44 protein-coding genes and 7 pseudogenes are annotated in these 48,652 nt (G+C 69.9%); 22 read left to right on the top strand and 29 right to left on the bottom strand.

Translation table 11 applies throughout. The features are described from left to right. Nucleotides 1-150 (bottom strand): annotated as a pseudogene (locus DJ82_RS05130) (nodulation protein); the annotation flags it as partial. A 301-nt stretch (nucleotides 151-451) separates the two neighbouring features. Between DJ82_RS05130 and DJ82_RS05125 the strand changes: the two are divergent. Together DJ82_RS05125 and DJ82_RS05120 are read left to right on the top strand one after the other, a co-directional pair. After that, on the top strand, nucleotides 452-1,003 hold the full coding sequence (locus tag DJ82_RS05125; RefSeq protein ID WP_094581218.1) for a hypothetical protein: 552 nt from the start codon (nucleotides 452-454) through the stop codon (nucleotides 1,001-1,003). Nucleotides 1,004-1,153: 150 nt separating this feature from the next. Continuing rightward, entirely contained in the window at nucleotides 1,154-1,438 is a 285-nt protein-coding gene (locus DJ82_RS05120; protein ID WP_094524644.1) for a PadR family transcriptional regulator, read from the top strand. A 105-nt stretch (nucleotides 1,439-1,543) separates the two neighbouring features. On the opposite strand, the gene DJ82_RS05115 is transcribed toward DJ82_RS05120, so the two are convergent. After that, the gene (locus DJ82_RS05115; protein WP_094581217.1) at nucleotides 1,544-4,066 is read right to left on the bottom strand and encodes a bacterio-opsin activator domain-containing protein; all 2,523 of its coding nucleotides are present in this window, start codon (nucleotides 4,064-4,066) and stop codon (nucleotides 1,544-1,546) included. 301 nt (nucleotides 4,067-4,367) lie between these two features. On the opposite strand from DJ82_RS05115, the gene DJ82_RS05110 reads away from it, so the two are divergent. Continuing rightward, nucleotides 4,368-5,378, top strand: a complete 1,011-nt coding sequence (locus DJ82_RS05110; RefSeq protein WP_094524646.1) for a hypothetical protein — start codon at nucleotides 4,368-4,370, stop codon at nucleotides 5,376-5,378. Nucleotides 5,379-5,431: 53 nt separating this feature from the next. On the opposite strand, the gene aglF is transcribed toward DJ82_RS05110, so the two are convergent. Next, complete coding sequence (aglF, locus tag DJ82_RS05105) at nucleotides 5,432-6,193, bottom strand: UTP--glucose-1-phosphate uridylyltransferase AglF (RefSeq protein WP_094557626.1); 762 nt, start codon at nucleotides 6,191-6,193, stop codon at nucleotides 5,432-5,434. 269 nt (nucleotides 6,194-6,462) lie between these two features. On the opposite strand from aglF, the gene DJ82_RS05100 reads away from it, so the two are divergent. Then, entirely contained in the window at nucleotides 6,463-6,687 is a 225-nt protein-coding gene (locus tag DJ82_RS05100) for a hypothetical protein (protein WP_241881429.1), read from the top strand. Between the two features lie 43 nt (nucleotides 6,688-6,730). Here DJ82_RS05100 and DJ82_RS05095 read toward each other — a convergent pair whose 3' ends face one another. Continuing rightward, on the bottom strand, nucleotides 6,731-7,099 hold the full coding sequence (locus tag DJ82_RS05095) for a hypothetical protein (RefSeq protein WP_094527240.1): 369 nt from the start codon (nucleotides 7,097-7,099) through the stop codon (nucleotides 6,731-6,733). 286 nt (nucleotides 7,100-7,385) lie between these two features. On the opposite strand from DJ82_RS05095, the gene DJ82_RS05090 reads away from it, so the two are divergent. The 3 genes from DJ82_RS05090 (at nucleotide 7,386) to DJ82_RS14760 (ending at nucleotide 9,453) form a co-directional block, all read left to right on the top strand. Further along, nucleotides 7,386-8,564, top strand: a complete 1,179-nt coding sequence (locus DJ82_RS05090; RefSeq protein WP_094524656.1) for an alpha-D-ribose 1-methylphosphonate 5-triphosphate diphosphatase — start codon at nucleotides 7,386-7,388, stop codon at nucleotides 8,562-8,564. 145 nt (nucleotides 8,565-8,709) lie between these two features. Continuing rightward, the gene (locus DJ82_RS05085) at nucleotides 8,710-8,913 is read left to right on the top strand and encodes a hypothetical protein (protein ID WP_094524649.1); all 204 of its coding nucleotides are present in this window, start codon (nucleotides 8,710-8,712) and stop codon (nucleotides 8,911-8,913) included. Nucleotides 8,914-9,288: 375 nt separating this feature from the next. Continuing rightward, nucleotides 9,289-9,453 (top strand): hypothetical protein, encoded by a 165-nt coding sequence (locus tag DJ82_RS14760; RefSeq protein ID WP_158217278.1) that lies wholly within the window; start codon nucleotides 9,289-9,291, stop codon nucleotides 9,451-9,453. 199 nt (nucleotides 9,454-9,652) lie between these two features. On the opposite strand, the pseudogene DJ82_RS05080 reads toward DJ82_RS14760, so the two are convergent. Beyond that, nucleotides 9,653-10,324: pseudogene (locus DJ82_RS05080) on the bottom strand (sugar phosphate nucleotidyltransferase); the annotation flags it as partial. A gap of 525 nt (nucleotides 10,325-10,849) precedes the next feature. On the opposite strand from DJ82_RS05080, the gene DJ82_RS05075 reads away from it, so the two are divergent. The 4 genes from DJ82_RS05075 (at nucleotide 10,850) to DJ82_RS05060 (ending at nucleotide 15,447) form a co-directional block, all read left to right on the top strand. Then, nucleotides 10,850-11,152: a HalOD1 output domain-containing protein gene (locus tag DJ82_RS05075; RefSeq protein ID WP_241881428.1), complete on the top strand. Its 303-nt coding sequence runs from the start codon at nucleotides 10,850-10,852 to the stop codon at nucleotides 11,150-11,152. A gap of 340 nt (nucleotides 11,153-11,492) precedes the next feature. Next, nucleotides 11,493-12,671, top strand: a complete 1,179-nt coding sequence (locus tag DJ82_RS05070) for a sugar phosphate nucleotidyltransferase (RefSeq protein ID WP_094581215.1) — start codon at nucleotides 11,493-11,495, stop codon at nucleotides 12,669-12,671. Continuing rightward, complete coding sequence (gene glmS, locus DJ82_RS05065; protein WP_094581214.1) at nucleotides 12,671-14,482, top strand: glutamine--fructose-6-phosphate transaminase (isomerizing); 1,812 nt, start codon at nucleotides 12,671-12,673, stop codon at nucleotides 14,480-14,482. Before DJ82_RS05070 ends, glmS begins: the two co-directional genes overlap by 1 nt. Nucleotides 14,483-14,802: 320 nt before the next feature. After that, nucleotides 14,803-15,447, top strand: coding sequence for a hypothetical protein (locus tag DJ82_RS05060; RefSeq protein ID WP_241881427.1), 645 nt, complete (start codon nucleotides 14,803-14,805; stop codon nucleotides 15,445-15,447). On the opposite strand, the gene DJ82_RS05055 is transcribed toward DJ82_RS05060, so the two are convergent. Then, nucleotides 15,437-15,949: a hypothetical protein gene (locus tag DJ82_RS05055; protein WP_094522199.1), complete on the bottom strand. Its 513-nt coding sequence runs from the start codon at nucleotides 15,947-15,949 to the stop codon at nucleotides 15,437-15,439. The two genes, DJ82_RS05060 and DJ82_RS05055, sit on opposite strands and share 11 nt — an antisense overlap. Nucleotides 15,950-16,560: 611 nt before the next feature. Between DJ82_RS05055 and DJ82_RS05050 the strand changes: the two genes are divergently transcribed. After that, a complete protein-coding gene (locus tag DJ82_RS05050) occupies nucleotides 16,561-17,667 on the top strand; it encodes a glycosyltransferase family 2 protein (RefSeq protein WP_094581220.1) in 1,107 nt (368 codons plus the stop codon). Continuing rightward, complete coding sequence (wecB, locus tag DJ82_RS05045; RefSeq protein ID WP_094581213.1) at nucleotides 17,664-18,767, top strand: non-hydrolyzing UDP-N-acetylglucosamine 2-epimerase; 1,104 nt, start codon at nucleotides 17,664-17,666, stop codon at nucleotides 18,765-18,767. The genes DJ82_RS05050 and wecB overlap by 4 nt, the downstream gene beginning before the upstream one ends. A 31-nt stretch (nucleotides 18,768-18,798) precedes the next feature. On the opposite strand, the gene DJ82_RS05040 is transcribed toward wecB, so the two are convergent. The 5 genes from DJ82_RS05040 to DJ82_RS05020 all read right to left on the bottom strand — a co-directional run bounded on the left by DJ82_RS05040 (nucleotide 18,799) and on the right by DJ82_RS05020 (nucleotide 22,316). Beyond that, nucleotides 18,799-19,044, bottom strand: a complete 246-nt coding sequence (locus DJ82_RS05040) for a HalOD1 output domain-containing protein (protein WP_094522201.1) — start codon at nucleotides 19,042-19,044, stop codon at nucleotides 18,799-18,801. A 257-nt stretch (nucleotides 19,045-19,301) separates the two neighbouring features. Next, nucleotides 19,302-20,255 carry a hypothetical protein gene (locus DJ82_RS05035; protein WP_094522202.1) on the bottom strand — a complete coding sequence of 318 codons (954 nt, stop codon included), beginning with the start codon at nucleotides 20,253-20,255 and terminating at the stop codon, nucleotides 19,302-19,304. A 145-nt stretch (nucleotides 20,256-20,400) separates the two neighbouring features. Beyond that, on the bottom strand, nucleotides 20,401-21,243 hold the full coding sequence (locus tag DJ82_RS05030) for a translation initiation factor eIF-2B (RefSeq protein WP_094558394.1): 843 nt from the start codon (nucleotides 21,241-21,243) through the stop codon (nucleotides 20,401-20,403). 421 nt (nucleotides 21,244-21,664) lie between these two features. Further along, a complete protein-coding gene (locus tag DJ82_RS05025; protein WP_094522204.1) occupies nucleotides 21,665-22,021 on the bottom strand; it encodes an RNA polymerase Rpb4 family protein in 357 nt (118 codons plus the stop codon). A gap of 1 nt (nucleotide 22,022) precedes the next feature. Then, on the bottom strand, nucleotides 22,023-22,316 hold the full coding sequence (locus tag DJ82_RS05020) for a 50S ribosomal protein L21e (protein WP_094522205.1): 294 nt from the start codon (nucleotides 22,314-22,316) through the stop codon (nucleotides 22,023-22,025). 281 nt (nucleotides 22,317-22,597) lie between these two features. Between DJ82_RS05020 and mptA the strand changes: the two genes are divergently transcribed. Together mptA and DJ82_RS05010 are read left to right on the top strand one after the other, a co-directional pair. Continuing rightward, complete coding sequence (mptA, locus tag DJ82_RS05015; RefSeq protein ID WP_094522206.1) at nucleotides 22,598-23,527, top strand: GTP cyclohydrolase MptA; 930 nt, start codon at nucleotides 22,598-22,600, stop codon at nucleotides 23,525-23,527. Between the two features lie 178 nt (nucleotides 23,528-23,705). Beyond that, nucleotides 23,706-23,912: a cold-shock protein gene (locus DJ82_RS05010; RefSeq protein WP_094522207.1), complete on the top strand. Its 207-nt coding sequence runs from the start codon at nucleotides 23,706-23,708 to the stop codon at nucleotides 23,910-23,912. A 141-nt stretch (nucleotides 23,913-24,053) separates the two neighbouring features. Here the strand turns inward: DJ82_RS05010 and DJ82_RS05005 are convergent, their stop codons facing one another. From DJ82_RS05005 to DJ82_RS04995, 3 genes are all read right to left on the bottom strand, one after another. Next, complete coding sequence (locus DJ82_RS05005) at nucleotides 24,054-24,860, bottom strand: TrmB family transcriptional regulator (protein ID WP_094522208.1); 807 nt, start codon at nucleotides 24,858-24,860, stop codon at nucleotides 24,054-24,056. Between the two features lie 143 nt (nucleotides 24,861-25,003). Beyond that, nucleotides 25,004-26,662: a DUF255 domain-containing protein gene (locus tag DJ82_RS05000; protein WP_094581212.1), complete on the bottom strand. Its 1,659-nt coding sequence runs from the start codon at nucleotides 26,660-26,662 to the stop codon at nucleotides 25,004-25,006. A gap of 162 nt (nucleotides 26,663-26,824) precedes the next feature. After that, a complete protein-coding gene (locus DJ82_RS04995) occupies nucleotides 26,825-27,046 on the bottom strand; it encodes a hypothetical protein (RefSeq protein WP_094522210.1) in 222 nt (73 codons plus the stop codon). 255 nt (nucleotides 27,047-27,301) lie between these two features. On the opposite strand from DJ82_RS04995, the gene DJ82_RS04990 reads away from it, so the two are divergent. Both DJ82_RS04990 and DJ82_RS04985 read left to right on the top strand, forming a co-directional pair. Then, nucleotides 27,302-28,387: an asparaginase gene (locus tag DJ82_RS04990; protein WP_094581211.1), complete on the top strand. Its 1,086-nt coding sequence runs from the start codon at nucleotides 27,302-27,304 to the stop codon at nucleotides 28,385-28,387. A gap of 72 nt (nucleotides 28,388-28,459) precedes the next feature. Continuing rightward, nucleotides 28,460-29,638 carry a hypothetical protein gene (locus DJ82_RS04985; protein ID WP_094581210.1) on the top strand — a complete coding sequence of 393 codons (1,179 nt, stop codon included), beginning with the start codon at nucleotides 28,460-28,462 and terminating at the stop codon, nucleotides 29,636-29,638. Between the two features lie 23 nt (nucleotides 29,639-29,661). Here DJ82_RS04985 and DJ82_RS04980 read toward each other — a convergent pair whose 3' ends face one another. From DJ82_RS04980 to cheB, 10 genes and pseudogenes are all read right to left on the bottom strand, one after another. After that, nucleotides 29,662-30,870, bottom strand: coding sequence for a carbohydrate kinase family protein (locus tag DJ82_RS04980; protein ID WP_094581219.1), 1,209 nt, complete (start codon nucleotides 30,868-30,870; stop codon nucleotides 29,662-29,664). Next, entirely contained in the window at nucleotides 30,867-31,838 is a 972-nt protein-coding gene (locus DJ82_RS04975) for a ribose 1,5-bisphosphate isomerase (protein ID WP_094526303.1), read from the bottom strand. Before DJ82_RS04975 ends, DJ82_RS04980 begins: the two co-directional genes overlap by 4 nt. Nucleotides 31,839-31,914: 76 nt before the next feature. Continuing rightward, the gene (locus DJ82_RS04970; RefSeq protein WP_094581209.1) at nucleotides 31,915-32,589 is read right to left on the bottom strand and encodes a class II aldolase/adducin family protein; all 675 of its coding nucleotides are present in this window, start codon (nucleotides 32,587-32,589) and stop codon (nucleotides 31,915-31,917) included. Further along, nucleotides 32,586-33,299, bottom strand: coding sequence for an HAD family hydrolase (locus DJ82_RS04965; protein ID WP_094581208.1), 714 nt, complete (start codon nucleotides 33,297-33,299; stop codon nucleotides 32,586-32,588). The genes DJ82_RS04970 and DJ82_RS04965 overlap by 4 nt, the downstream gene beginning before the upstream one ends. Nucleotides 33,300-33,494: 195 nt before the next feature. Further along, on the bottom strand, nucleotides 33,495-34,367 hold the full coding sequence (locus DJ82_RS04960) for a CheF family chemotaxis protein (RefSeq protein ID WP_094522216.1): 873 nt from the start codon (nucleotides 34,365-34,367) through the stop codon (nucleotides 33,495-33,497). Further along, the gene (locus DJ82_RS04955) at nucleotides 34,368-35,579 is read right to left on the bottom strand and encodes a HEAT repeat domain-containing protein (RefSeq protein ID WP_094581207.1); all 1,212 of its coding nucleotides are present in this window, start codon (nucleotides 35,577-35,579) and stop codon (nucleotides 34,368-34,370) included. It lies immediately after the preceding gene. Next, on the bottom strand, nucleotides 35,579-36,382 hold the full coding sequence (locus tag DJ82_RS04950; RefSeq protein WP_094581206.1) for a protein-glutamate O-methyltransferase CheR: 804 nt from the start codon (nucleotides 36,380-36,382) through the stop codon (nucleotides 35,579-35,581). The genes DJ82_RS04955 and DJ82_RS04950 overlap by 1 nt, the downstream gene beginning before the upstream one ends. Further along, a pseudogene (locus DJ82_RS15680) lies at nucleotides 36,379-36,810 on the bottom strand (chemotaxis protein CheW); the annotation flags it as partial. The gene DJ82_RS04950 and the pseudogene DJ82_RS15680, both read right to left, overlap by 4 nt. A gap of 5 nt (nucleotides 36,811-36,815) precedes the next feature. Then, nucleotides 36,816-38,634: pseudogene (locus DJ82_RS04945) on the bottom strand (ATP-binding protein); the annotation flags it as partial. Beyond that, nucleotides 38,634-39,758: pseudogene (cheB, locus tag DJ82_RS04940) on the bottom strand (chemotaxis-specific protein-glutamate methyltransferase CheB). The pseudogenes cheB and DJ82_RS04945, both read right to left, overlap by 1 nt. A gap of 102 nt (nucleotides 39,759-39,860) precedes the next feature. Between cheB and DJ82_RS04935 the strand changes: the two are divergent. From DJ82_RS04935 to DJ82_RS04920, 4 genes are all read left to right on the top strand, one after another. Next, nucleotides 39,861-40,340 carry a chemotaxis protein CheW gene (locus tag DJ82_RS04935; protein ID WP_094526308.1) on the top strand — a complete coding sequence of 160 codons (480 nt, stop codon included), beginning with the start codon at nucleotides 39,861-39,863 and terminating at the stop codon, nucleotides 40,338-40,340. Between the two features lie 105 nt (nucleotides 40,341-40,445). Then, nucleotides 40,446-41,141, top strand: coding sequence for an ATPase domain-containing protein (locus tag DJ82_RS04930; protein ID WP_094558402.1), 696 nt, complete (start codon nucleotides 40,446-40,448; stop codon nucleotides 41,139-41,141). Further along, complete coding sequence (locus DJ82_RS04925; protein WP_094581204.1) at nucleotides 41,141-41,527, top strand: hypothetical protein; 387 nt, start codon at nucleotides 41,141-41,143, stop codon at nucleotides 41,525-41,527. The genes DJ82_RS04930 and DJ82_RS04925 overlap by 1 nt, the downstream gene beginning before the upstream one ends. 43 nt (nucleotides 41,528-41,570) lie before the next feature. Beyond that, the gene (locus tag DJ82_RS04920; RefSeq protein WP_094581203.1) at nucleotides 41,571-42,179 is read left to right on the top strand and encodes a hypothetical protein; all 609 of its coding nucleotides are present in this window, start codon (nucleotides 41,571-41,573) and stop codon (nucleotides 42,177-42,179) included. A gap of 61 nt (nucleotides 42,180-42,240) precedes the next feature. On the opposite strand, the gene DJ82_RS04915 is transcribed toward DJ82_RS04920, so the two are convergent. Next, complete coding sequence (locus DJ82_RS04915) at nucleotides 42,241-42,843, bottom strand: hypothetical protein (RefSeq protein ID WP_094522225.1); 603 nt, start codon at nucleotides 42,841-42,843, stop codon at nucleotides 42,241-42,243. Between the two features lie 131 nt (nucleotides 42,844-42,974). On the opposite strand from DJ82_RS04915, the pseudogene glmM reads away from it, so the two are divergent. Beyond that, nucleotides 42,975-44,351: pseudogene (glmM, locus tag DJ82_RS04910) on the top strand (phosphoglucosamine mutase). Nucleotides 44,352-44,966: 615 nt separating this feature from the next. Here the strand turns inward: glmM and DJ82_RS15675 are convergent. From DJ82_RS15675 to DJ82_RS04890, 4 genes and pseudogenes are all read right to left on the bottom strand, one after another. Next, nucleotides 44,967-45,602 (bottom strand): annotated as a pseudogene (locus tag DJ82_RS15675) (Sjogren's syndrome/scleroderma autoantigen 1 family protein); the annotation flags it as partial. 84 nt (nucleotides 45,603-45,686) lie between these two features. Next, nucleotides 45,687-46,109, bottom strand: a complete 423-nt coding sequence (sufU, locus tag DJ82_RS04900; RefSeq protein ID WP_094522229.1) for a Fe-S cluster assembly sulfur transfer protein SufU — start codon at nucleotides 46,107-46,109, stop codon at nucleotides 45,687-45,689. Nucleotides 46,110-46,203: 94 nt separating this feature from the next. After that, nucleotides 46,204-46,737, bottom strand: coding sequence for a response regulator (locus DJ82_RS04895; RefSeq protein WP_094522230.1), 534 nt, complete (start codon nucleotides 46,735-46,737; stop codon nucleotides 46,204-46,206). A gap of 349 nt (nucleotides 46,738-47,086) precedes the next feature. Next, entirely contained in the window at nucleotides 47,087-48,364 is a 1,278-nt protein-coding gene (locus tag DJ82_RS04890) for an aminotransferase class V-fold PLP-dependent enzyme (RefSeq protein WP_094581202.1), read from the bottom strand. Nucleotides 48,365-48,652: the final 288 nt, after the last annotated feature.

Genomic DNA, 48,652 nt, shown 5'->3' with positions numbered 1-48,652 from the left:
CACCGCCGGGTTCTCGTACTGCTCGAGCCCCCGCCGCGTGACCTCGATCGCCTTCTCCAACTTGTGTTGCAACGACGGGTAGTCCGCCGGATCCTCGCCCTCGCCGTCGGTGTAATCGACGTCGACGGAGTCCGGAAAGCTTGCGTCCATGTACGGCGGCACCTCCGGGTCGGCCGTGGAAAGTTAATCCCTCGATATTCGTCCCGCGGACCGTCACGACGCTCGGTGAATCGCTCCACGGAACCGCGACGACGGATCCGGGGAGGTGTCGTCTCGCGCCGGTACCGCGGGCGCGTCGCGTCGGTCCCGTCGTCCGGTCGGCTCGAACTGAACCGATAGCCGAGGAGAGGACGGCGATACGGGTCGTCGCCGGCGACGGCACCTCCGACAGTTTTGTCAGAAAATAATGATTTCCGAATGACTATTACGGTGGAGCGGTATGTGTTTAGTGATGATTAAAGGGGTAGAGGGAAGCCAAATCAACGAATCCGCCGAAACCGGGGACGGCCAGCGGTTGACGACGACCGACGTGTTCGACGTTCTCAAGAACGACCGGCGGCGGGCGGTCATGCGGTACCTCCACGAGCACGGCGGATCCGCGGAGCTCTCCGACGTCGCCGAACACGTCGCCGCGCGCGAAAACGACACCGCCGTTCGACAGCTCACCTCGCAGGAGCGGAAGCGCGTTCGCATCGCCCTCTATCAGTGTCACCTCCCGCGGATGGACGCGCTCGGGGTGGTCGACTTCGACAACGACCGCGGGACGGTCGCGCTTCGGGACGCCGCGTCGCAGGTTCAGGTGTACCTGGAGTTGGACCCCGAGGCCGACCGGAACGCGTCCGCGTCGGAGCGGACCGCGTTCCTGCTCGCCGTGGGTATCGCGGCGGTCGTCACGGCTGGAACGCTCGGGCTCGGAGTGCTCTCGGCGGTGCCTCCGGCCGGATGGACGATGGTGAGCGTCCTCGCGCTCGTCGGGATCGCCGGTCGGCAGTGGCGGGCCTGAACGGGGGTTCCGGATCCGCGGTCTTCACGCCGCGTTAACGGAATCATACCGGGAGCCGGCGAGCGACGGGACCGGCTCGAGAGCGGGCGTGGACCGAAATCCAGTGTTTACGTCTTTATAACAAAGCGAGGGTCCGGCGAAACGTGGACCATGCCTGATCCCCTTTTCGAGCTCACGAGCTTCCAACGGGATCTCCTCTACGTGATCGCGGGAGCCGAGAGACCGTCGGGACAAGAGATCAAAACGGAGCTACAGACGTCGATGGATGAAATCACCCACGGCCGGCTCTATCCGAACCTCGATACGCTGGTCGAGCGGGGGTACATCGAAAAGGGCGAGAGCGACCGTCGCACGAACTTCTACGAGCTGACGGAGAAGGGGATGGAGGGCCTCCGCGACCGCCGCCAGTGGGAGGGCCGCTACGTGGAGCTGTGATCGGTCGTCGACCGACGTCACCGCGCCCCGTCTCGGGGTGAAGCCGCCGCTATCGGTCGCGTAACCGGCGCCCGTACGCGTCGCGGCGGACGAGGAAGAGAGCGGTCAGTCGCCGGCGTCGACGTCGCCGAGAATCGTTCCGAGCAGCTTCCGCTCGGCGGTTCGGAGGTGGCGATTGAACGTCGGTTGGGTGATGTCCATCGCCGTCGCGACCTCCTCGCCGGTGCTCGCTCGCGGCCACTCGAAGTAGCCGCCGAGGTACGCCGTTTCGATCGCTTCCCGCTGCCTGTCAGTGAGTCCGTCGGAGAAGCCGGTCCGAGCGCCGGGACCGTCGCCTCCGGATCGGTCCCGACGGGAGCGGAGTCCGACGCGGTCGTACCGCTCCTCGAGGTGTTCGATTATCCGCCGCACGTCCACTGACCGCGGGAAGGTGGTCGTCAGTTCCACGCCGCCGGCGTCGGCGACCATCCGGCCGATACTCCCCCCGTGTGCGCTCACCCTGTCGGCCGCGGTGGCGCCGTTCACCGACGCCTCCAGGCGCCCGGTCGGTCCGCCGCCCATCTCGCGGATCGACTCCACGGCGCTCACCGACTCCGTCACGTCGGACCGGTCCCCGTCGCTGGTGAGGTACACCAGCGATCGACCGTCTCCTCGCGGGACGGTGCCCTCGACCCGGATCGGCTCCCCGAAGGCGGACGCGATCCGCGACAGGAGCGCGTCGGGGTCGTCGAGGCGCAGCTCCAGCTCCACGAGGGAGCCGGTTCGAAGCGACCGCCTGGTTTCCACGCTGCTGATGGCGTTCGCGACGTTGTCTCCGAGCTCGACGAGCAGGTCGCCGAACTCGTCGTCGAACACCGACCCCCGGTCGGCGTACACGGACAGGACGCCGTAACACAGGTCGTCGTACGAGAGCGGGACGCTGACGACCGAGCGGTATCCGCGCGCGAGCGCTCGCTCCCGCCAGCGCTCGCGCCTGAGCCCGTCCGACACGTCGGACACGCGGACGGGCTCGCCCGTCTCGACGGCTCGGACGCCCGGGAGCCCGGCGGTGTCGGCGGAGCGGTCGCCGCCGTCGGCCCCCGGAAGCGGAGCGTCCTCGCGCCGGAGCGCCTCGAGGAAGCCGTCGGACTCGCCCGCCCGCGCCATCGGGGTCGGATCGCCGCCGGATCGGTACGTCTCCCCGACCCAGACGAACTCGACGGAGTCGGCCTCGACGAGCGTGTCGCAGACGGCTGTCGCGATCTCGTCGAGGGTGTCCGCGTCGACGAGCTCGCCGTTGATCCGCCTGAGGAGGTCGTTGAGCCCGTCGAGACGCTCCAGTCGCTGTCGGTTCCGGGAGAGCTCGGTCTCGCGCTCGACGCTGTCGAGGGCCGCGACGGCGTTGGCGGCCAACAGGCCGACCGGCTCCTCGACGTTCCCCGCCGGCTCCGCGGAGCCGAAGTCGACGCGGAAGAGGCCGTGTCCGTCGAGCGTCGCGTACAGGGTGCGACCGGACGAGTCGTCGGGCTCGGTCGATCGCTCGACCACCCGCCCAGTCGGAGCGACCGCGTCCGCGTCGGTCGACGGGTCACCGCCGGAGGGGTCGTCCCTCGCGGCGTCGGCGACCCGCCGGAAGTGCGGGGAGGCGTCGCCGTCCGTCCGGACCGATCGGGCCGTGTCGATCGTCGTCTCGGCGGCGTCGGACCCGGCGGTGAACGCCTCCCAGACCGGGCTTCCCGGCCCGCACGCGTCGTGGTCGCCGCCGGACGCGGCGGCGGGGACCAGCCTCGCTTCGGTCCGGTCGAACGAGTACGTCACGACGGCGGCGTCGCCCCAGACAGAGGCGATCACGTCGACGATCGTCTCGAAGATCGATTCCCCGTCGTCGGCGCGGAGGAGCCGCCGGGCGGAGCGGCTCAGTTCGCGGAGGGCGCTCTCGTTCCGCCGGGTGTCGGTCACGTCCCTGATGACGCCGACGCGCCCGCGACGGCCGTCGTCGAACTCGACCGAGGAGAACTGCGTCTCGATCGGCAGCAGTTCTCCCGACGCCGTCCTTATCGACGACTCGATCATGCCGATGTCGGAGCCGTCGCCGCGGAGCATCGCGAGGATCTCCTCGGCCTTTTCGAGCGTCTCGCTCCCCGCGACCATCGACGCGTGCGACCCGACGAGCTCCTCGCGGTCGTACCCCGTCATCTCCGTGACCGCCTCGTTGACCGACGTGATGACGAACGCCTCGTTCAGCGTGTACACGCCGTCCTCCAGCGTCTCGAGGATGCGGTTCGACCGCCTGAGGTCGCGGCGCAGCTCGGAGTCCCGGGTGGCGTCGGAGACGAGCACGCCGACGCCGCCGCGGCCCGGGACCGCCCGGAACTGGAGCGTCGTTCCGTCGCCGGTCGTGACCTCCGTCTCGGTGACCCGGTCGTTCCGCTCGGCCGCCTCGACGGCGTCCCGAAGCTCCGGACCGAAGCTCGGGTCCGTCTCGCGCAGGTCGGTGCCGACCGACGCGTCGTCGGAGCCGAGCAGGTCGTCGACCGTCGCGTTCGCGTCGACGATCGCGTGCGAGCCGTCCGCGTACAGGAATCCGATGTCGGCCGTCGCGAGGAACTGACCGATCGCCGCCCGGTGGTCGGCGTCTCTCAGGTCCATCGACTCACCGTCGCGAATCGGCCTCCACCCCGGCCCGGTTTGAACACGACGACACGAGCGCCCGGGTACACATAAATCTCTCGTCACTTTCACGGAACACTATATTTCTCAGTGACATCAGTTCGAAATATCGACTGAGACGAGAGCCGGACGGGAAACGACGGATGAAAATCCCGGTTACGGAGCTTATATTTTGCCAAATATTCATATGAAGTATCGTGATTGTCACGCTTTCGTACTTATTATCATAATAAAAATGTGGAACAAAAGCCTTAACTGTGTTATGGTGGTGTTTACTGACATGGCACCCGAAGCTCGCGGGAACGTGGCGAACGACGGATGGGGGAAACCGGACCCCGGAGAGTACAGCCGGCGTGTGAACGATGTTACGCTCCCCCCAACCGCGCGGGAGTTCGCGGATCGCTACGCTCGCGTCATCGGGGAGCGGGATCGGTTCCTCTGGAAGTGGATACACAACCTCTTCGATAAGTTCACGTTAACGTCGGTTCCGGGCCGAGAACGGTCGGCCGTGTACGAACACAAGACGCTGTTGACGATGTTCGTGACGGTCCTCGATGACTTGGCCGAAAGCGAGGGGGATCAGGGGACGTTCGCCGTCGGTCGCCGGATTCCGTTCGGCGTCGACGCGACCGAGCGGATAGACGGGACGCCCGACGAGATCGACTACGGCGTCCTCGAATACCTCGCGGATCTGTGGGAGACGATCGACGCGGAGGTCAGGGAGGCGCCGCGGTACGGGGAGTTCGTCGACGTCTTCGAGTACGACCTCCGGCAGACGTTCAACGCGATGGAGTACTCCGGGCTCGTGAACGACAACCCGGCGATGGCGAACCGCGCCGAGACGGAGCGTCACGACGCGTACAACATGACGATGTTCCCGTACGCCTGCGTCGACCTCATGCACTCGCCCTCGTTCGACCGGGCCGAGCTGGGCGCGCTTCGAAGCATCCTCTGTGACCTCCAGCAGATGGCGCGGATCGGGAACTGGATCACCACTTGGGAGCGCGAGCTCGGCGAGGGAGACATCAGCTCCGGCGTCGTCGTCTGCGCGCTCCGTCGCGGCGTAATCGACTACGAAGAAATCGTCGAGGCCGACGAGACCGCCATCGAGGGGCTGGTCGACCGGATCCGGTCGCACGGCATCGAATCGGAGTTCACCCGCGAGTGGGACCTCCGCGACCGGACGGTCCGGAAGCGGACCGCCGAGGTGGAGAGCGTCGACGCGGAGCAGATCGTCGACGGTATCGAGTCGGTGATGAACCACCACCTCGCCAGCGAGGGATACAAGTAACGTCGGCGGGGCAGACCGGCGCCGTCAGCCCTCAGGGGAATCGATCGGCGCCGTCAGTCCTCGGCAACGGCCTCTTCTCCCGTGTCCACCGCGGCGGCATCCGCCGACTCCGAGAGGCGTTCGGCGGCCCGGTCGCGGTCCTCCGGGTACCCCACGTCGACGCGCCACCCGTCGAGGCGGAGCGCGTCGATGGTGCGGCCGGACTGGATGAGGAGGTCGATGGCGTCCGGCAGCTCGAACTCGCCGCGGTCGGAGGGTTGGACGAGGTGACACGCGTGGAAGATCGCGTCGGTGAACGTGTAGAAGCCGGTCATCACGAGGTTACTCGGGGGATCGTCTGGCTTCTCGACGACCTCGACGACCTCACCGTACTCGTTGGTGTCGAGCACCCCGTACCGGCTCGCCTCCTCGTACGGGACCTCTTCGACGAGGAAGGCGGCGTCGGCGCGCTCCTCCCGCTGTCTGTTGACCACGTCGGCGAGGTTCCCCCGGAAGACGTTGTCGCCGAGCATCAGCATGAAGTCGTCGTCGACGTGGGGCTCCGCCTGGAGGATGGCGTGCGCGAGGCCCAGCTGCTCCCGCTGGTGGGCGTACGTGATCGGGACGCCCTCGTAGGCGTCGCCGTAGCGGTCGATGATCTGCTCTTTCTTGTAGCCGACGACGACGACGAGTTCGGTCGCGCCGCAGTCGATGAGGTTGTCGAAGACGTCCTCGATGAGGGGCGTCCCGTCGACCTCCACGAGCACCTTCGGCTTGTCGTCCGTGAGCGGGCGGAGACGCGTTCCCTTGCCGGCGGCGAGCACGACTGCTTGCATACGTGTAGCGTCCGATCGACCGAGCAAGAGTATACGCCGGATAACCGGCGAACGAACGGGGCAGACGCCGGCGGTTCGGCGGACGATCGGCCGAGACGCCGACGGCCGCGGTCGGGAGCAGGCGCGGACGGCCGGAGTCGGGTGAGGCGCCGACAGAGATATCGCTCCTATCGGCTCGGCGCTCGGCGGCGCGGTAACTGGCCATTGCCGTCGATGAGCGGGCGGATATGAGACGAATAACGATGTAGGGTGTTAGATTAGTTGACAGTATGAGCGGAACAGGGAACGACGACGGGCGGACCGACGGCGGGGTGACGCGACCGAGCGCGGAGCCCCCCGACCGGGGTCCGACGCTCGAGGGAACGGTCGTGCGGTACGACGACAAGCCGGACGAGTGCACCCTCCACCCGTCGGAGCCGACCGAGCGGGAGTGCACGACCGCGTGGATCACCGCCAAAGAGGGGAGCTACGTCTCCGCTGTCGCGTGGCGGTGAGCGGTCGGGACCGCGTCCGATCGGGCGGGCGGCAGGAGGCGACTCAGCGGTCGATGTCGGGTCGCCAGTCGTTCGGCAGTCGCTCGCGGTCGCCGTCGAGGCGGGCGATGAACGGTTCGATCCGCGAGAACGCCGAGCCGGCGGCGACGGTCCCAGCTTCGCGGTCCCACCGGACGACGTCGTGCTCCGCGAGCTTCGGCAGGTGGTTGTGGTTCAGCGACATCTCCACGGGCTCGGGTATCGACCCGTCGACGGTCTCCTCTACGGGGACCGGTTCGTCGCCCACGTCGTCGGCCACGCGGTCGTAAATCGTCAGCAGCACCGCTCGTCGATGCGCGTTCGAGAGAAGCGTCAGGCACGTGTCGGCGGTCAGCTCTTCGTCGGCGTTCCGGGGGCCCGTCACGCCGCTCACCTCTCCTCGTCGGCGCTGTCCGCCGGGAGAGCGTCCTCGCCGGCGCGGATACCCGTTATCGTGCGCGAAATGTGAGCGATCATACCAGACGAAACGGGAGTTTCGCCCATTAGTAACCACCACGTATCGGTTCGAAGCGGGACACCGAGCGCCGGTTGTCACTGCTTAACAATATCGTTACTCCGCTTACCTGAGAGATCATGAGCGCGCGGTTCCCCGCGGTCAGACGAAACGAGGGGTCATCGGCGCCGACACGGAGACCGAGACGGTCCGGGAGGTGGCTACCGTGACGGAGTTCACCGAGATCAGGAACGGGCGGATCGTCACGCCGTCGGGCGTCATCGAGGGCGGTCGCGTCGTCGTGGCCGGCGAGCGCATCGTCCGGATAGACCGGTCCGAGGGCGACGCGTCGGGCGGCGGGACGAGCGTCGACGCCGCCGGTCGGGTCGTCATGCCGGGGCTGATCGACCTCCACGGAGACGACATCGAGGGGCAGTTCGCGCCGCGGTCCGGCGCCGAGACGGACCCGACGGCCGCGCTCGCCACGACCGACCGCATGAACGTTCTCCACGGGGTGACGACGAAGTTCCACGCCCTCGCGTTCGAGGAGGCGCCCGACGACGGGCGGAGCCTCGAGAACGCGGCCCGCCTCGCCCGGACCGTCGACCGCGGGGCGGACACGCTCGGGGACAACCGCGTGCACGCGCGCTGCGAGCTCGCCGACGCGAGCGCCGCCGCGGTCGAGGAGCTGATCGCGGAGGTCGACGTCGACCTCGTGTCGGTGATGCACCACGCCCCCGGGGACGGCCAGTACGACGCCGAGTCGTTCGAGCGGCACTACGTCGAGGACCGGAACTGGCCGGTCGACGCCGCCGCGGCCGCCGCGGAGGAGCGAAGCGGGATGGACGCCGCGAGCCGGGACCGTCGGATCGCTCGGATCGTCGAGCTCGCTCGGCGCGTCGGCGCCCCGCTCGCGTCCCACGACGACGAGTGCCGGGCGGACGTCGAGACGATGGCGGACCACGGGACGGCGATCAGCGAGTACCCGCTCACGATCGACGCGGCCCGTCGCGCGAAGGACCTCGGCCTGGCGACCGTGATGGGCGCGCCGAACCTCGTGCGCGGCGGGAGCCTCTGGGACAACCTGAGCGCCCGCGACGCGATCGAAGCGGGAGTCCTCGACGCCCTCTGTTCCGACTACCACCCGGCGTCGCTGCTCGCGGCGCCGTTCGTCGAGACCGGCGAGCCGCTGTCCGCTCGGGTCAACCGGGTCACGCGGAACCCGGCCGACGTCGCCGGGCTGCCGGACAGGGGACGGATCGAGGTCGGCGCCCGCGCGGACCTCATCGTCGTCGACCCGTCGCCGACCCCGACCGTCGAGCGCGCGATGGTCGCGGGGTCGGAGGCGATTCGAACCGGCGAGGCGACGGCGACCGAAACCCCGCCTCGGCCGGTCGGGCGCTGACCGGTCCGCCCGGCCCGACCGCGAGCGAGCGCGGGCCGGTCGACGGTCACACGTGTCGGATTAACAAGGTATGAACGCGCGTCCGCGTTCGGTCGGTGCCGCTATCCTGCGTATAGTAAAATGACCGCCTTCCCCTCCGAGAGGTATGACAGAACCCGAGACGGCGACCGACGTCAACCGCCGGTGCGGCCGGTGCGGGTCGGCCGTGAGTCGGAGATTCGTGCGCGTGTTCGGGATCGGCGACAGCGTCCACGGCTGTCTCGACTGCCTCCCGCGGAAGCGGCTCTCGAACGGCGAAGCCGCGCGGCGTGAGGACGCGGACCGCGAACGCTCGTTCCGAGCGCCGTAGGCGGCCCCCGGCGCGTGTACTCGGAGTCGTGCGCCGTCTCGAGCGTCGCGCAGGTCACCGGTCGCGACGGCACGAATCTTCGCCCGGGTTCCGGTGCTGCGCGTCCGCGGGAGAACGTCACCCTGCGTTGGTACCCGTCCTGAATGCCGGGTCTTCACGCGGCCGAGCACCGGCCGCCGAACTTCCTGCCGGCCGGGTCGAGACGCGCCTCTCCCTTCACCGGTGCTCGCGTCGGACCGGCCTCCCGTCGCTGTCGCCAGGCCTTGTTCCGCGAGTTGCGTCCCGCGCCGCCGAGCTCACCGGACGGCCCGGAGGACGCTGTCGCGACGTACGACGAGGTGCCGGACCGTCGCGGTCGCATCGAGGACGCTGTTTTTGATTCTCCAGGCCGCTGTGGCCGACGTGCGCCCCTTCGCCGACGAGCCGTCGCGCACGCGGACGTACGCGCTTCGGCTCTCCGACGGAAGCAGCCGGACCGGAGCAAGGGCCGGTCCCCTCGACGACGACCCCGGGACCACTGACCGTCGCGCCCGCCTCTGAACGACCACGTCCCCCCCGTATCGTGGCCGTTCGCGTGGACGTCGCCCCCCGTCAACCTGGTCCGCGTCCGAACCCGGCCGGTGTCACCGTTCTTCCCGCCGCCGACCCGCCGTCGTCCACGCATTCATCGCTCCGACCCGTCGTCGTAACCGCCCCGCCGACCCACCGTCGTCACGCCCACCTCCGACCCGCCCGCCGGGAGTCGCCGCTCGTTGGCCTCCAGCAGCTCCCACGGTCGACCGACGTCCATCCACTCCGCTAACACCGCGTAGCCGAGCTCCTCGCGGGCCATCACCCGAGCCAGCACGTCGGTGAGCTCGCGTTCACCCCGTTCGCTCTCCGGCACGTCGAGCATGTCGACCGTCTCGGCCGGGAACGAGTACGCGCCCGCGTTGACGAGGTCCGCCGCCGGGTCGCTCGGCTTCTCCCGGACCGCCGTCACCGCGTCGCCGTCGACGGTCAACACGCCGTACTGGGTGGGGTCGTCGACGCGGAACGCGCCGATCCGCGGCGGCGACTCGAACAGCCGGCGCAGGTCCGCGCCGCGGTACAGCGAGTCCCCGTTCAGCACGGCGAACTCGTCGTCCAAGTGGTCGGCGGCCGCCGCCAGCGCGTCCGCGGTGCCGCGCTGCGACTCCTGAACCGCGTACCGGACCGGGACCCCTCGATGGCTCTCACCGAAGTGCCGTCGGATCCGGTCGGCGCCGTAGCCGACGGTCACCACGAGCTCGTCGGCGCCGGCCTCGACGGCGGCGTCGGCGACGTGTTCGACGAGCGGCGCGTCGGCCACCGGCAGCATCGGCTTCGGCGTCGACTCCGTCAGCGGACCCATCCGCGTCCCCCGTCCCGCGGCGAGGATGACTGCGTGCATGGGTCGTCGATACCGCGGACGGAGAGTTTAGTATGCGGCTGCTACCTCGAGGCGATCGCCGCGTGGATCGTCGGTACGGCCCTCGTCCCGCGAGAAACCGCCGGCCGGAGGTCTCCGCTCGTCGACGGGCGTGCGCCGACAGAGCCGCTATTATAAAGAAACCGGGGCGGGGGCCGTACCGCAACTGACGCGGGTGTCCGGGGTCATGGGACAGTCGACTTCAGCCGCGGTACGAGTTATGTGTTGCCGGTACGCATATTTACTATACATGCCATATATGTAGTACGCTGTAATTACCGAAGACGACCGTGACTGACGACGGGAGTGTGCCGGCTTTTACCACGACCCAAACGACGTCAGCGTCCGGGCGCGACGCCGGATTCGCGCCTCGGCTCCGACGGCGGACTCGGAGACGAGCGGCACCGCCGGTAGCCGATCGGTCCCGCGGATTCGCCGCGCTCAGGGCCATCGACGCGGAATCGATACTGTTTATAGACACGACGGCATCCTGTAACTAAGGCCCCAATGCACACGATGTCCCACACCAATAACGACCGTGCGTCCGCCGGAAATGACACGACGATCGTCGAGCGTGTCGCGACCGCGGCCGACACGTCGACGACGGTGACGATCGTCCGGGCGGTAGCCGAGGCTGAGTCGGTTACTCCGGGTGAGCTACCGGTACTGGCCGACGTAATCGACCCCGAGTCGCTCGAAGGTCTCTTCGACTCGGACCCCGCCGTCGGACGCTCCGGCGTACGGCTCTCCTTCGAATACTGCGGCTACGTAGTGGAAGTCACCGACGAACTCGTCACGCTCCGGAAGTAGCGGCGGAGACCGCACTGATCGTCGGGACGTCCCGGGTTTCTGTCGTCGCCGATACAGTTTTTCTCGCTGCCGCCCGTCCCGTCTGTCGGAAATCGCATCGAAACGGTAGTCGGAGTAGGACGGACATAACGGTCGTACGGCTTTTCGGTCTGTCGACCTCCAACTCGACAGGTCGCGAAAGGTTCTGCATTACAATGCTTCCCCATACGGCATGGCATGGCATGGATCGTCACGTCCTCCACGGTACGAAAGCGCAGTCAGACGTGTGCATCAGCAGCGTTGTCGGTTGCACCGGCGGCGCCGTTCGTCGGGCACCGGCACGCGACGCCGGAGTGAAGCGATGAGCGCCCTCGAACAGGCGGTCGTCCTCGCGGCCGGGGAGGGGCGGCGCGTCAGGCCGCTCACTCGCTACCAGCCGAAGCCGATGCTCCGGGTCGCCGGGCGGCCGATACTGGAGTACCCGCTCGACGCCGTGGTCGACAGCGGCGTCGACCACGTCGTCCTCGTGGTCGGCCACGGGCGGAACCGGATCCAGAACCGGTTCGAGAACTCCTACCGCGGGGTCGACCTCACCTACGTCACGCAGTCGACGCAGCTGGGGAGCGGGCACGCGCTGGAGGCCGCGGCCGACCGCGTCGACGGGGAGTGCCTCGTGGTGAACGGAGACAACGTCATCGACGAGACGATGGTGCGGGTCACCGCCGACCGGTACGCGGAGTCGGACGCCGCCGCCTGCCTCGCGGTCGTCACGTCCGACCGAACCGGCGAGTACGGCACGGTGGGCGTGAAAGACGGGGTCGTCGATCGGATCGACGAGCACGGCGACGGCGCGTCGGCGCGGATCGACGCCGGCGTGTACGCGTTCGACCAATCGGTGTTCGACGCGCTCGACCGGACGGAGTACGAGGACGGAGAACGTCCGCTGACCGGCGCGATCGCCGAGCTGGACGGTCCCGCGATCGCCGCGACCCCGAACGGCGCCTGGTTCGACCCCTCCTACCCGTGGGAGCTCCTCCGAACGAACGAGCGGATCCTCTACGCCCATCCGACGCTCGCCGGCGTCACCGAACAGGTGAAGGAGTCGGCGCGGGTCCACGAGTCGGCCGTCGTCGGCGAGAACGTGCTGATCGGACCGGACTGCAAGGTGTCGGCCGGCGCCGTCGTGAAGGGCGGCACCTGTCTCCTCTCCAGTACGATCGTCGGCGAGAACGCGGTGATCGAGGGGTCGATCGTCGGGCCCGACTCCCGCGTCGGCGCGAACGCGCTGCTCCGAGACACCATCGTCGGCGGCGGCGCGACTATCGGCGACGGGACGGTATCGCCGGGCCGCTCGGCCACGCTCGTCGTCGACGGGGACGAGTACGCGGACCGTCGGCTCGGGGGCGTCGTCGCGGACCGCGCCACCGTCGGCGCCAACGTCACGATCACCCCGGGCTGTCGGATCGGGCCGCGCGGGACGGTCGCGCCGGGTATCGCGCTCCGTCGCGACGTCCCCGAGAACGCGGAGGTGGTGGCGTAATGTGCGGAATCACCGCCCGCGTCGGCGAGGGGCCCGCGGTCGCGGAGCTCCTCACCGGGCTCCAGAACCTGGAGTACCGCGGCTACGACTCCGCGGGGGTCGCCACCGTGACGGCCGACGGGATCGACGTGGTGAAACACGAGGGCGAGATGGACGTCCTCTGCGACGCCGTCGACCGGTCGGCCGTCCGCGGAGCGACGGGGATCGGACACACCCGGTGGTCCACGCACGGGCCGCCGACCGACGCGAACGCGCACCCCCACACCGACTGCCTCGATCGGGTCGCGGTCGTCCACAACGGGATCATCGACAACTACGCCGAACTGAAGACGGAGTTGTCCACCCACGAGTTCACGAGCGACACCGACACCGAGGTCGTCCCGCACCTCTTAGAGGAGTTCCGCTCGGCCGGCTACGGCCCGGAGGAGGCGTTCAGACGGACGATCGATCGCCTCTCGGGAAGCTACGCCATCGCCGCGGTGTTCGAGGGCTCGGACACCGTGTTCGGCACGCGAAGCGGGTCGCCGCTCGTGCTCGGCCGCGCGTCCGACGCGTACTACCTCGCGAGCGACGTGCCGGCGTTCCTCGAGTACACCAACGAGGTGGTCTACCTCCGCGACGGCGACGTGGTCGCGATACACCCGGACGGGCACGCGATCACCGACACGGACGGGGAGCCCGTGGAGCGCTCGTTCGAGACGGTCGACTGGGACCCCAACGACGCCGGGAAGGGCGGGTACGACCACTACATGCTGAAGGAGATCCACGAGCAGCCGGCCGCGCTGCGACAGACGATCCGGGGTCGCATGGATCCGCTGGAGGGCCACGTCGAGTTCGAGGAGCTCCCCGACGACGCGTTCGACGGGATCGAGTCGGTTCACCTCGTCGCCATGGGTACCTCGCACCACGCGGCGGTGTACGCGACGACGCTGCTCGCGGACCGCGGGATGCCTGCGCAGGCGTTCCTGTCGGGGGAGTACGGGTCGAACCCGCCGCCGGTCGACGACAGCACGCTCGTCATCGCCGTCACGCAGAGCGGCGAGACCGCCGACACGCTCTCGGCGATACGGAGCATCCAGGGGACGGGCGCCCGCACGCTCGCCCTGACGAACGTGGTCGGGTCCACGATCACGCGCGAGTGCGAGCACACCGTGTACATCCGCGCGGGCCCGGAGATCGGCGTGGCCGCGACGAAGTCGTTCTCCTCGCAGGTGGCGACGCTGATCCTGCTCAGCGAGCGGCTGAGCTACGACACGAACGGCGCGAGCCCGCGCGAGTCGAGCGAGCTGCTCAGCTCGCTCGCGGCGCTGCCGGCCGACGTCCAGCAGATCCTCGACGAGCCGGACGCGGAGTCCGTCGCCGCCGCGTACCGGGACGCCGAGTCGTACTTCTTCATCGGGAGGGGAGTCGCGCATCCGGTGGCGCTCGAGGGCGCGCTGAAGTTCAAGGAGATCACGTACGACCACGCGGAGGGGTTCTCGGCCGCCGAGCTCAAACACGGTCCCCTCGCGCTCGTCACCGAGAACACGCCGGTGTTCGCCGTCTTCACGGGACGGAACGACACCAAGACGCTGCACAACGCCAAGGAAGTGAGCGCGCGCGACGCGCCCATCATCGCCGTGAGCGCCGACAGCAACGCGAAGATCGACGACTACGCGGACCACGTGCTTCGGATCCCGGACACGCACCAGCACGTCGCCGGTATCCTCGCGAACGTCCAGCTCCAGTTGGTGTCGTACATGGCGGCCGAGGAGCTCTCGCGCGCCATCGACAAGCCGCGGAACCTCGCGAAGAGCGTCACGGTCGAGTGAGGCGGTGGCCGGGCGGGCGCGCGGTCCGTCCGCGAGGGCCGACGCGCGGTCCGTCCACGGGCCGAAACGCGCGATCCGCACGCGGTGGACCCTCGGCCGGACCCGCGAGGGTCGGACGCGCGCTCACGAGCGACGAGGATTGGTCCGCCAACCGGCGTATTAACGCGTTGTTAACGAGTTTAATCGGGGGAAACGTCAGCAGGACCCGGATTCGATCCGAGTCGCGGTCGACGTTCTCATATCGAGATAACACCGACGAGTAAGGTCATCGAGAATTAATTTCCGTATATCTAAGATAGGTGTATGCGTAACGTTTGTCGATGTCAGCGGGAAAATCAGGGTCACTCGGCAGCCAACCGACGGGGGGAACAGAACGCGATTCGTCGGAAGCGGACGTCGCTAACCTCGACGACATCGGAAAGACGTCGCGCTCGGACGGCGCGGAGGTAACCAAGGGTGAAATATTCGACCTGTTGAAGAACCGGCGGCGACGGATGGTTATCCATTTCCTACGGGAGAACGACGGCGAGTCGGTGCTAAACGACCTCGCCGAGCACATCGCTGCGGAGGAGAACGACACCACCGTCCGGCAGCTCTCCTCCGACCAGCGGAAGCGCGTCTACATCGGGCTCTACCAGTGTCACCTCCCGAAGATGGACTCGCTCGGGGTGATCGACTACGACAAGAACCGCGGGACGATCGAGCTGCAGGCGTCCGTCGCGCAGCTGTTGGAGTACATGGACCTCGACGAGGACGACCGGGAGGACGCGGAGGAGAGGGAGCGGACGTGGGCGGTCCCCGCCGTTGCGGGCTGCGTCACCGTCCTCGTCACGGCGGGCGCCGTCGGTCTCGGCCGCTCGCCGCGGTGCCCGCCGCGACGTGGACGCTGCTCAGCGTCGTCGGCATCCTCGCGATCGTCGCCCTGCAGTACGCGGGCTGACCGCGAGCGCGGGCTCAGTCGCTGACGAGGTGCGCGAGGAAGTGGTACTCCCGCTGTTTGACTTCCGTTTCGTAGTACTGGAACGCCGCGAGCAACAGCAGCGCCGCGGCGAACGCGACGCTCGTCACCGGCGGGGCGATCCCTACCAACTGGACGACGGCGAGCGCGCTGCCGACGATCGCGAGCGCTCCGTAGTACACCGGCCATCGTCTGCCGGGCTCCGACTCGGTCTCTAGGATCGCTTCGACCTCTTCGATCCGGTCCGTCAGCGACACCGTCTTCGTGTCGCTGTCGTACCTGACCAGGCCGACCTCCTCGAGCTTCGGAACGTGCGTCTGGTACAGCGAGATGTAGAACCGCTTGACGATGTCGTCGTCGACCTCGTCCTCGCTCTCGGCCTCGGCCGTGTCGCTCGCGAGGTCCCGCAGCACCGCCTCGCCGCCGCGCCGGTGGAGATGGTACAGGATCAGCCGTCGCCGCGAACTACTCAACACCTCGAACACCTCGTCTTTCGTGATTTCCTCCATGGGTTCAAAACTCCGCTTCGCGCGCGGACGACGGACAGGGTTCCTGCGATTGGCTTGGCTGAATAAGTACCCGATCAACCCATACTTAGTTTGTTATCACCCCCATATCGGCGCTATTCTCTGCCTGATTGCCCGCTTCTATGCCGAGACGGCGACGAGCGAAGCGGGCCCCCGACTCCGAGCGGTCCCCCGGATCGACGCGAGCGGATGACTGAAGCGAGGCGATCAGAGCCGAGCGTCGGTCCCGAAACGATCGCGGATCGACACGTCACGCGCAGCGGGTGACCGTCCGGAAAACGGACGAAGACGACGGAAACGCGGCGAACGACGATCGGTCGACGGCGAGGGCCGCGGCGGGCGGCTCCGCACCGGAACCGTGGGAGAATTCGGGCGATACCGGTGGGTGAGGCAGTGTATAACAAAGCCCGTGTCAGCGTCTTGTCGTGGTATGCGCCGCCGGGAGGGTCCGAGCGCGGACTCGACCCGGGGACCGATACGAAGCCTCCGATAATGACAACTAGCACGCTTCGAACGAAGCGGAACCGACGGACTCTGCCCCCCCGACACGGAGCGGACCGATACGCGGACCGCGTCGAGGGGCGAGAGTGACGATGTACGACGGCAACGCCGTCGGGGTCGTCGTCCCGGCGTACAACGAGGGCGGTCACGTCGGCGAGGTGATCGAGACGATCCCCCGCTACGTCGACCGGATCTACGCGATCGACGACGCGTCGACCGACGAGACGTGGGAGGAGATACGCGAACACGCAAGGCGCCGGAACGAACGGGCGGCGACTCAAAACGGGACGGGCGGAACCGGGGAGGAGACCCGGGTGGTGCCGATCAGACACGAGCGGAATCGCGGGGCCGGCGCGGCGGTGAAGACGGGCTACGCTCGCGCGCTCGACGACGGAATGGACGTGGTCGCCGTCATGGACGGCGACGGTCAGATGGACCCCGCACACCTCGAGCGGCTCATCGAGCCGGTCGCGGCCGGCGAGGTGACGTACGCGAAGGGGAACCGGCTCCGGTCCAGCCGCGATTTCGCCTCGATGTCGCGCTGGCGGCTGTTCGGGAACCTCCTGCTCACCATGCTGACGCGCGTTTCGAGCGGCTACTGGGAGCTGTCCGACCCGCAGAACGGGTTCACGGCGATCTCAAACGAGGGACTCCAGATCGTCCGCTTCGACCGACTGTACGACCGGTACGGCTTCCTCAACGACCTCCTGTTCGCGCTAAACGTGAACCGGCAGCCGATCGCCGACGTCTCTCACCCGGCGCGGTACGGCGACGAGCGGAGCACGATCCAATACTCGACGTTCGTCCCGCGCCTCTCGGCGCTGATCGCGCGGAACTTCCTCACCCGGATCGGCCGGTCGTACGTCCTCCGGCGGTTCCATCCGCTGGCGGCGTGCTACTCGCTGGGTGCGGTCGTGCTGCTCGCCGGCGTCACCGCCGGCGGCTACTCCGTGTGGAGCGCCGGCGTCGACACGTTCCTCGGCGGAATGGTGTCGTTCGTCGTCGCGACCCTCGGACTCCTGTTGGTGTTATTCGGGACGTGGCTCGACGTCTCGGAAAACGAGGGACTGGTTCACCACATCGGCTCGGTCGGGATCGACGGGAGCGGTCGCTTCGGGGCCGCCAACGAGGACCGAGGACTGGACGTGGCTCACGACGGCGGAACGACCGGCGACGGCACGGAGGCCGACGGGCGATGACGGAGGTCGCGTTCGTGCTCGGCACCGAGTCCGAGGCGGTCAGGCTCGCGCCCGTGATCCGGGCGTGCGAACGACGCGGCGTGGACCACGCGGTGATACACACGGGAGAGCACGGAGCCGAGACGCTCGAACGGTCGGTGTTCGACGGGTTCGACGTCCCGAGCCCCGATATCGCGCTCGACGTCGGCTCGGGCCCGCACGGGAGACAGACCGGGACGATGCTGGCCGCGATCGAGCGGGCGCTCGCGGAGACCGACCCGGCGGTCGCGGTCGTGCACGGGGACAGGAACAGCGCCCTGGCCGGCGCGGTCGCCGCGAGCAAGATGCGTCCGAAGGTCGCCCACGTCGAGGCCGGGCTCCGGAGCTTCGACCGGTCGGCGCCGGCGGAGACGAACAGAGTGATCGCGGATCACGTCGCCGATTACCTGTTCGCCACGACGGAGAAGGCCCGGTGGTATCTCGTCCGCGAGGGCGTCACGGAGCTGCGGATCACCGTCACCGGGAGCACGGCGGTCGACGCCCTCGAACGCGTCCGCGACCGCTCGCGCCCGGAGCGCGAGGTGCTCGACGAGTTCGGGCTCCGAGCGGGCGGGTTCCTTCTCGTCGACGTCCGCCGGCGGGGGAACGCCGACGACCCGGGGCGCTTCCGTGCGGTTCTCGACGGCGCCGCCCGTGCCGGGAGCGCCCACGGCTTGGAGGTCGTCCGTCCGGTTCGTCCGCGTGCTCGCGAGCGCTCAGGGGAGGTCGTCCCCGACGGACCCGCCCCGGTTCGGACCGTCGAGCCGCGGCGATACGCCGCGTTCGTGCGGCTCCTGTCGGCGTCCGCGGCCGTCGTCACGGACTCGAGTTGCGTGCAGGAGGAGGCGTGTATCCTCGGGACCCCGTGCGTGACCGTGCAGAACGCCACCGAGCGGTCGGAGACGACGGAGGTTGGCGCGAATCGGCTCGGTGCGCGCGATCCCGACGGCGTCTGCCGTTCGGTGACCGAGGCGCTCGAGTCGGACGGCGAGTGGGAGAACCCCTACGGGACCGTCGGGGCCGCGGAGCGCGTCCTCGGCGCGCTTCCCGTGGACGCGGAACGCGGGGAGATAGTCCGGTGAGAGCGGTCCGGCGTTCGGTTCCGGTCGCGGGTTAGCTCGGAGCGCTCGCCCGGACGGTTCGGTCCCCGGTCACGGTGACGAAGCAGCCGGCCATCCGGAAGGAGACGGAGAGGTCCATCGAGTCGCTGCGTTGGGCCTGCTCGACGAGGCGCGCGAGCGATTCGACGTCGAGGACGTCGTACAGTCGGTCGTCGATCCGTTCGGGTTCGATACCGCGTTCGTCCGCGACGGTCGTAACGATATTCCAGCAGAGGGTGTCGACGATGTCCGGTGTCATGTGCGTGGATGTATGCAACGGCTACGGGGGCATCTCCGTTGTGTCGACGTGTATGGCATGTCAATCGAGCGTGCACTACACACGTAGTATCACGTCAAGCAGTGGCGCAACGTCGGGACGGGCACGTCGGCCGCGTCGCCCCCGTCGCGGGCGCCGTCCATCTGGGGCGCCGCCCGTTCGGAGCGTCGCCCGTCCGGAGCACCGCTCTCGGTTCGCCCGACTAACCGTCTGCCCGCACTCCGTTCCGACCGCCCGGCCTACCGCCCGCCAGCCAGCCGGCTCGCGACGCCGTCCCGGTCCGAGCGTATCCGCTCCGCGAGCTCGGAGACCTGCGCCAACACGGGGTAGCGAGGCCCGTCCGTCGGCTCGTACAGGTACTCGTAGAAGGCGTGCTCCCCGTCGACGTCGACCGCGGAGTCCGGCGTCATGGGCGGGTCCGTGAGCGCCTCCTGTCGCTCGGCGGCGATCCCGTCGCACTCGCGTTCGAGCTCTTCGAGCCGCCTCCAGACGTCGATCGCCGCGTCGGTGCCGGCCCCGGAGACCCCGTCGAGGTGTTCGAGGAGCCGGCGGCGGCGGCGGTCGACGCAGGAGAGGTCGTTCTCGAACGACCGCAACGCCTCGATCTCCTCGCCGATCGCCTCGGCGAGCGAGGAGCGCGCGTCGGCCGCGTGTCGGCTCCGACTGACGAGCGCCGACTGCGCCGCCTCGGACAGGGTGCCGTTCGACGCCAGCGCCGTCGCCGTGTCGGGACCCAGCTCCGCGGCGAGGCTCTCCGGGACCGTCTCGTCGTACTCCTCCCTGTAATGCGGCACCGACATCACCGTGTCGCGGTACGCCGCCAGCACGCGCCTGAGTTTGACGTCACCGTCGGCGCGGTCGACCGTGCGAACCGCCGCCATCTGTCCGTCGAATCCCGACGGCGTCGATCCGGTCGGCGCCGGATCGAGCGCGGAGACGCGGTCAGCGAACTCCTCGAACGCGTCGCGCTCCGCGAGGACGCGCCGCTGCTCGTGCTGGCCGGCGTCGGCCGCCTCGCGGACGTACGCGAACGCGAGGAACGCCGCGAGCCCGACGACGACCGCCCCGACGACGACGGTCGGCTCGGTCGCCGCCGCGCCGACTTCACACGAGAGGGTCGTGCACTCCCCCGTCGCCGCCGGGTCCGCGCTGGGGATCCGGAAGGCGTTGGCGGAGCCCGAATACACGCTCATTGGATCCGTTAACACGGTGCACACACAAAGCACTTACGTCCGATTCACGGCGGAAAGAAGACGATTCCTCGCGCCGCTGCTGATCGGGCTCACCTGACGAGGGGTAAGGCGCGTCGGAAGCGGTCCCGAGAAGCGGACGGTCCGGCTACTCGACGACGCCGTCGTCGGTGATCACGGTGTCGATCATCCCGATCGGGGTGGCGTCGTAGCTCGGGTTCTCGATCTCGACGTCCTCGACGGGTTCGCGCATCACCTCGACGGCGTCGCGGAACTCGTTCTCGAACCGGAACTCCTCGATCGTCTTCGCGCCCGAGCCGACCGCGGTCACCGGCACCTCGAGCTCGCGCGCGGTGACGACCACGGGGAACGTTCCGATCCGGTTGTAGTAGGTGCCGCCGGTGATGCAGGTGATCCCGAGGAGGACGCGGTCGCAGTCGCGCAGGGCGTACCCCATCGCGCTGTCGACGACCATGTGGACGTCGACGCGGGGTATCCCGGCGAGGACGCGCGCCGTCTTGCGGCCGAGCGTGCGCGGGCGCGCCTCCGTGACGTAGACGGTCAGGTGCGCGCCGTCGCGGGCGGCGTTCTCGATGGACTCCAGCACCGTCGTCGAGTAGTCGTGGACCAACAGCGTGTCGCCGTCCTCGATGCGTTCGGCCGCGTTGGCGGCGGCCTCCCCCTTCGCCGTCTCGATGTCGTCGGCGACGCGGTCGATGGTCTCCTGCAGCAGCTGTTTGGCGTCCTCGACGCTGGTCGGCTCGCCGATGATGGAGCGCTCGACGTCGCGCATCGCGTTGTGAAGCGCGGCGTGAGAGGGGTTCGACCGGCGAAGCACGCCCGCGTTGTGTTCGAGGTCGCGCTCGAACTCGTCGACCGTCACGTACTCGCGGTCGAGCAGTTCCGCGAGCGCGCGCGTCGCCTTCACGGCCACCGCCGACGTGCTGTGAGTCCGCATCGCCCGGATCTCGGCGACGGTCTCGTCGATCATACAGATACCGTCGTCGCGGCCGTTCAAAGGGGTTCCGGGGTTTCGTCGGTCGATCCGAGCGAGCGGATCCGACTGGCGACGAGATCGGCGTGTTCCATCACAGACAAGTGCGGTGGCGCGTGCCTGCGAGCGGGCCACCGGCCCGCGAGGAGCACGCGCGAGGGAGTCGGCCGGCGCTCGTAAGCGCCGGCCGACGAGGCTGGGGAGGTATGAGGCTGGGTGCGGTCGCGGAGGACTCAAAGGGGCAGTCGCCGGCGGCTCCGTCGCCGGCTACCAGAGGCGCGAAGCGCCTCGCGGCTGGGACTTTGGAAGTGTTCACAGTTGGAACACAGACAACTGCTTATAAGCGAGCGGCTGGTGGTTTGAAGAAGTTCCGACGATCGAAGGGGGCCGAATCCGAAACGACGTGCTCCGCGACGTCTCAGGCGTACTTCGCGACGATGTTGAGCACGTCGTCGAGCTCGTCGCCGTCGAGCGAGTAGCGCTCCTGGGCGAACACCGAGCGCAGCTCGGTGCGGTCTTCGGGGAGGAGGTCGGCGATCTTCACGGCGGTGGGGACGTCGATCTGCTCCAGTTCCGTCAGCTCCTCGACGAGCTCGCGGGACTCCTCGGCGTCGAGCCGGGCGAACCGGTTGACGTGCTCGATCGCGCGAGCGAGCTCGTAGCGGAGGTCGCGTTCCTCGTCCTGGGCGCGCTCCGCCTCGATGTCCACGAGGACCTCCTTCGCCTCGGAGACGGTGACGTACTCCTCGTCGACCTTCTCTTTGAAGATCGTCATCTCAGTTCTGCTGGGCGCTCATGTGGGCGGCGCGGACGATGAGCGTCTTCGTCTTCCCGCCGTCCGAAATCTCGACTTTGAACGCGGCGCCCTGCTTGCCCACGACGGTGCCGGTCCGGCCGTCGAAGCGCGGGTGGAAGCGACCCTCCTGCACGCTGGGGTCGATCTTGAGGTGGACCTGCGAGCCCGACTCGAACTCCTGGATGGCTCGCTGCGGCGGCGACGTGCCGCGGTCGCGCGGTTTGTTCGAGAGCTTGTCGCGGGTCGCCTTCTGGGGCCCATTGGAACTCGGCATGGTCTTGGGCTACGTTCCGCTGCCGCAGGTATAAATGGTGCGTTACGGCCGCCGCCCGAGAGCGGGTACCACTCGGCGGTGGCGCCGTCGCGAGCGGGGGATCTCACGGCGACGACCGCCTTCGGATCCCCCGGCGACAGCACTTCCGACCCCCCGGCGACAGCGACCACAGAGCGGGGGGTCCGAAACGCTCCGAAACCCCCGCGACGGGCGCGAAAAGTACCCTATGGAAGACCCCCTATCGAAAGTGCTAATCCCGGGAGTTCCCTAGCGTGTTTATAATGAGTCACCAGTTGCCGGACGTGCAGGCGTCGGCACCCGACGTCACCGTCGGGCTCTCGCAGGTCGGCGTCACCGGCGTGGAGAAGCTCGTCAAGCTCGCCCGCGGGGACAAACGCCCCATCGTTCTCATGGCGGAGTTCGAAGTGTTCGTCGACCTCCCGAGCGGACGCAAGGGGATCGACATGTCTCGGAACCTCGCGACGGTCGACGAGATCCTCGAAGAGATCACCCGCGAGGAGGCGTACCGCGTCGAGGACGTCTGCGGGGACGCCGCCGAGCGGCTCCTTGAGAAGCACGACTACACCAGCACGGCCGAGGTGTCGATGACCGCGGAGCTCGTCACCCGCGAGGACACGCCGGCGTCCGGGATCGAGACGCAGAGCACGTCGACGATCGTCGCCAGCGCGACCGCGACCGAGGCGGGCACCCGCGAGGAGATCGGCGCGGAGGTCACCGGGATGACCGTCTGCCCCTGCTCGCAGGGGATGAGCGAGTCTCGCGCCCGCGAGAAGCTCGCCGACCTCGGCGTCGACGAGGAGACGACCGAGGAGTTCCTCGACGCCGTCCCGCAGCCGGGCCACTCTCAGCGCGGCCACGCGACGCTCACCGTCACCACCGACGGCCACCCCGACCTCGACCTCCGCGACCTGATCGACGTCGCCCGCGACTCGATGAGCGCGCGGATCTACAACATGGCGAAGCGCCCCGACGAGGACCACATGACCTACGAGGCCCACGCCGACGCGAAGTTCGTCGAGGACTGCGTCCGCGCGCTCGCCGAGGGGACGGTCGAGGAGTTCGACCACCTCCCGGACGACGCCGTGGTCCGCATGAAGCAGTCGAACGACGAGTCGATCCACCAGCACAACGCCCACGCCGAGCGCGAGGTCACGATGGGCAACCTGCGGGCCGAGCTAAACGCGCGGTAGGCGCGGACTGGCCCTCGCTCGCGGAACGGTCATGGGGTCCCGGCTCTGCTGCGCTCCCCTTCTTCGGACGCGTTTCGTCCGAAACAGTTGATCACTGAAAAGTACGAGGTAAATCGAGAGCCGTGGTACCGTGACGTTCGGAAGCGTTATGCCCCAAAGGACTGTACGTTTGATTGCAATGGCAAACGGAAAAGTTGATTTCTTCAACGATACTGGCGGCTACGGTTTCATTTCGACTGACGACGGCGATCTCGACGACGACGAGGACGTGTTCTTCCACATGGAGGATGTTGGCGGTCCGGACCTCGAAGAGGGTCAGGAGATCGAGTTCGACATCGAATCGTCCCCCAAGGGACCTCGCGCGACGAACCTCGTCCGCAACTAACGACTACTTCTGCCCTCGTTTGCAGCGATGGCCGGAAGTCTGTTTTTCCAGACGCTCACACGCCTAGTCAGCGGTCGCTGTCCGTGTTGTATTGACCGGAGCTAGATCAGAGTGCGTCGGTGAGTCGTGAGTAGAGCCGACTCACCCGAACGACAGCGGATCCGACTCCGCCCACCGCGGCTCGAACTCCTCGCTCACGCTCGTCGCGAACTCCGCGTCCTTCACGTCGATCATCGCGAACGGCTCGTCCCCCGAGAGCGGGTGCGGCACCTCGATGCACACCTCGATCCCGTCGAACACGTTGAACGTGCCGTCGACGCCCGCGGTCGTTCGGACCTCGAACCCCTCCATGTCGGAGAGCTCCGCGGTGTACCGCCGACCGACGCTCCGCGGCAGCGCATCGACCGTCTCCGGCGACAGCAACACCCGTATCTCGACGCCACGCTCCAGTGCCGACTCCAACTCGGCGGCCACCTGTTCGCCGATCGTGCCGAGGTCGAAGCCGGTCGCGGGCGCCCCGACGACGACGACCATCCGGCGCTCGGCGGCCGCGATCCGCTCTAAGAGGAGGTCCGTCGCCTCCTCCGCGCCGACGGCCGCGGTCCAGAACTGGCCGTCCACCGGCTCCCCCGCGTCGAGCTCCGTCGAGAGGTCCGCGACCACCTCCTCGTACTGCTCCACCTGCGTCTCCAGCTCGCGTTTCTTCTCGTCGAGCAGGCGGTCGAGCGCGGCGTCGGGCTCGACCGCCGCGTACTTCTTCGGCCGACTGGCGGCCTGGCTCCGGACGAGGTTGTGCTGCTCCAAGCTGTTGAGCACGTCGTACACGCGTCCCATGGGGACCTCGCTGGCCCGCGAGAGGTCCTTCGCGGTCGTCGGCCCGGTGCGTAGCAGCGCGCGGTAGGCGCGCGCCTCGTACTCGGAGAGCCCCAGATCCCGGAGAGATGCCATACCATCCGATCACGCGGCATTGACATAAACACGTCGCCCGTTTACACGCGGGTGCGGTGGTGAGCGGCGCTCCGCGGCTACCGGACGATCGATCGAATCGACGCAGACGACCGAAGGCGGACGACAACGACGGATACCGCGTCCTACTCCGCGGTCTCGGCGACTCGCCGCATCAACTCGTCCGGCGTTTCCGCCGGCTCGGAGACCGCGTCGCCGGCGACGACAAGCGCCGACCCCGCGGGGACCGACCGCGGCGCCAGCGACCCCTCCGCGTGGGCGTTCGGGGCGACAACCTTCTCGTGGTCGGCGACTCGCCAGGCCGCGCGGTGGAGGTCGCTCCCCGGCTCGTCGCCGACCGCGATAACGGTGGTGCCGCGGAGCAGGCGCCCGACGAGGCTCCCATAACCGGCGACCTGCATGCCAAGCCGCTCCGTGGCCCCGGCGAACGACGCCGCGGTCTCGCGGGCGACCTCGCGGTAGCGGTCCTCGCCGGTCAGCGCGGCCAAGTCGAGTAGCGCGGTCGCCATCTCGACGTTGCCGTCGAGGGGACGGAAGGGGCGGTCGAGCAGGCCCGGCCCCGACCGCGGTCCGTCGACGAAGGAGCCGTCCACGTGAAGTCGATCGATCGCTCGGTCCGCGACCGCGCGGGCGACGTCGGCTCCATCACCGAGAACGCCGGCCGCCCGCACGTACGCGCTCACGACGCGAGCGACGTCGTCGAGCAAGTCCGACTCGCCGACCTCGTCGCTGCCGCGGTAGCGGGTCACCTCGCCGGTGTCGGCGTCGATCAGGTCGCGTTCGAGGCCGTCGAGGATCCGGTCGGCGTACTCGCGGGCGTGCTCGTCGTCGGTGTACGCGGCGACCGCGAGCAGCGCGTCGGCCGCGAGCGCGTTCCCGCCCGCGAAGACGGTGAGGTCGCGGCGGGGCGGGTCGAGATCCGCGCGGCCGTCGGCGGGCGCGGCGTAGTAGGCGCGACCGAGCCCGGGCCCGAGGCTCCCGCCGACGCCGTAGCCGGTCCAGAGGTCGTCGGTGAGGAAGTCGACCGCGTCGGTCGCGGGCCCCAGGTACGCCTCGTCGCCGGTGTAGAGGTAGGCGTTCGCCAACGCGCGCGTGACCGCCGCGTTCGTGTCGATCGGCTTTTCGTAGGCGACGTCGCCCCAGTCGCGGGTCCCGGCGAACCGGAAGAAGCCGCCGGCGACGTCGTCGGCGAGGTGGTCGCGAACCGCGTCGAGCGTCCGGAGGGCGCGATCGCGGTCGCGCTTCAGCGCGAACTCGACGGTGCGGGGAAGCGGGAACTTCGCGTCCGTCCCCAGGCCGGCGTGCTCCTCGTCGTACTTCACCTCCACCTGCCCGGCGAGGTGGCTCTCGATCGCGTCGGTCAGCTCCCCGCGGGGCGGGAGGTCGGCGTCGAGCGCGCGCGGCACTCTCCCCCCCGAGCGCCCCTTATCGGCCCACATCTGGCGGACGGACTCCAGCACCTGCCGCATCCCGTCGACGTCGAGGTAGCCCGCGCCGGTGAGCAGTTCGCCGTCGGGCGTGAGGAACGCCGTGGTCGGAAACCCGCCCATGTTGTACCGCTCTCGCACGCGCGGGAGACGGTCGACGTCGACGCGGACCGGGACGAACCCCTCGTTGACGTTGGCGGCGATCCGGGGCTCGGCGTACGTGACGGCGTCCATCTCGTGACAGCCCTCACACCAGGTGGCGGACAGCGAGAGGAGCACCGGACAGTCCCGCTCGTCGGCTTCGGCGAACGCCTCGGGCCCCCAGTCGCGCCACTCGACGTGCGTCTCGTCGGTCATACGGGAGGTCGGGTCGGCCCGTGGGTAAGCGCTTCGAGACCGGACGGGAGGCCGACGGCGGCGAACGCGATGACGGCAGTCAAATGACGGCGCGGGAGGGAGGGCGAGGTCGGACGATTCGGTGCGTCTGGAGGGCGACGCCTCGGCGCTGCCGGTCCGCGGTCAGCGCTTGTAGTCGTGGCCGAGCGCGAGCGCCAGCGCGTTCGCGAACAGCAGGGCGACGAACAGCCGTCCGGTGCCGCCGTCGAGCCCCGAGTACAGCAGGGCGGGGTACGTGGCAGGGATGGCGATCGCGGCCCAGAAGGCGGCGGCTTTCAGGGTGCCGGTCATCAGCCCGGCGACCTGTCGGCCGGAGGCGAGGCGCGTGGGGGCGGGGATAGACATTGACAGTTTCGTGTATGTCTGGGGACCCCATATATCCAGCAGAGGGTTCGGGGAATTTCACCACGTTTCTCGACGGGTTACGAACGTTTTAACACGGGCACAAAATCATTTTAACTGTTTATACGTCTCTCTAATCCTTTTCTCTCGTGATCGCGAGAGCCGAGCGGACGACCGCCGGTCGGCCCCGATCGGCACCGGGTCCGGCGCGGCTGCCGCGGGACCAATCGCTTTGGTCCTCCGGGAGAACGAGGAGGTATGACGGACACGGAGCCGACGGCGGAACGCGGAGCGCGGAACGGGGGACGGACCGCGGCCGACGGCGGGGCGAAACCGCGGGTTGCCGTCGTCGCCTGCGGCGGCACCATCGCGTCCGAGCCGGACGACGGCGGCGCGGCGCCGGCGAAGACCGGCGACGACCTCGTCGCGGCGGTCCCGGGCGTCGAGCGGTACGCGACCGTGAGCGCCCGCGAGGTCTGCTCGCAGCCGGGGTTCGACGTGCGGTGGCGCGACGTGCTCGCGACCGCGGACGCGGCGCGCGAGGCGGTCGCGGGGGGCGCCGACGGCGTCGTCGTCACCCACGGCACCGACACGCTCGCGGACACCGCCTTCGCGCTCGACCTCCTCACCGACCTCGACGCGCCGGTGGTCGTCACGGGCGCCCAGCGCCGGCTCGACGAGGTCTCCACCGACGCGCCCGCGAATCTGACGCTCGCGGTCCGCGCCGCCGCCGACGACCGGTTCGCGCCGGGCGTTCACGTCGCGTTCGACGACGAACTCCACGCGGCCCGCGACGTGATCAAGGGCCACAGCAACGCGCTCTCGACGATGACCTCGCCGGGGGCCGGACCGGTCGCGACGTTCATCCGGGCCGGGTCGCGGCTCGTCCGCGAGCCGCGGCGTGGGGTCGGCGTCGACCCGCTCGCGGACGCGATCGAAAGCGCCGACGACGTCCCCGAGGTCCCCGTGGTCCACTCCGGGACGGGGGTCGGCGCCGGGACCGTCGAACGCGCGATCGACGCGGGCGTCGGGGGGCTCGTGATCGAGGGGACCGGCCTCGGCAACGCGACCGCCGCGATCGGCGACGCGGTGGCCGACGCCCTCCCGGAGACGCCCGTCGTCGTCGCCGGCCGCCCGCCGGCGGGACCGACCGACCCGGTGTACGGGACGCCCGGGGGCGCGGTCACGCTGGCGGAGCGCGGCGCGACGTTCGCCGGCCCGCTCCCGGCGTCGAAGGCGCGGGTCGCGCTCGGGCTCGGGCTCGCGGCCGGCCTCGACCGCGGCGAGCGGGACGCCGAGGGCGTCGCCCTCGGCGACCTGTTCCGAACGCCGGGGAGCGTCTGAGCGCCGGAGATAGCACAGAGAAGCGTTTGTGCCTACGGGAAGCCCTTATGAGCGTCCCGCGTAGCGACGGCCATGATCCGACGCACGCGGCGGACGGTCCTGTGCGGTCTCGGCGCCGGAGGCGTCGCCGCGCTCGCCGGCTGTACGAGCGGAGGCGATCCGGGGGCCGGCGACGGCGCAGACGGGAGCGACGGTACCGACGGAGGAGACGGGGGTGACGGCGGTGACGGCGACGACGACAGCGATCCGGACCCCGAGACCGAGGTGCATCAGGTCGGCGGCGCCCTCTCGGGCCCGGCGTGGAGCCGCGAGGAGCGCCGCGGCTTCGCCGCGCTGATCACCGATGAGAGCGACGCCGCGTGGCTGCTCCGGGAGGCGCCTGAAGAGACGGTCGCGTTCGTCGAGGCGACCGACTTCGACGAGTCGGCGCTCGCGTACGTCGAGTCGGTCGGGCCGACGACCTGTCACGCCAGGATCTCGTTCGCCGACGTCGCGGTCGAGGACGGGACGCTCGTCGCGAGCGCGAGCGTCGAGGGGCCCGAGAGTTACGAGATCGCCTGCGGGGAGGCGATCACCCTCTCCGGAGCCTTCCTCCGGGTCGCGACCGACGCCCGCCCCGACGCGATCCGGGTATCGGTCACGGACGGGTGGGGCGAGACGGGCGAGGTGAGCGGCGAGGACGGCGTGCTCGACCCGGAGCGACTCGACGGGTACGTCCGCCCGGACGGCGACCCCGAGACCTTGCCCGCCGGGCTCGACTGCGAGACGGACGACTTCCAGCGCCACCCCGCCGTATACGAGGACGGCGTGTCGTGGGGCACCGGCGGCGGCGCCGGGGGGGACGGCGACGGCCTCGAACTCCGCGTCGTTGACCCGAACGGCGACGGCGGGGCCGCGGCCGCCGCGTTCGAGCGCGGCGACGAGCTCCGGATCGAACTGACCAACGCCTCGGGACACGAGGCCTACGTCGGCAACCGAGGGAAGTACAACCTCGAACTGCGGACCGAGTCGGGATGGAGGGAGATCCGCGGCGCCGAGGCGGGGACGACGTTCGACTACACCGACGAGGCGATCGGCGTCCGGCCGGGCGAGACGCTCGCCTGGGAGTTCGAGCTGACCGAGGCGGGGCTGATCGAGGGCGGTCCGCACGCCGACGACCTCCGGGTCTGTCCCGACCTCGTCCCGGGCCGTTACCGGTTCGTCTTCTGGGGCGCCGACGACCTCGCGGTCGCGTTCGACTACGCGGGGTAGTTCGGCGGCTCCAGTCCCGTCGCCTACGCCCGAACTTCGATCAGGAGGTCCGACTCGGGCGACTCGCCCATCGCCTCGCGGATCCGGTCCCACGAGAGGCTCGCGCGGGCGGTCACCGTCTCGGCCGCGGCCGCGCCGCAGGCGTTGCCGACGAGCAGGGGCACCTGGTAGTCGCGCGGGTCGTGCGAGAATCCGCCGTCGACGATGTCGGGCTCACGGAGGGCCGCGCCGAGGAACCCGGCCGCGAAGGCGTCGCCGGCGCCGGCCGTGTCGACCGGGTCGACGTCGAAGCCGGGATGCGAGACGTCGCCGTGCGGCGTCCGGACCGTCGCGCCCTCGTCCCCGAGCTTGATCGCGACCACGCGGTCCGTCGGCTCCCACGGGTCGATGTCGGTCGAGTCGGCCAGCGCGTCCGCCTCCCGAGCGTTCAGAAAGAGGGCGTCGGCCGCGTGGAGCGCGGCGTCGAACTCCCGGTCCCCGACGCGCCGCCCGGGGTCGAAGCTGCGGGTCGCGCCCGCCTCGCCCGCCGCGGTCGCCAGCGCGGCCGCCGTCTCCGGCTGCTGTCCCGTCAGGTGGAGGTGGTCGGCCGCCGTCAGGGTGTCGCGGTCGAGCCCGGCCGCGGTGAACGACTCGTTGGCGCCGTCGTTCGCCAGCATCAGCAGCTCGCCGCCGCCGTCGACGATCACGTACTTCACCGAGGTGGGCTCGTCGGCGTCGACGAGCACCTGGCCGGGGTCGACGCCGGCGCTCGCGAGCTCGCGGAGCGCGAGCGCGCCCGACTCGTCGCCGCCGACGCTCCCGTAGACGACGGACTGCCCGCCGAGGTCGACGAGCCCGACCGCGACGTTCGCGGCGCTGCCGCCCCCGGACTGTTCGAGCCGCTCGATCCGGGTCTCGCCGTCCGGCTCCGGCAGTCGGTCGACGTGGATCGTCACGTCCCAGTTGATGTGACCCGCGGCGATCACCTTCGGCACGCGGCTCGACTCCTCCGGCCAGAGGTCGGGGTCCGTACCGACGGGTCCGGATCCGCCCGGCGCTCCCGCGCCGTCGCCCGGTTCGGCGTCGTCTGACTCCCACTCGGAGACCTCCTCGTCCCACTCCGCGACCTCCTCCTCCCAGTCGTCGCGCCCGGTCTCGCTCCCGTCTCCGTTCCCGCTCCTCTCTCCGTTCCCGCTCCTCTCTCCGTTCCCGCTCCTCTCTCCGTTCCCGCTCCTCTCTCCGTTCCCGCTCATGGCTCCGCCCACGGCTCCGCGGCCCCCTCGCCGAACAGCTCCCGCATGAGCGTCACGATGCTCTCCGGCGGGAACTGCCCGTGCTCGGTGACGATCGCGTCCATGTACCGCGGCGGCGTCACGTCGAAGGCGGGGTTCTCGACCGCGATCTCGCCGATCTCCTCGCGGTCCTCGGTCCCGATCACCTCGCTCTCGTCGCGCATTTCGATCTCGACGGTGTGACCCGTCAGCGTCTCCGGGTGGAGCTTGATCGTCTGGGCCGCGGTCATGATCGGAACGCCGCGCTCGCGGGCGTTGACCGCGAGCCCCGAGGTGCCGATCTTGTTGATCACGCCCCCGTCGGCGGCGATCGAGTCGGCCCCCACGACGACGTGGTCGACCTCGTCGAGGTAGCGCCGGGCCGCGGAGTCGACGATGAGCGTGACCGGGACCCCGGCGTCTCGGAGCTGTTCCGCGGTGATGTGGCCCTGCTGTCGCGGACGCGTCTCCTTGACGACCGCCGAGATCGACTTCCCCTGCTCGACGGCCGCCTCGATGCACGCGAGCGCGTCGGTCGAGTGACAGTGCGTCATCACCGTGTCGCCGTCGGCGAGGCGGTTGGCGCCCACCCGCCCGAGGTCCTCCTGCGCGCGGTCGAGCTGGCGGACGAACGCCTCGCTCGCGTCGACCACGCTCCGGCGGAGCCGATCGACGTCGTCGCCCTCCATCCGCTGGAGGACGTACCGGAGGGCGTTCGGCAGCGAGACGGCCGTGGGGCGGGTCTCGCGGAGGTCGCGGGCCGCGGAGCGCATCGACGCGCGGAACGCCGTCGGGTCGCTCGCGGTCCGCCCGCTCTTCGCGGCCGCGCGCGCCTGCTCGGCGAGCGCCTCGGCGGCGGCGGAGGCGATGGTCGCCGCCCCGCGGATCTCCATCGTCGCGATCTCCTCGGCGGTCTCGCGCACCGCGGCCGCCGGCTCGTGCTCGGTCATATCGATCCGGTAACCGGCCGGGTATTTATATAACCGGGCGACTGGCCGAGAGTCCGGCCTCACTCCGCGTCCCGCCCTACTCCGAGTCCGGCTGCTGGCCGTAGCTCTCGAACCGCTCCTCGACGGTCGCCAGCTGGTCGTCGGTGAGGACGGTGGGCTCGCCGACCGCCGACGCCCGGAGGTAGAGTCGGCAGAGGTCCTCGACGTGGCGCGTGTTCTCGACCGCGGTCTCCAGGTCCGGCCCGGTCACCACCAGCCCGTGGTTCGCGAGGATCGCCGCGTCGGAGTCGGCCTCGGCCATCGCGGCGACGACGTTCGCGGCCAGTTCCTCGGTCCCGTACGGCGCGTAGTCCGCGAGCGGCACCTCCCGGCCCACCGAGACGATCATGTAGTGGACCGGCGGGAGCCGCCGGCCGAGCGTCGCCATCGTCGTCGCCCACGGGGAGTGGGTGTGGACGATCGCGCCCGGCCGGTCGTGCTTGTAAATCCCCGTGTGCATCGGCACCTCGCTTGACGGTGCCATCCGGCCCGCCAGGCGCTCGCCGTCGAGGCCGACGACCGGCACGTCGTCGGCGTCGAAGGAGTCGTACGGCACGCCCGTCGGCGTCACCGCGACCGCGTCGCCGTCGCGGACGCTGAGGTTCCCGGTCCGGCCGGGCGTCAGGCCGGCGAGCGCCGGCGCGTACTCGACGACGGACTCGCGAGCGTCGCGGAGCAGGTCGGGGTCGGGACCCGTCGGGTCCCAGCTCACGGCGCCACCTCCGTCAGGTCGGCGAAGGCGTCCGGGCTGTAGTCCGGTCGCCGCCGCTCCGGGAGCTCGTCGTCGGCCGGCGCGTCGCCGCCGGCGTCGAACAGGGCGGTGTCCATCCCGACCGCGTTCGCGCCCGCGACGTCGGCGTCGACGTTGTCGCCGACCATCAGCGCCTCGCTCGGCCGGCAGTCGAACGCCGCGAGGGCGGTCGTGAATGGCAGCGCGCTCGGCTTCTCGCGGCCCACCTCCTCGGAGGTGACGAGCCGGTCGACCCGGTCGTCGACTCCGAGTCGGGCGAGCTTCTGCAGCTGGACTCGGGTCGTGAGGTTGGTCACGATCGCGACGTCGACCCCCGCCGCCGCCAGCGCGTCGAAGACCGACACCACGCCGTCACAGAGCCGCATCTCGGACGCGTATCCCTCCCAGTAGGCGTCGCCGAGCGCGAGCGCGGTCGCGGCGTCCCGCTCGCCCGCGTGGCGCCGGAGCGCGCGCTTGAAGTAGATGTGCCGGTCGTGAGAGGCTGCGGTGCCGGCCGTCTCGCGCTTCGCCTCCAGTCGCGCGGTCGCGTACAGCTCGTCGAACGCCTCGCGGTCCATCTCGTACCCGCGCTCGCGGAACGCCGCGAGCGCCGCCCGCTTGCCGGCCTCGTTGCAGGGCGGATACGGGTACAGGGTGTTGTCGAGGTCGAAACAGACGGCCTCGTAGCTCATGTCCCCACTCGGCCGGGCGGCGACTTAAGCGTGGTTCGACGCGGTCGCTCCGTCGGTTTATAAGCGATACCGCGGCCAGCGCGCCCGTGAGCTGAGCCGTCGTCCGCGGCGGCCGAGGCGGGAGCCCGGCGCACCGCCGCGGAGAGGGACCTCGCCGGCTGTTCGCTCGGGTCCGTCAGCGATCGGTCCGACCGCTCACTGCTCGTTCATCGCCTCGCTGGCGATGTTCCGACCGCGGGAGTTGAGCGCCACCTCGCGGCGCACCCGCACCTCCTCGACCACGTCAAGCTCGACGAGCCGCTCGAACGTCTCCTCGACCGCGTCGACGTCCATCCCGAGGAACGACGGGATCTCGAACGGCGAGACGCCGGAGTACAGCGCCATCAACACCTCCCGGTCGCGGCTGGAGAGGTCGACGTTCGTCGAACTGCGCTCCTCGCCCTTCCGGAGCCACGCCTCGACGAACCGCATCCGGTTGGGATCGCCGGCGACGTGCGTCTCGATGCTGGTGCCCTCGTCGTCGGTGTGAGACACCTCGATGACGGGCTTCTTCTCGCCGTTGACGGTGCGTTTGGCCGCGTCGAGGCCGCTGATATCGTCGAGGTCGAACTTCACGAACGCGCCGCTCTCCAAGGCGGCGTTGAGCCCGTTCTCGTCGATCTTCACGCGGGCCTGCTCCCACTCGGTCTCCTGGACGACGCCGCCCTCGATCGCGGGGTGTTTGGCGGTCACCGTCCGCTGGTCGAGCAGCGCCCGGTAGACGTCGCGCTCGAACGCCTCGTGGTCCGACGCCGCGACCAACAGCACCTGGTTTCCGAGGTCGAAGCTCACGTAGTTCGAGACGCGCGCGACCGACTGGTTGGCGTCGTGGCGCCCGCCCAGCCCCCGGAGCTCCGAGAGTGGGATCGTTCGCTTCCCGTCGTTGCCGGCGAGGATGAGCCGCCGGTTCGAGAGGAGCACCCGCCCCGGCGTCCACGAGACGTCGCTCACCTTCCGACCCTCTCGGACGGCGACCGCGAAGCGACCCTGCGTGTCCGTCACCTTGTACTCGCCGCCGCCGTCGGACATCTACGGTCCCCCCGCCCGGAGCTTGGACACCGCGGAGAACACCCGTTGCCGGACCGCGGAGCTCTCGTCGTCGGTGAGGTCTTCGAGCCGGTTCAGCGTCTCCTGCCCGCCGATCTGCCCGAGGACGAACACCGCCTTCGCCCGCGCGTCCTCCGGGTGTTCGGTGCCGAGCCGGTCGAGCAGCCGGTCCTCGACGATCGGGCCTCCGAGGCTCTTGAGGCTCGTGGCCGCGAACTGAGCTGTCTGCGCGTCCTCGTCGGCGAGCGCGTCCGCGAGCGCCTCGACCGCGAGCGCCGACTCCGGCTCCGCGACGCGACCGAGGATCCACGCCGCGTTCCGCCGCTGGCGGCTCTGCTGGCCGTCCGTGAGGATCTCGACGAGCGGCTCGACGACCGTGGCGTCGTCCGCCGACTTCAGCTCGGAGACGACGCGGTCGCGGACCGCGTGGCTCTGCTCGGTCGGCACGTTCGACAGCAGCTCGATCACCGAGTACACCGCGGCGTTCCGGACGACCGCGCTCTCGACGCCGAGCGCGCGCGCCAGCGGCTCAACCGGCTCGGGGTTGTTCGCCTTCCCGAGCGCGCCGGCGGCGATCCGCCGGAGCGACTCGTCGCCGTCGTCGAGGAGGTCGAGCAGCGGCGACAGCGCCTGGTCCGTCCCCACGTTCCCGAGGGCGTTCGCCGCGGCGCGCTTGACCCGCGGATCGCCGTCGTCGAGCCGCTCCGTCAGCGCCGGCACCGACCGCGGGTCCGCGAACGTCCCGCAGGCCTGACAGGCTCGCAGCCTGACCCGGGGGTCCTCGTCGTCGAGCGCCTCGCCGAGGTGCTGGAGCCCGCTGGCGTCGTCGAGCCCGCCGAGCGCGTTCGCGGCGGCCATCCGGAGCTCCGGGCGGTCGGCCTTGAGCGCGCGGGCGAACTTGCGGGCGGTGACCCACTCCGCCTCGGAGCCGCTGGTGCCGGTGAGCTCCTCGAGCAGTTGTTCGAGCGCCGCCTGTCCGAGTTCGTCGAGCGCGTCGACCGCGGCGCCGCGGACCTCCGCGTCGTCGTCTCTCGTCGCCGCCCGGAGGAGTCCCTCGACCGTCGCCTGGTCGTCGACGTCGCCGACCTCCCCCAGAAACTCGGCCGCTCGGCGCCGGACCGCGGCGCTGTCGCTGCTCAGCGCGTCCCTGAGCCGTTCCGCGTTCCCGTCCCGGGCGTACTGGTACAGGGACATCAGACCCTCCCGAACACCCGTCGGCGCTTGTCGATCGGCTCGTACCTGTCGGACCGCCCCGGCGGGACGCTCTCCGTCATCCCGAGCACGAGCACGCCGTCGTCGGCGAGCGACGCCTCGAGCGTGTCGAACAGCGCGCCCTTGTGGTCGACGTCGATGTAGATCAGGAGGTTGCGACACAGCACGACGTCGAACGGGTCGCGCGCGCCGTCGCGGATCAGGTCGTGCGTCTCGAAGTCGACGAGCCGCTGGACCGCCCGCCGAACCCGAAACGTGTCGCCGTCGCGCTCGACGTAGCGGTCGGGGTCCGAGAGCGGCTCCAGCTCCTCCGCGATGTCCGTCGTCCGAGTCGTGTGATAGACGCCGTCGCGGGCGTTGTCGAGCGCCTCTTCGCTGATGTCGGAGCCGAGCACCTCGATCCGCGACTCGTCGATCTCGGGGGCGTCGCAGGCGAGCATCGCGACCGAGTACGGCTCTCGACCGTCCGCCGAGGGGGCCGACCAGACGCGGACCCGCCGCTGCTCGCTCGTCCGCTCGCGGAGCACGTCGCGGAGGACGTCCCACATCTCGGCGTTGCGGAAGAACTCCGTCACGTTGATCGTGAGCGCGTCCATCAGCGCACGCCGCTCCTCGTCGTCCTCCCGAAGCAGGCGCTCGTACTCCGCGTGCGACTCGGTGTCGCGGCGGCGCATCCGCGCCGTGATCCGGCGGTCGAGGTACGACTCGTTGTAGTAGCCGGGCTCGAACGGAACGGTGTCGTCGATCTGACGGAGGACGCCCTCGAAGGCGGTCTCGCTGCTCATAGGCTCACCACGTCGAGAACGGCCACGACGTCGCCGTCGCCGAGGACCGCCGTGCCGCTCAGTCCCGGCGTCCCGGACAACGGCCCGTCGAGGGGTTTCACCACCACTTCTTCCTGGTCGAGCACCGCGTCGCAGTGGAGCGCGACCTGCCGGGTCTCCTCGCGGATCCGCACCAGCATCCCCTCGTCGGTGACGCCGCCGTCGGTCGATGCGGCCTCGGCGTCGCTCACCGCGGCCTCGGCGTTCGCCGGCGGTCCGTCCTCCGCTCCGGCGTCGCTCTCTCCGGATCCGTCGCCGATTCCCGAGCCGACCGCCGCGGCGCCGCTCTCCGCGAGGCGCTCGTTCAGTCGGATCACGGGGTAGAGGTCGTCCTCGTGGCGGACGATCTCGTCGCCGTGGACCTCCTCCACGTCGTCGGCGCGGGCGACCTCGGCGATCGACTTGATCGGGATGCCGTACTCCGTGCCGCCGACGTCGACGAACATCACCTTCACGATGGCGACGGTGACCGGGAGGCGGAACCGGACCGTCGTTCCCTCGCCGGGCTCGCTCTCGACCGCGACGGAGCCGTCGAGGTCCCGGGCGGTCGTCCGGACGACGTCCATCCCGACCCCGCGCCCGGAGACGTCGGTGACCTCCTCCGCGGTGGAGAAGCCGGGGTGGAAGACGAGGTCGTACACCTCGTCGTCCTCCATCGCCTCGACCGCCTCGCGGCTCTTGACGTCCTCCTCGACCGCCTTCTCGCGGAGCTGGTCCGGGTCGAGTCCGCCGCCGTCGTCGGCGACCTCGATTATCACGTGGTCGCGCTCGCGCTCGGCCGTGAGCCTGACGTGTCCGGTCGGATCCTTGCCGGCGGCCTCGCGCTCCTCGGCGGACTCGATCCCGTGGTCCACCGCGTTCCGCAGGACGTGCACGAGCGGGTCGCGCATCTCCGTGAGGATCGTCCGGTCGAGCTCCACGTCGTCGCCCTCGATCTCGAAGTCGATCCGCTTGTCGAGGTCCCGCGAGATGTCGCGGACGAGCCGCGGGAACGAGTCCGACACCTGCGAGAACGGGATGAGCCGCATGTCCATCGCCGTGTCCTGGAGGCTGGACGCGAGCTTGTCGAGCTCGTCCAGCGTGTCCGACTCGGCGTCCGCCGCCTCCAGCTCGCGCCGGAGCTTGATCCGGCTCGTCACCAGCTGCTCGACGAGCCCGTACAGCTCGTCGACCTGGTCGACGTCGACGCGGATCGACTTGATCTCGTCGCGGTCGGTCGTCTCGGACTGCGAGTCCGGTTGGCCGGCCGAATCGGCGTCGCCGTCCGGAGCGGGCGTCGTATCGGACTCCGCCGGCTCGCCGTCGGGCGCACCCTCGGCCGTCTCTCCCTCGCCGGGGCCGGCCTCTTCGGTCGGCGCCGGCGCCGCCTTTTCGGCCTGCGCGCTCGACTCGTCGCCGTCGGCGGCGGCGTCGCCGGTCTCCGCGGCGGCGGCGTCACCGGTCTCCGCGGCGGCGAGCGCGGTCGCGACCGACTCGACCTGCGTGAGCGCGCCGAGCCCCTCCGCGACCACGTCGGGGTCGGCGCCGGCGACGAACGCGTCGAACCCCTCGTCGTACTCGCCCTCCTCCAGCGCGTCCGGGTCCGGATCCGTGACGTGGCCGTCGAACTGGCCGTCGAGCGCCTGCAGGACGAGCGCGGCGTCGACGCCGGCCATCGACGTCTCGCCGATCGTCACGTCGGCGTACACCACGGGGGCGTCGAGCCCCGCGGCGGCCGCCGGGAGATCGGGGACGGAGACGTCGTCGCCGTCGGCCGCGTCGTCGTCGCCATTTTCGGCAACCGTGTCGTCGCCGTCGGTCGCGTCGTCGCCGTCGGCCGCCGAGTCGCCGCCGACGGTCCCGTGTTCCTCCATCTCCCGGAGGCGGCCCTCCAGATCCGAGGGGTCGGTCGCGACCTCGCCGGCGTCGGCGATTTCCGCGACCATCGCCTCGACGGTGTCGACCCCCTCGAACAGGAGGTCCATCAGCTCGGGCGTCACCTCGCGGTCGCCCTGTCGGACCGCGTCGAGCAGGTCCTCGAGGGCGTGCCCGAAGTCGGAGACGTCGTCGTACCCCATCGCCGCGGCGTTCCCCTTCAGCGTGTGGGCGACGCGGAACACGTCGTCCATCGCCTCGGCGTCCTCGGGGTCGGCCTCCAGCGCGAGCAGGGCGTTGTTGAGGTCCGTGATGCCGTCCTCCGCCTCGGCGACGAACGCGGCGCGGTGGGAGTCCATCAGGCCCCACCCCGCACGATCGCGCCGGCGACGTCGTCGAGGTCGCGCACCTCGTCGACGCCGCCCGTCTCGACCGCGCGCTTCGGCATCCCGTAGATGACGCAGGTGTCCTCGCTCTGTGCTATCGTCCGGGCGCCGGCGTCGGCCATCGCCCGGATCCCCTCGGCGGCGTCCGAGCCCATCCCCGTCAGCACGACGCCGACCAGCGGGTCGTCGACGACCTCGGCGGCCGAGCGCATCGTCACGTCAGCGGCCGGCGTCACCGACTACGAGTCGTCCTCGTCGAGCTTCACGCGGAGCCGCCCGGCGCGGTAGCTGTCGATTCGCGTGTGGCTCCCGCCGCGGGCGACGACGGCCTCACCGGGGCCGATCCGCGCCCCGTCGCTCGCCTCGCGCACGTCGTACGCCGAGGCGGCGTCGAGCCGGTCGGCGAACCGAGCGGTGAACGCCTCCGGCATGTGCTGGACGATGACGATCCGACAGTCCGCCTTCGGCAGCGCCGACATCACGCGCTCGACCGCGTTCGAGCCGCCCGTCGACGAACCGATCACGACCGTCAGCGGGCCGTCGACGTCCACGGCCGCGGTCCCGGGCGAACCGCTCGCGCCGGCCGAGGCGGTCGCGCCCGGCGACGGATCGCTCGCGGCGCCGTCGGCGTCGCTCTCTCGTCGGTCCCGGGTCGCCGCGTCGAGGTCGGCGTCGGCGACCGACTTGACCGCCTCGACCAGCCGGTCGGACTCGCGCGAGACGCCGGTGGATACCTCGCCGCCCGGCTTCGAGAAGAAGTCCACCGCGCCGCGTTCGAGCGCCTCGAACGTCACTTCCGCGCCCTCGGCCGTGTGCGCTGACAGCATCAGGACGGGCGTCGGCGTCTCGTCCATCAGGCGCTCGACCGCCTCCAGCCCCCCCATACCCGGCATTTCGACGTCCATCGTCACCACGTCGGGACGCGTCTCGGCGACCAGCGACAGCGCCTCCGCGCCGTCGCCGGCCTCGCCGACCACCGCCACTCCGGCATCCGTCAGGAGATCGGCGATCAGGCCCCGCATGAACGGCGAGTCGTCGACGACAACCACTCGTAAGGAGTCGTCGCGACCGCCCCGCCGATCCGTCGTCCTACTCATGTGCGATAGCGGGCCCAGAATCAGCATAAATCCACGGACCCAGTAATCACCCCTGATAATTCAGGGGACACGGTTATTGGCCCCTTCGCCGCAGGTCAGGCCATGGCAGCCACCGAGACGGAGGCCGAGCCCACGAAGGTGTTGGAGTTCGGACTAGGCGACGGGACGTACTGTCTGGACATCGGCGTCATCGACGAGATCGTCGACGCCGGCGAGCTGACGCGCATCCCCAACTCGCCGGACCACGTCGAGGGCGTGATGGACCTGCGCGGGCGGACGACGACGATCGTCGACCCGAAGACGCTGTTCGACATCGCGGCGGAGGGCCCGCGCGAGCGCATCGTCGTGTTCGACGACGCCGAGATCGACGAGGGCGGTACCGTCGGCTGGATGGTCGACGAGGTGTTCCAGGTCCGCGACGTCGCCCCCGAGGACGTCGATCGGGGCACGACCGTCGACGACGAGGGGATCCGCGGGATCGTCAAGTCCGACGACCGCTTCGTCGTCTGGGTCTCCCCCGACGTCGAGGACGTCGGCGACATCGACGCCGCCGACGTGGTCCCCGAGGACGCCGAGGCGTAGCTCGCGGGGCCGGGACGAGCGTCGCGACGACGGCGGCGGCGCGACAGTTCTCACCAGTGAGAAACGCGAGCCAACCCTTATGCGCCGACCGGCGAGTGGCTTCGTATGCGCGTCACAAGCGGCGTTCCCGGGTTCGACGGTCTCGTGGACGGCGGCTTCCCGGAGAGTCGTTTATACGTTGTAAGCGGCCCTCCCGGCAGCGGGAAAACGACGTTCTGCTCGCAGTTCGCCGCGCAGGGCGCCCGTAACGGCGAGGACGTCCTGTATATCAGCATGCACGAGACCAAGGAGGGGATCCGGCGCGACATGAGCGGGTACGACTTCGGGTTCGACCGCGCGCTCGACACGGACCGAGTCACGTTCCTCGACTCCTTCTCCTCCGACGGCCGCCGGTTCTTCGGCCTCCCGGGCGAGCGTCGGGACCATTCCGGGGTGACGAACCGGCTCACCGGCTTCATCAACTCCCGCGACATCGACCGCGTCGTCTTCGACTCCACCATGCTGTTGCGGTTCCTCCTCGACGACGACGAGGACACGATGATCCAGCTGCTCTCCTCGCTGAAGCGGACCGACGCGACGACGCTCCTCATCTCCGAGATGACCGACCCGAGCGCGTACTCGGAGGAGCACTACCTCGCGCACGGCGTCGTCTTCATGCACAACTACCTCGAGGACGACGGAATGCAGCGCGGGGTCCAGGTGCTGAAGATGCGCGGGACCGACGTTGACACCGACATACAGGACGTTCAGTTCACGGACGGCGGGCTCCGCGTCGGCGCCGCCACGACGGTGACCCACTGATGTACGACCGGACCTTCGGCACGGAGTGGAACGAGCTCACTCGCGAAGAGGCGGTTCGACGGGCGTTCGCCCTCGGCGTCGCGGCGGGCGTCGGGAACGGGCGCTCGGCCGAGCTCGACCGCGTGATGGAGGCGTTCCCGAGCGCGTACGACCGGAGCCTCGTCGAACTGGCGTACGACGAGGGGCGGACCAAGGCGCTCAACGCCACCGACGACGCGGACGACCCGGAGGAGGTCTGGGAGACGCTCGTCGACGCCGCGGGGACGCCCCGCGAGTCGCCCGTCGGAGCCGCGCTGCCCGGAGCGATAACGGGTCTGACACTAACGCGACCGCCACGAGAGGGTCCCCCGTCGTCACTCGACCTCCCGTCGATGCTGCGGAAGTGATCCCTCGGAAGGGTTTTACGCGATACCCCCTCAACCCAGACACATGACCGTGCTTCCCGACGCTGTCCGCGACGCCGACAGCGTGCTCGTCAGCGGCCCCCCGATGAGCGGGAAGTACGACCTGTTCAACCGGATGCTCGCCGAGTGGACGGACGAACCGGTCGTCATCTCGACCGGCCGCACCGCGGAGAAGGTCCGCGGCGACTACGAGTCGATCACGGGACGGGACGGCGACGACGTGGCCGTCATCGACTGCGTCACCCACGAGCAGGGCGACAAGCGCGACGACACGCCGACGACCAAGTACGTCGGCAGCGCCGGGAACCTCACCGACATCGGGATCAAGTTCACCGACGTCGTCGAGTCCTCGACCGGCCGCGACCGCGCGGTCGGCCTCTACTCGCTCTCCCAGCTGTTGATGTACTGGGACCCCGAGCGCATCTACCGATTCACCCGCGTCATGACCTCGCAGACGTCGGGGGAGGGGTGGCCCTTCGTCGGCGTCGTCGGGTCGACGGCGCACGACGAGCAGGTGGTCCACACCCTTCACGAGCCGTTCGAGGTCGTGGTCGAGACGCGCGTGGAGGGCGACGACCGCGAGTTCCGCGTCCGCGGGCGGGTGGGCGGCCCCTCCGACTGGACGCAGTTCTGATCGGAAGCGGCGACCGCGCCGGTCGAACCGGAACCGGAACCGGATCCGGCGGCCGCGACGCTCACCCGATCAGCTCGAACTGCGCCCCCAGCGGCGGCGCGTCGACGATACCCCAGTAGACGAACCGGTACGTCCCGGGACCGAGCGGCGGACAGACGGTCAGGTCGAGGTCGGGGACGGCCGAGGCGATCGCTTCTTCGTCGAGGTCGATCGACCAGCTGTACGCCCCGGTCGGGCCGAACGCCTCCTCGGTACGGGGGAGCTCGACGGCCTCTCCGGTCGTCGAGCCGCGGACGTCGAGCCAGCCCGCCGCGGTCTCCCGCTGGACCGAGTAGGCGTGTCGCCCGAGGGCGGTCGCGGGCTCGTCGCCGGTGTTCCGCAACACCAACCGGAGCGACTGGCCGTACGTCTCCGAGTTGCCCTCGGCGGACAGTTCGACGGTCGTCTCGGCCGTCTCGACGAGCGTCCCCGCAACCTCCTTCTCGAACGGCTGCGAGAGCCGGACGAACTCGTCGTCCCCGCAGGACAGCGTCTCCGGGGTCCCCTCGGGCCCCTGCGGACCGTCGCCGGCGGCGAAGTCGAGGCAGCCGGCGGCGCCGACCGCTCCCGTCGCGGCCAGCGTCGCCCCGGTCCGCGCCAACAGGTCGCGTCGCGTGCGCTCCATGCGAACCGTAGGGGCGGGACCGGTTTCAAGGGCACGCGTTCGGGCGACCGACGCCCCCTCGGACGGGCCGCACCGCCTCGGCGCGCTCGGGGTTCGGAACCGCTTTCCCGTCGGCCGGCCCATGACCGGCCATGGAGCTGTTCGGATCCAGCGGCATTCGCGGGGTCGCGCTACGGTACCTCACGCCGGAGCTCGTCCTCGACATCGCGAAGGCGGCCGGATCGGTGTGGGACGCCGACCGGGTCGCCGTCGCCCGCGACACCCGCACCACCGGCGAGCTGTTCGTCAACGCCGCCGCGAGCGGGCTCGCCGCCGTGGGTTGCGACGTCGACCGACTCGGCGTCGTGCCGACGCCCGCAGTCGGGAACTACTGCGAGTCGACGGGGGTCCCGGCCGTGCTCGTCACCGCCTCGCACAACCCGCCGGAGTTCAACGGGATCAAGCTCGTCGGCGACGACGGCGTCGAGCTCTCGGTCGACGTGCTCGAACGCGTCGAGCGCCGCGTCCTCGACGACGAGTACGACCTCGCCGACTGGCGGACCGCCGGCGCGACGACGGCCGTCGACGGCGCCGTCGACGACTACGTCGACCAGCTGCTCGACGCGGTCGACCGCGAGGCGATCGCCGACGCCGGGCTAACGGTCGCGGTCGACCCCGGTCACGGCGCGGCGTCGGTGGCGTCGCCGCGGATCTACCGCGAGCTCGGCTGTGACGTGCTGACGGTGAACGCGACGCCGGACGGCCACTTCCCCGGTCGCGACTCCGAGCCGATCGCGGAGAACCTCGAAGCGCTCTCCCGGCTCGTCGCGACCTCCGAGGCCGACGTGGGGATCGCCCACGACGGCGACGCGGACCGCGCCGTCTTCGTCGACGAGGACGGCGGGTTCGTCGACGGCGACACCTCGTTCGCGGCGATGGCCGACGCCTGCGTGGAGCCCGGCGACAGCGTCGTCAGCGCCGTCAACGTCTCCCAGCGGCTCGTCGACGTCTGCGACGCGAACGACGCCGACCTTGAGCTGACCCCCATCGGCGCGACGAACATCATCACCCGGACGCGCGAGCTCCACGAGGCGGGAGTCAACGTACCCGTCGCCGGCGAGGGGAACGGCGGGCTGTTCTTCCCGCCGTACCGGCTCTCGCGGGACGGCGCGTACATCGGCGCTCGCTTCCTCGAACTGCTCGCGGACGCCGGCGAGCCGGTCAGCGACGTGGTCGCGCCCTACGCCGACTACCACTTCGTGCGCCGGAACGTGGAGTACGCCGACGCCGCCGAGCGCGACGAGATGCCTCTTCCGCGGGCGCGGGCGTACGTTCGAGACCGCCGACGCGAAGCCGAACACCACCGACGTGCTAACCGCCCGAATTACGGGCGACGCGTGGTGCTCGCTGAGTGCGTCCCCTTCCGGCACGGGAGCGAAGTCCGGATCTTACGCGAGTCGCCGAACCCGGACCCGCGCCGAGCCAAGCTCGCCGACGGAATGGCTGGTGCCGTCGAGAGCGGGCGGTAGTCGGCGACCGAAGCTTTGAGGACGGAGACGCCGGGGGGGAGCGACGCCGTCTCCGCTCGGAGGCGGCGCCGCTTCGCCGGCCGCGGACTCCGTGCGACGCGCGCGTCGGTCGTCGAACTCCGGGGGGCGAGACCGGCCCCCCCTCGTGACGACACGTGACGGAACCCCGTCAGTACCGGTAGTAATAATTAACCATGTTTGTAGTAAGAATAGACATGGCCGCGGAAGAAGCCCGGCGTCGCATCGCGCATCGATCCGAGACGGTTCGACCGCACCGATCGATCTTTGTGCGTTGACGATGGAGGGAGCAAAACGTAGAACGACACCGGCGCCGTCGCGTCGGGAGCGGTAACGCTGGAGGAGCTGGACCGCTTCGTCCGGCGCGTCGAGCGCGGCGAGGTGGACTGCTGCGACGGGACCGACGCCGTCGTCCGGATCGTCCGGTCGCTGTTGAGCGACCGCCGTCCCAGCTGGGAGGAGATGGAGCCGGCCGGGCGGGCGACGGGCGCCTGACGGCGCGCGTTCGAAAGGATCGGGTATCCGCGGCTTCGGACCGCTCGTTCGCGTTCTCTCTCTGTTCTGAGGCGCCGCGTCCGCTCGCGTCGCTCCCGACCGGTCGAGCGCCGAGAGCGCCTCGGCCGCCTCGCGGGCCGCCCGTAGGTGGTCGCGCGCCCGCCGCGGGTCGTCCGTCTCCTCGGCCGCGACGGCGAACCGGTGGAGCGTCCGCGTCAGCGACGCCCGGGCGTCGGCGACGCTCTCGGAGCCGGCAGTCGTCGTCGGGGGGCTCTCGGACGCGCCCGCGGTCGGGTCGGGGACCCCGGTCGACGGCTCCGGGGTCGTCCCAGTCGACGGCTCCGAGGGCGTCCCAGTTGACTCCCGGTCGGGGCGCCGCGGCTCGGCCGAACCGTTCGCGCCGGTCGCCGGGGACGGCGCTCCGTCAGTCGGGGGCGTCGGCGAGCGGTCGACCGCGTCCGCGCCGACGTCTCCGGACGCGGCCGAAGTCGAGGTGCCCGCGGTCGGGTCGGCGCTCCCCTCGTCCGCGGCGTCGACCGTGTGGCAGGTCGGGCAGAACTCCTGCCCGTCCTTCCGGAAGATGGGGTCGCCGCAGTCGTCGCAGTGGCGGTTCGTCATCGTCGCCCCCTGCAAGAGGAGCTCCGACATCCGCTGCGTGTGCTCGCGCTTCTCCTCGTCGTCCGCGAGCTTCTCGCGGAGCTTCTCGCGCTCGGCCTCCTTGTCGAACCCGTCGCTCATGGGCGGACGAACGTGGTTGACGAGCAAAAGTCCGGTGGGCTCGGGACGACCGGGGCGCGGCGGCGACCGCCGCTCCGCCGTCGGCTACTCCTCGGTGATCGTGCGGTCGTCCGGGTCGAGCTCGCCGCGGTGGATCTTCGAGCCGTCCTGCGCGACCTGCCGGCCGAGGACCGCGCACTTCACCCGCATCGGTGAGATGTCGACGCCGAGCATCTCCGTGACGTCGTCGGTGTCCATCCCGTGGAGCTCCTCGACCGCCATCCCGTGGAGCCGCTCCGAGAGCATGCTCGCGGAGGCCATCGAGATGGCGCAGCCGTCGCCCGTAAACCGGACCGCTTCGATCGTCTCGCCCGCCTCGTCGAGGTCGACGTCCATCCGGATCGTGTCGCCGCAGGAAGGGTTTTCGCCGACGTGCGTGAAGTCCGGCTCCTCGAGCTCACCGTAGTTGCGCGGGTTCTTGTAGTGGTCGAGGATCTGCTGCCGGTACATGTCCGAGCCCAGTCCCATATCGGGTTCAAATAGGCCAGTGCGGGACAAAAGGGTTCCGTCGATTGTGACGACCGGGCGCGGGGACCGCGAGCCGACGAGCGGCGGACACCGACTACTCCTCGGATCCGGCGGTCTCTGCGCCCGGCCTCGGCCCGGACGGAGGCGCCGCCGTCTCGGCGGTTCGGGGGCCGTTGCCGGCGACGAGCTCGCGGAGCCGTTCGAGGAGGCGCTCGTACTGCCCGCGTTCCGAGCGCTTCGTGAAGTACCCGTCAGCGCCGGCTTCGAGCGCCAACGCCTCGGTCTCGCCCTCGCGACAGGTGGTGTGGAACAGCACCGGCACGTCGCTCCCGTCGCGGCGGAGTCGACGGACCAACTCGACGCCGGAGCCCTCCGGCAGCCGCTGTTCGGTCACGACACAGTCGACCGCGTCGGCCGCGTCGAACGCCGCGGCGACCCCGTCGACCGACCGGACCGTAACCCCGTCGACCGACCGGTCCGTGAACGCCGCGAACAGCTCCGCCGCGCGCGAGTCGGGTTCGACGTGAAGCACCGCGACGGAGTCGGGTTCCGGCGTCGAGTCGCGGTCGGCGGCGTGCATCTCTGTCTGGGCATCGGGCGCGGCGGCGGACGGTGAAGTGTCGGTCATGAACGGGTGATATCTTCGCAACGCCGCTACGGCCGATTGCAACGGACGTCGCCCTCGTTTTACTATTTTTACTCGGATAGTAATAATAATTGTGCGACCACCGTTGTCACGCCTCTCGGGTTGCCAGCGACCCGATCGCTTGTGATGACGATCGACGGGCAGACGGTGGAAACGATGCGAGCCGGGAGCGTCGAACAGCGGAACCGAACGACGGTTCGGGGGCGGCCGGAGAAGCGATTACTTAGTGGTCTTCGACTTGCCGCTCCGGTCCGGCGATTTCGGCACACTCAGGCCTCGCGTATCGCGGCGGATCCGAGCGAACGGCCGCCCGCGTCGACGCGCGGGGGCCTCAGGCGAACAGGTCGCGCGCCTCGCCGACGGCCTCGACGAGAGCGTCGACCTCCTCGACGGTGTTGTAGAGGTAGAAGGAGGCGCGCGCGGAGGCGGAGACGCCCATCTCGTCGTGGAGGGGTTGGGTGCAGTGGTCGCCCGCGCGGATCGCGATCCCGTAGTCGTTGAGGATGCTGGAGAGGTCGTGCGCGTGGACGCCCTCGACGTTGAACGCGACGAGGCCGCCGCGGTCGTCGCCGGGCGGCCCGTAGATCTCCACGCCGCCGAGCGCCGACAGCTCGTCGTAGGCGTACTCGGCGAGGAGGTCCTCGTGGGCCTCGACGCGGTCCATCCCGACCTCCTCTAAGTACTCGATCGCCGCAGCGAAGCCGATCCCCTGCGCGATCGAGGGCGTCCCGGCCTCGAACTTCCACGGAAGGTCCTCCCACGTGGAGTCCTCGAAGGAGACCCGCCGGATCATGTCGCCGCCGTAGAGGTACGGCTGCATCGACTCCAACAGCTCCTCGCGGCCGTACAGCGCGCCGATCCCGGTCGGGCCGCACATCTTGTGCGCGGAGAACGCGAAGAAGTCGACCCCGAGCTCATCGACGTCGACCGCGCGGTTCGGCACCGACTGCGCGCCGTCGGCGAAGATGTACGCGCCGTGGTCGTGCGCGAGGTCGGCCAGTTCGGCGATCGGGTTGATCGTGCCGAGCGTGTTCGAGATGTGGACGACCGACACCATCTGCGTGTCGTCGTCGATGAGGTCCGCCGCGTCGTCCATGTCGAGCCGCCCCTCGTCGGTCACGTCGATAAAGCGCACGTCGGCGCCGGTCCGCTTGCCGATCTGTTGCCAGGTGACGAGCGAGGCGTGGTGCTCCATCTCGGTGAGGACGACGTTGTCACCGGGACCGAGCTCCTCGAGGCCCCACGCGTAGGCGACGAGGTTCATCGCCTCGGTCGTGTTCTTCGTGAAGACGATCTCCTCGCGGCCCGCGGCGCCGACGAAGTCGGCGACCGCGTCGTGGGCCTCCTCGTAGGCGACGGAGGCCTCCTGGCTCAGCTGGTGGATGCCGCGGTGAACGTTGGCGTTGTAGCTCCGGTAGTAGTCCGAGATCTCGTCCACGACCGGGTCGGGGGTGTGCGAGGTCGCCGCGTTGTCGAGGTAGACGAGCGGCGTGTCGTCGCCCGGTCCCTGTCCCGGCGACTCCGGATCCCCGCCGACCTTCCGGTCGAGGACGGGGAAGTCTGCCCGGAGCGCTTCCACGTTGAACGGGTACTGCTCCTGAACTCCCATTACGCTGATTTGGGCCCCGAGCACTAACACATCTTCGGTCCGGCAGGTGTTGCTCGCGACTCGGACGCGGATCGTTTTTAAAAGAAAGGGACGATCTCAGTCACCGCCAACGCTCCGGCCGCTCGATTATAAATGGCTGCTCGGAAGTCAGCCCTGAAGACCTCCGAAACCCCAGCCGCGACGGCTCGCGCGGCTCGATTCGCTCCTCGACCGCTCACTTCGTTCGCGGTCTGCGGTGCTTTCGTCGCCGTGCTTCGCCCTCGTGACAGCGAGGCGCTTCGCGCCTCT

The organism is Halorubrum sp. Ib24 (genome assembly GCF_002252745.1).
In the GTDB taxonomy this organism is placed as follows: Archaea; Halobacteriota; Halobacteria; order Halobacteriales; family Haloferacaceae; genus Halorubrum.
The sequence above is the reverse complement of the archived record's forward strand: the minus strand, read 5'-3'. Positions and strand labels throughout refer to the sequence as shown.

Excerpts from the sequence above, each read along its gene's own strand:
- DJ82_RS05125 (WP_094581218.1), top strand. The coding sequence starts at position 452 with ATGATTAAAGGGGTAGAGGGAAGCCAAATCAACGAATCCGCCGAAACC.
- DJ82_RS05120 (WP_094524644.1), top strand. The coding sequence starts at position 1,154 with ATGCCTGATCCCCTTTTCGAGCTCACGAGCTTCCAACGGGATCTCCTC.
- DJ82_RS05115 (WP_094581217.1), bottom strand. The coding sequence starts at position 4,066 with ATGGACCTGAGAGACGCCGACCACCGGGCGGCGATCGGTCAGTTCCTC.
- DJ82_RS05110 (WP_094524646.1), top strand. The coding sequence starts at position 4,368 with ATGGCACCCGAAGCTCGCGGGAACGTGGCGAACGACGGATGGGGGAAA.
- aglF (WP_094557626.1), bottom strand. The coding sequence starts at position 6,193 with ATGCAAGCAGTCGTGCTCGCCGCCGGCAAGGGAACGCGTCTCCGCCCG.
- DJ82_RS05100 (WP_241881429.1), top strand. The coding sequence starts at position 6,463 with ATGAGCGGAACAGGGAACGACGACGGGCGGACCGACGGCGGGGTGACG.
- DJ82_RS05085 (WP_094524649.1), top strand. The coding sequence starts at position 8,710 with ATGACAGAACCCGAGACGGCGACCGACGTCAACCGCCGGTGCGGCCGG.
- DJ82_RS05075 (WP_241881428.1), top strand. The coding sequence starts at position 10,850 with ATGCACACGATGTCCCACACCAATAACGACCGTGCGTCCGCCGGAAAT.
- DJ82_RS05070 (WP_094581215.1), top strand. The coding sequence starts at position 11,493 with ATGAGCGCCCTCGAACAGGCGGTCGTCCTCGCGGCCGGGGAGGGGCGG.
- glmS (WP_094581214.1), top strand. The coding sequence starts at position 12,671 with ATGTGCGGAATCACCGCCCGCGTCGGCGAGGGGCCCGCGGTCGCGGAG.
- DJ82_RS05060 (WP_241881427.1), top strand. The coding sequence starts at position 14,803 with ATGTCAGCGGGAAAATCAGGGTCACTCGGCAGCCAACCGACGGGGGGA.
- DJ82_RS05055 (WP_094522199.1), bottom strand. The coding sequence starts at position 15,949 with ATGGAGGAAATCACGAAAGACGAGGTGTTCGAGGTGTTGAGTAGTTCG.
- DJ82_RS05050 (WP_094581220.1), top strand. The coding sequence starts at position 16,561 with ATGTACGACGGCAACGCCGTCGGGGTCGTCGTCCCGGCGTACAACGAG.
- wecB (WP_094581213.1), top strand. The coding sequence starts at position 17,664 with ATGACGGAGGTCGCGTTCGTGCTCGGCACCGAGTCCGAGGCGGTCAGG.
- DJ82_RS05040 (WP_094522201.1), bottom strand. The coding sequence starts at position 19,044 with ATGACACCGGACATCGTCGACACCCTCTGCTGGAATATCGTTACGACC.
- DJ82_RS05035 (WP_094522202.1), bottom strand. The coding sequence starts at position 20,255 with ATGAGCGTGTATTCGGGCTCCGCCAACGCCTTCCGGATCCCCAGCGCG.
- DJ82_RS05030 (WP_094558394.1), bottom strand. The coding sequence starts at position 21,243 with ATGATCGACGAGACCGTCGCCGAGATCCGGGCGATGCGGACTCACAGC.
- DJ82_RS05025 (WP_094522204.1), bottom strand. The coding sequence starts at position 22,021 with ATGACGATCTTCAAAGAGAAGGTCGACGAGGAGTACGTCACCGTCTCC.
- DJ82_RS05020 (WP_094522205.1), bottom strand. The coding sequence starts at position 22,316 with ATGCCGAGTTCCAATGGGCCCCAGAAGGCGACCCGCGACAAGCTCTCG.
- mptA (WP_094522206.1), top strand. The coding sequence starts at position 22,598 with ATGAGTCACCAGTTGCCGGACGTGCAGGCGTCGGCACCCGACGTCACC.
- DJ82_RS05010 (WP_094522207.1), top strand. The coding sequence starts at position 23,706 with ATGGCAAACGGAAAAGTTGATTTCTTCAACGATACTGGCGGCTACGGT.
- DJ82_RS05005 (WP_094522208.1), bottom strand. The coding sequence starts at position 24,860 with ATGGCATCTCTCCGGGATCTGGGGCTCTCCGAGTACGAGGCGCGCGCC.
- DJ82_RS05000 (WP_094581212.1), bottom strand. The coding sequence starts at position 26,662 with ATGACCGACGAGACGCACGTCGAGTGGCGCGACTGGGGGCCCGAGGCG.
- DJ82_RS04995 (WP_094522210.1), bottom strand. The coding sequence starts at position 27,046 with ATGTCTATCCCCGCCCCCACGCGCCTCGCCTCCGGCCGACAGGTCGCC.
- DJ82_RS04990 (WP_094581211.1), top strand. The coding sequence starts at position 27,302 with ATGACGGACACGGAGCCGACGGCGGAACGCGGAGCGCGGAACGGGGGA.
- DJ82_RS04985 (WP_094581210.1), top strand. The coding sequence starts at position 28,460 with ATGATCCGACGCACGCGGCGGACGGTCCTGTGCGGTCTCGGCGCCGGA.
- DJ82_RS04980 (WP_094581219.1), bottom strand. The coding sequence starts at position 30,870 with ATGAGCGGGAACGGAGAGAGGAGCGGGAACGGAGAGAGGAGCGGGAAC.
- DJ82_RS04975 (WP_094526303.1), bottom strand. The coding sequence starts at position 31,838 with ATGACCGAGCACGAGCCGGCGGCCGCGGTGCGCGAGACCGCCGAGGAG.
- DJ82_RS04965 (WP_094581208.1), bottom strand. The coding sequence starts at position 33,299 with ATGAGCTACGAGGCCGTCTGTTTCGACCTCGACAACACCCTGTACCCG.
- DJ82_RS04960 (WP_094522216.1), bottom strand. The coding sequence starts at position 34,367 with ATGTCCGACGGCGGCGGCGAGTACAAGGTGACGGACACGCAGGGTCGC.
- DJ82_RS04955 (WP_094581207.1), bottom strand. The coding sequence starts at position 35,579 with ATGTCCCTGTACCAGTACGCCCGGGACGGGAACGCGGAACGGCTCAGG.
- DJ82_RS04950 (WP_094581206.1), bottom strand. The coding sequence starts at position 36,382 with ATGAGCAGCGAGACCGCCTTCGAGGGCGTCCTCCGTCAGATCGACGAC.
- DJ82_RS04935 (WP_094526308.1), top strand. The coding sequence starts at position 39,861 with ATGGCAGCCACCGAGACGGAGGCCGAGCCCACGAAGGTGTTGGAGTTC.
- DJ82_RS04930 (WP_094558402.1), top strand. The coding sequence starts at position 40,446 with ATGCGCGTCACAAGCGGCGTTCCCGGGTTCGACGGTCTCGTGGACGGC.
- DJ82_RS04925 (WP_094581204.1), top strand. The coding sequence starts at position 41,141 with ATGTACGACCGGACCTTCGGCACGGAGTGGAACGAGCTCACTCGCGAA.
- DJ82_RS04920 (WP_094581203.1), top strand. The coding sequence starts at position 41,571 with ATGACCGTGCTTCCCGACGCTGTCCGCGACGCCGACAGCGTGCTCGTC.
- DJ82_RS04915 (WP_094522225.1), bottom strand. The coding sequence starts at position 42,843 with ATGGAGCGCACGCGACGCGACCTGTTGGCGCGGACCGGGGCGACGCTG.
- sufU (WP_094522229.1), bottom strand. The coding sequence starts at position 46,109 with ATGGGACTGGGCTCGGACATGTACCGGCAGCAGATCCTCGACCACTAC.
- DJ82_RS04895 (WP_094522230.1), bottom strand. The coding sequence starts at position 46,737 with ATGACCGACACTTCACCGTCCGCCGCCGCGCCCGATGCCCAGACAGAG.
- DJ82_RS04890 (WP_094581202.1), bottom strand. The coding sequence starts at position 48,364 with ATGGGAGTTCAGGAGCAGTACCCGTTCAACGTGGAAGCGCTCCGGGCA.